We start from the raw sequence: 55,010 nt of genomic DNA on the forward strand, positions 1-55,010 counted from the left end.
CGGGACGAACCGTCCCGCGCCGACGGCCTTCGTGCTGTTCGCAGTGGAAGAATGGGGCCCATGAGCGAGTTCCAGATCCCAGAGCGCCACGCGCGGCTGCTGGCCTACGCGCAAAGCCTGACGCCTCCGGCCGGGTGGAAGATCGAGATCTCCGGCGACGAGATCATCATGATGGCCGGCCCATCGGTGATCCACCAGCGCAACCTGCTGCTCATCCGCGAGCAGTTCGACGCGCGTCGCCCGTCCGACCTGATGCCGAGCGAGAACACCGATCTGGCGTCGCCGAACGTGGGCAAGCTGCGCAACCCCGACCTGACCTACATCCCGATCTCGGTCGTCGAACTGGGCGGCAACGAGGTGCCGGCCGAGGAGGCGGCGATCGCGGTGGAGATCGTCTCGCCGTCGAACCCGGAGAACGACCTGGTCGGCAAGGTGCGCGACTACCCGCAGATGCGGATCCCGCTGTACCTGCTGATCGATCCGCGCAAGGGCGACATCACCCTCTACTCCGAGCCCTCCGACGGCGCCTACCGCCAACGCTGGACCGGCAGTTTCGGCGACCGGGTGCCGATCCCCACTCCCTTCGGCTTCGAGCTCGCCACCGACGGTCTCATCCGTTACCCGGCCTGACCGATCAGGTCGCCCGGCAGCTGCCGCCGGGCGACCCGCACCGCCCGAGGCGGCACCGTCAGAACGAAGACGCCCGGAACAAGAACGCCCGGACCAGCACCGCTCAGAACGGGAAGGCCGTGCGCCCGTGCTGGACGGAGATCCACTTCACGGTGGTGAACGCGTCCACCGTGGACTCCCCGTTGAGCCGCCCGATGCCGGAGTTCTTCTCCCCGCCGAACGGCACCGCCGGCTCGTCGGCGATGGTCCCGCCGTTGACGTGGATCATGCCGGTCTCGATCCGGTGCGCGACCCGGACGCCGCGCTCGACGTCGCCGGTGTGCACCGCGCCGCTGAGCCCGAAGGGGCTGTCGTTGGCGAGCCGGACGGCCTCGTCCTCGCCGTCGAAGGGCACCACGAGCACGACCGGGCCGAAGAGTTCGCGCTGGAGGATCGGCGCGTCCTCGGCCAGGCCGGTGAGGACGACGGGCTCCATCAGGCTGCCGACGGTGGTGCCGCGCAGCAGTGCGGTGGCGCCGGCGGCGATGGCCTGGTCGACCTGGGCGGTGATGGTGTCGGCCTGGACGGGGTTGATCAGCGGGCCGATCTGGGTGGCCGGGTCCTTGGGGTCGCCGACGGTGAGCGAGGAGATCTTCGCGACGAACTTGGCGGTGAACTCGGCCTCGACGGAGCGGTCGACGAGGACGCGGTTGGCGGCCATGCAGACCTGGCCCTGGTGGGCGAAGCGGCTGAACACGGCGGCGTCCACGGCGTAGTCGAGGTCGGCGTCGTCGAGCACGATCAGCGCGCTGTTGCCGCCGAGTTCGAGCACGGTCCGCTTGAAGTTGGCGGCGGCGACGGTGGCGACGTGCCGGCCGATCCGGTCGGAGCCGGTGAAGGCGATGACCTTGGGCACGGGGTGCTCGATGAAGGCGTCGCCGATCTCGGCGATGTCGGTGACCACGACGTTGAACAGCCCGGCCGGCAGGCCGGCCTCCTCGAAGAGCCGGGCGATCAGGGTGCCGCCGACGATCGGGGTCTCCTGGTGCGGCTTGAGCACCACGCCGTTGCCGAGCGCGAGGGCGGGGGCGACGGCCTTGATCGAGAGGTACAGCGGGAAGTTGAACGGGCTGATCACGCCGACGACGCCGACCGGCAGCCGGTAGAGGCGGTTCTCCTGGCCCTGCGTGATCGAGGGCAGCAGCCGGCCCTCCAGGCCCAGGGACACCCGCAGGCAGTCCCGCAGCATGTCCTTGACCAGGGAGAGTTCGAAGGCGGCCTTGAGCGCGGTGCCACCGAGCTCGGCCATGATGGCGCGGGTGATCTCCTCCTCGCGCTCCTCGATCAGGCGCAGCACGCGTTCGAAGACGAGCCGGCGGGCGTAGGGGGTGGTGGCGGCCCACTGCTTCTGGGCCCGTTCGGCGGCCCGGTAGGCCCGGTCGACCTCGGCGATGGTGGCGACGGTGATGGTGGCGAGCTTGTCGCCGGTGTAGGGGTCGACGTCGACGATGTCCCAGGAGCCGCTGCCGCTGCACCATTCGCCGTCGATGTACTGCAGCGCCAACTCGGAGAAGTACGACATCTGATCCCTCTCGTGCCGGTTCGGGGAACGTCGGCGGGCGAGCCGCTACGGCCCGGTCTGATTGGGCATCATCGTACTGACGTCTTACAGCTCTTGGCGTACGGAGTACAGGAGCTGCCGGGTCTGTTCGGGGTCGAGGCTGTCGGCGAGCAGTCCTTCCATGGCGTGGCGGTACTCGGCGACCTCGGCTGGCTTGTCGAGGTAGAGCGCGGTGGTGAACTGTTCGACGTAGACGACGTCGGCGAGTTCGGGTTCGGCGAAGCCGAGCACGGTGAAGGCGCCGCTCTCGGCGCTCAGTCCGGCGCAGCCCAGCGGCAGCACCCGGAGCCGGACGTTGGGCAGTTCGCCGAGTTCGAGCAGCCGGTCGATCTGGTTGCGCATCAGCTCGGGGCCGCCCCAGGGGCGGCGCAGCGCGGCCTCGTCGAGGATCGCGAGCAGGCGGGGGCCGCTCTCGGCGGTGAGCAGGGCCTGGCGTTTGAGCCGGACCTCGACGCGGCGTTCGATCTCGCCGGGGTCGGTGACGTGGCCGCCGGCGGCGATGACGGCGCGGGCGTAGTCGGCGGTCTGGAGCAGCCCGTGGACGAACTGGACCTCGTAGCTGCGGATCTCGGCGACGGCCTCCTCCAGGCCGACGTAGTTCTGGAACCAGGCGGGCAGCACGTCGCCGTACTCGTGCCACCAGGAGGTGGCGTTGGCGTCCCGGACGAGTCCGAGGACGGTGGCGCGCTCCTGCTCGGCCTCGACTCCGTAGAGGGTGAGCAGGTCGGCGACGTCGCGTTCCTTGAAGCCGACCCGGCCGAGTTCCATCCGGCTGATCTTGGACTCGGAGGCGCGGATCGAGTAGCCGGCCTCCTCGCGGCTGACGCCCCTGGCCTCGCGGAGCTTGCGCAGCTGGGTGCCGAGCAGCAGGCGCCGTACCGTGGCGCCTCCGCTTGTCTGAGTCGTGCTCATCGCGTCAACCTCCGCACTCGCGCAGCAGCCCCCCGGCCGTCGGCGGCAGTCTGCCACCTGGCACCGGCGAACAACAGTCCGTCCGGTCAGGCCCTCCCGCGCGGCGTCCGGAACGGGCCTACGGTAGACCCAAGTCCTGGGAAATGTCTGAGAGTTGACACGACCCTTGACGGGCCCGCCAGCTTCAGGGTAAGGCGGGGGAACGCGACGGCGCCCGCCCTCCAACTGGTCGGGGAAGAGGGCAGGCGCCAGGAGACCGCGTTGGCCCGGCGACTCTGGCGGGGGCAGCGGGTTGAGCTCCCGGCGATGCGGCACCGGGGGTTCGGGGGGCCGGTCGGCCCGTCAGACGACCAGCGGGCGGTCGGTGGGACGGATCGGGGCCGGCAGTGGGGTCTTGCCGCCGAGGTACTTGTCCACCGCGGCTGCGGCCGAGCGGCCTTCCGCGATGGCCCAGACGATCAGCGACTGACCGCGGCCGGCGTCTCCGCAGACGTAGACGCCATCGACATTGGTGGCGAACCGGCCGTCGCGGCCAATGTTACCGCGCGCGTCCAGGTCCACGCCGAGCTGCTCGACCAGGCCGTTGCGGACGTCGGTGCCGGTGAAGCCCATGGCCAGGGTGACGAGCTGCGCCGGGACGGCCCGCTCGGTGCCGGGGACGGGCTCGAAGCGGCCGTCCCTGAACTCGACCTCGACGAGGTGCAGCTCCTGGACGTTGCCGTCCTCGTCGCCGGTGAAGCGGGTGGTGTTCACGGAGTAGATCCGCTCGCCGCCCTCCTCGTGCGCGGAGGTGACCTTGTAGGTCATCGGCATGGTCGGCCAGGGCTGGTGGCCGGGGCGCTCCTCGGAGGGCCGCGGCATGATCTCCAGCTGGGTGACGGAGGCCGCGCCCTGGCGGTGGGCGGTGCCGACGCAGTCGGCGCCGGTGTCGCCGCCGCCGATGACGACGACGTGCTTGCCCTTGGCGCTGATCGGCGACTCGACGAAGTCGCCCTCCTGCACCTTGTTGGCCAGCGGCAGGTACTCCATGGCCTGGTGGACGCCCTTGAGCTCGCGCCCGGGCACCGCCAGGTCGCGTGCGGTGGTGGCGCCGGCGGCGACGACGACGGCGTCGAAGCGCTCGCGCAGCTGCTGGCCGGTGATGTCCTCGCCGACGTGCACGCCGGTGCGGAAGCGGGTGCCCTCCGCGCGCATCTGCTCGACGCGGCGGTTGATGTGGCGCTTCTCCATCTTGAACTCGGGGATGCCGTAGCGCAGCAGGCCGCCGACGCGGTCGGCGCGCTCGTACACGACGACGGTGTGCCCGGCCCGGGTGAGCTGCTGGGCGACGGCCAGGCCGGCCGGGCCGGAGCCGACGACGGCGACGGTCTTGCCGGACAGCCGCTCCGGGACCTGCGGCGTGACGCCGCCGCGGTCCCAGGCCTTGTCGATGATGGTGACCTCGACGTTCTTGATGGTCACCGCGTCCTGGTTGATGCCGAGCACGCAGGCCGACTCGCAGGGCGCCGGGCAGAGGCGGCCGGTGAACTCCGGGAAGTTGTTGGTCGCGTGCAGCCGCTCGATCGCGCCGACGAAGTCGTCCCGGTAGGCGAGGTCGTTCCACTCGGGGATGAGGTTCCCGAGCGGGCAGCCGTTGTGGCAGAACGGGATGCCGCAGTCCATGCAGCGGCCGGCCTGCTCGGTGATGATCGGCAGGAGGCTGCGCTCGACGTAGACCTCGTTCCAGTCCCGCAGGCGCACGTCGACGGGGCGCCGCTCGGCCAGCTGCTTGGGCGTGGTCAGGAAGCCCTTGGGGTCAGCCATTAGCCGCCTCCATCATCTTGCGAGTGGTCTCGGCCTCGGAGAGGCCGTCGCGCTCAGCGGCGTCCTTGGCGGCGAGCACTGCCTTGTAGTCGGTCGGCATGATCGTGGAGAAGCGGGAGACCCCGCTGCCCCAGTCGGCCAGGAGTTCGGCGGCGACGGTGGAGCCGGTCTCCTCGTAGTGCTGCTGCACGGTCTCGCGCAGCCAGTCGCGGTCGGCGGCGGAGGGGGCCTCGATGCCCACCAGGCCGTCGTTGACGTTCGCGGGGCGCAGGTCCAGGACGTAGGCGATGCCGCCGGACATGCCGGCCGCCAGGTTGCGCCCGGTCTCGCCGAGGATGACGACCCGGCCGCCGGTCATGTACTCCAGGCCGTGGTCGCCCACGCCCTCGACGACCAGGGTGGCGCCGGAGTTGCGGACGGCGAAGCGCTCGCCGGCCTTGCCGCGCAGGTGGATCCGGCCGGAGGTGGCGCCGTAGCCGATGGTGTTGCCGGCGATGACGTGGTTCTGCGCGTCGTTGCCGATGGCCGCGGCGTCGCGGGCCGGGCGGACGATCACGACGCCGCCGGAGAGGCCCTTGCCGACGTAGTCGTTGGCGTCGCCCTCCAGCCGCAGGGTCACGCCGCGCGGCACGAAGGCGCCGAAGGACTGCCCGGCGGAGCCGGTGAAGGTGACGTCGATGGTGCCCTCGGGCAGGCCCTCGCCGCGGTAGCGCTTGGTCACCTCGTGGCCGAGCATGGTGCCGACGGTGCGGTTGACGTTGCGGATCGGCAGCTGGATGCGGACGGTCTCGCCGCGTTCCAGGGCGTCCTCGGCGAGCGTGATCAGCTGGTTGTCCAGGGCCTTGTCGAGCGCGTGGTCCTGGGAGGTGGTGCGGTGGCGGGCCGCGCCCTCGGGCAGCTGCGGGACGTGGAAGAGCGGGGCCAGGTCGAGCCCGGCGGCCTTCCAGTGGTCGATGGCGGCGGCCGCGTCGATGTGCTCGGCGTGGCCGACGGCCTCCTCGATCGTGCGGAAGCCCAGCTCGGCGAGGATCTCCCGGACCTCCTCGGCGATGAACTCGAAGAAGTTGACCACGAACTCGGGCTTGCCGGAGAAGCGCTCGCGCAGCACCGGGTTCTGGGTGGCGACGCCGACCGGGCAGGTGTCCAGGTGGCAGACGCGCATCATGATGCAGCCGGAGACGACCAGCGGCGCGGTGGCGAAGCCGAACTCCTCGGCGCCGAGCAGCGCGGCGATGACGACGTCGCGGCCGGTCTTGAGCTGGCCGTCGGTCTGCACGACGATGCGGTCGCGCAGGCCGTTGAGCAGCAGGGTCTGCTGGGTCTCGGCGAGGCCGAGCTCCCAGGGGCCGCCCGCGTGCTTCAGCGAGGTCAGCGGGGAGGCGCCGGTACCGCCGTCGTGCCCGGAGACCAGCACCACGTCGGCGTGCGCCTTGGAGACGCCCGCGGCGACCGTGCCGACGCCGACCTCGGAGACCAGCTTCACGTGGATGCGGGCGGCCGGGTTGGCGTTCTTGAGGTCGTGGATGAGCTGCGCCAGGTCCTCGATCGAGTAGATGTCGTGGTGCGGCGGCGGCGAGATCAGGCCGACACCCGGGGTGGAGTGCCGGGTCTTGGCGACCCACGGGTAGACCTTGTGGCCGGGCAGCTGGCCGCCCTCGCCGGGCTTGGCGCCCTGGGCCATCTTGATCTGGATGTCGTCGGCGTTGACCAGGTACTCGGAGGTGACGCCGAAGCGGCCGGAGGCGACCTGCTTGATGGCCGAGCGGCGCTGCGGGTCGTACAGGCGGTCCGGGTCCTCGCCGCCCTCGCCGGTGTTGGACTTGCCGCCGAGGCGGTTCATCGCGATGGCGAGGGTCTCGTGCGCCTCCAGGGAGATGGAGCCGTACGACATGGCGCCGGTGGAGAAGCGCTTGACGATCTCGGAGACGGGCTCGACCTCCTCGACCGGGATCGGGGTCCGGCCGAGGGCGTCCAGCTGGAACAGGCCGCGCAGCGTCATCAGGCGGGTGGACTGCTCGTTCACCCGGTCCGTGTACTGCTTGAAGATGTCGTACCGGCGGTTGCGGGTGGAGTGCTGGAGCCGGAAGACGGTGTCCGGGTCGAACAGGTGCGGCTCGCCCTCGCGGCGCCACTGGTACTCGCCGCCGATCTCCAGCGCGCGGTGCGCGGCCGGGATGCCGGAGGCCGGGTAGGCCTTGGCGTGGCGGGCGGCGGTCTCCTTGGCGATCTCCTCCAGGCCGATGCCGCCGAGCTTGGTGGTGGTGCCGGCGAAGTAGCCGTCGACCAGCTCCTGGGAGAGGCCGATGGCCTCGAAGACCTGGGCGCCGCGGTAGGAGGCGACGGTCGAGATGCCCATCTTGGACATGACCTTGAGCACGCCCTTGCCGAGCGCCTTGATCAGGTTCTTGATGGCCTTCTCGGCCTCGACGCCCTGGATGAAGACCTTCTGGGCGACGAGGTCCTCGACGGACTCCATGGCCAGGTACGGGTTGACGGCGCCGGCGCCGTAGCCGATCAGCAGCGCGACGTGGTGCACCTCGCGGACGTCGCCGGCCTCGACCAGCAGCGACACCTGGGTGCGCTGCTTGGTGCGGATGAGGTGGTGGTGGATCGCGGAGGTGAGCAGCAGCGAGGGGATCGGGGCGTGCTCGGCGTCGGAGTGCCGGTCGGAGAGCACGACGATCCGGGCGCCGTCGGCGATCGCGGCGTCGGCCTCGGCGGCGATCTCGGCCAGCCGGGCGGCCAGGCCCTGGCCGCCGGCGGCGACCTTGTAGAGGCCGGAGAGCGTGACGGCCTTGAGGCCGGGCTGGTCGCCGTCGTGGTTGATGTGGACGAGCTTGGCCAGCTCGTCGTTGTCGATCACCGGGAAGGTGATGCCGACCGAGCGGCAGGCGGCGGCCTCGGCGGCCAGCAGGTTGCCCTCGGGGCCGAGGTTGCTGAGCAGCGAGGTGACGAGCTCCTCGCGGATGGCGTCCAGCGGCGGGTTGGTGACCTGCGCGAAGAGCTGGACGAAGTAGTCGAACAGCAGGCGCGGCTTCTCGCTGAGCGCGGCGATCGGCGAGTCGGTGCCCATCGAGCCGAGCGCCTCGCCGCCGGTCTTGGCCATCGGCGCGAGGATGACCCGCAGCTCCTCCTCGGTGTAGCCGAAGGTCTGCTGGCGGCGGGTGACCGAGGCGTGGGTGTGGAAGATGTGCTCGCGCTCGGGCAGCTTGGCGAGCTGGATCTGCCCGGCGCCGACCCACTCCGCGTAGGGGTGCTCGGCGGCGAGGGAGGACTTGATCTCCTCGTCCCCGACGATGCGGCCCTCGGCGGTGTCGACGAGGAACATCCGGCCGGGCTGCAGCCGGCCCTTCTTGACGACCTTCTCCTGGTCGATGTCGAGCACGCCGACCTCGGAGGAGAGGACGACGAGGCCGTCCTCGGTGATCCAGTAGCGGGCCGGGCGCAGGCCGTTGCGGTCGAGCACGGCGCCGATCTGGTTGCCGTCGGTGAAGGTGACGCAGGCCGGGCCGTCCCAGGGCTCCATCAGGTTGGAGTGGTACTGGTAGAAGGCGCGGCGGGCCGGGTCCATGGTGGCGTGGTTCTCCCACGCCTCCGGGATCATCATCAGCACCGAGTGCGGCAGCGAGCGGCCGCCGAGGTGGAGCAGCTCCAGGACCTCGTCGAAGGAGGCGGAGTCGGAGTGGTCCGGGGTGCAGACCGGGAAGATCCGCTCCAGGCCCCGGCCGTTGCGGTTGGCGGGGATGAGGTCGGTGGCGAGCTGGGACTCGCGGGCGCTCATCCAGTTGCGGTTGCCCTTGACCGTGTTGATCTCGCCGTTGTGGGCGACGAACCGGTACGGGTGGGCGAGCGGCCAGCTCGGGAAGGTGTTGGTGGAGAAGCGCGAGTGCACCAGGCCGACGGCGGAGGCGTAGGAGCGGTCCGACAGGTCGGGGAAGAAGGGCTCCAGCTGGCCGGTGGTCAGCATGCCCTTGTAGACGATGGTGCGCGCGGACAGCGACGGGAAGTAGACCCCGACCTCGCGCTCGGAGCGCTTGCGGACGACGAAGGCGGTCCGGTCGAGCTCGATCCCGGCCAGGCCGTCCTTGGCGAGGAAGAGCTGCCGGAAGCGCGGCATGACGCTGCGGGCGGTGGCGCCGAGCAGGTCCGGGGTGGCGGGGACGTCGCGCCAGCCGAGGACGGTCACGTCCTCCTCGGCCGCGATGGCCTCGATCCGGGCGACGGCGTCCGCGTCGGCGGCGTCCTCGTCGGGCAGGAAGGCGATGCCGACCGCGTAGGAGCCGGCGGCGGGGAGCTCGAAGTCGACCTTGCCGCGCAGGAAGGCGTCCGGGATCTGGGTGAGGATGCCGGCGCCGTCACCGGAGTCCGGCTCGGCGCCGGTGGCGCCGCGGTGCTCCAGGTTGCGCAGGACGGTCAGCGCCTGTTCGACGATGGTGTGGTCGGCGATGCCGGTCAGCGTGGCGACGAAACCGACGCCGCAGGCGTCGTGCTCGTTTCGCGGGTCGTACAGGCCCTGAGCGGTAGGTCGCGCATCCGGAACGAGCGCGTACGGCTGGCGGGCTGCGCCGGCCTGGGGCTCGTTGGCGGAGTGCATGGATGCAGGCAGCATCGGCTCTCCCGTCGTCGTCTTTCGGCTGTGTGGTGCAAGGAGGGACGACGTTGGCCCTGATGCGATTTCGTGCAAGTTACATGATGCCCAAGATCCCGGGAAGTGGAATATCTCGTCCACATGGCGGACTGATCCGCAGGTCAAGGGGGGAATGAGAGGACGCGCCACAATGCGCGTCCCCTCGATTGTGCCCGGCGGTCGGCCGCCTGAAACAGGGGCGAAACCCGATCGCCACACGGGACGATCAAGGACGCCTGTGAATCGATCCCGAGGGCTCACCCACGGATGCGAATCCTCGGCCCCGAAGCCCGGATGGTGAGACTAGGCCAGGCACCGCCCGGCGGCCATGTGCGGAACGTCACGCACTACCTGGCATAGTCATGCACTCCTCCGGGTCGTCACACACCCCGGCCGAACGAGTGCACCTAGCCGACGTGCCCGCCGATCAGCCACCCCAGCAGATACGTCACCCCGGCCGCCGCCCCGCCCAGCACCAGCTGCCGCAGCCCGCTGAACCACCAGCTGCGCGCCGTCACCCGGGCCACCACCGCGCCGCACAGGAACAGCCCCACCACCGACAGCAGCAACGCCGGCACCAGCGAGGTCGCCCCCAGCAGGTACGGCAGCAGCGGCAGCAGCGCGCCCACCGCGAAGCAGACGAAGGACGACCCGGCGGCCACCCACGGTGACGGCAGGTCGTTCGGGTCGATGCCCAGCTCCTCCCGGGCGTGGATCTCCAGGGCCTGGTCCGGGTTGGCGGACAGCTGCCGGGCCACCTCGTGGGCGAGGTCCGGCTCCACCCCGCGGGAGATGTACAGCTGCGCCAGCTCGGCCAGCTCGCCGTGCGGGTTGCGGCTCAGCTCCAGCCGCTCGGCCTCGATCTCGGCCTGCACCAGCTCGGCCTGCGAGGCCACCGAGGTGTACTCCCCCGCCGCCATCGAGCAGGCGCCGGCCACCAGCCCGGCGAGCCCGGTCAGCACCACCGTGCCGCTGGACGCCGCGCCGCCGACCACGCCGGTCATCAGCGCGAAGTTGGAGACCAGGCCGTCCATCGCCCCGAACACGGCGGGCCGCAGCCAGCCTCCGTTCACGTCCCGGTGGTGCCCGGCAGCGGGTATGCGGGGGTGGTGCCCGGCCTCGGGCTCCAGGGTGGTCGCGCTCACGGCAGTTCCCCTCCGTTCGATTCGTCTGCCCCGACCGTAGACCGTCTGACCTGCGCATTTCCAGCAAAGTAAGGCTGTCCGAACAGCGCTTCGGCCGCCCTGCGCGAGCATCGCGCGGGCGGCCGAAGCGGGGGGAACTCCCAGGTCAGGTCAGGTTCTTGGCATTCTTGTCGGCGCTCTCGACGGCCTCGGAGGCTGCCTCCGCGTCCGCCTTTTCGTCCGCGGACTGGGACAGTTCGGCGGTCTCACCGGCCCCGGCGACCTTCTCGGACGGCGCGGGCTTCCCGGCGGCCTTCTCCGCCGAAGCGGCCTTGCCGGCCTTCTCGGCCTTGCCGGACTTCTCGGACCCCGCGGCCTTGCCGGACGCCGCCGCCTTGTCGGACGGGCCCTGCGACTCGCCCTCCTCGTCGGCCAGCGGGTCGATGCTCGCCGGGTCCTCCCGGCCGGGCCGCTTCGTGCCGACGACCACCAGGTAGACCACGGCGCCGATGAACACCACGATCGACGTCCAGTCGTTCAGCCGCAGGCCGAAGTAGACGTGCGCCTCGTCGATCCGCAGCCACTCGGTCCAGAACCGGCCCACCGTGTACGCGGCCACGTACAGCGCGAAGGCCCGGCCGTGCCCCAGCTTGAAGCGGCGGTCGGCCCAGATCACCAGCAGCGCGACGCCGACGCACCAGATCGACTCGTACAGGAAGGTCGGGTGGTAGACGCCCTTGACGACCTCGCCGCCCGGCAGCGTCTTGTCGATCTCCAGGCCCCACGGCAGCGTGGTCGGCCGGCCGTACAGCTCCTGGTTGAAGTAGTTGCCCCAGCGGCCCATCGCCTGCGCGAGCGCGATGCCCGGCGCGATGGCGTCCGCGTACGCGGGCAGCGGCACGCCCCGGCGGCGGCAGCCGATCCAGGCCCCGACCGCGCCGAGCGCGACGGCGCCCCAGATGCCGAGGCCGCCCTCCCAGATCTTGAAGGCGTTCCAGGGGTTCTTGCCGACCCCGAAGTACAGCTGGTGGTCGGTGATCACGTGGTACAGCCGGCCGCCGACCAGGCCGAAGGGCACGGCCCAGACGGCGATGTCGCCGACCGTGTGCTTGGCACCGCCCCGGGCGACCCAGCGCTTGCTGCCGAGCCAGACGGCCACGACGACACCGAGGATGATGCAGAAGGCGTAGGCGCGCAGCGGGATCGGTCCGAGGTACAGGACGCCCCGCGACGGGCTGGGAATGTAGGCGATATCCATGGCGGTTCCGACGCTACAGGGTCTGCGGCCCCTGCTGGGCACCCCCGGGGTCACAGATACCGAACAACGGGCGCCGGGAACGACGCCGCCGCCCCCTCCGGACGGGGAGGAGGCGGCGGCGGTCACCCGGCGGTGTGCGGGGCTCAGCCCGCGGTCGGCGACGGGTTGTTGGCCTCCGAGGCGGTGCTGGTGGGCGCCGGGGTCTGCCCGTTGGAGCCTGCGGTGCCCAGCTGCTTGCCCTGGTTGGCGGCGTCGACCCACTTCACCAGGTTCGCCGGGGTGATCTCCTCGGCGCCGTTCTTGGGGTAGACCGGCTGGCCGTTGAGCAGCACGGTCGGGGTGGACTTGTAGCTGGACTTGTCGAAGTCCTGCTGCACGGACGACACCCATCCGCCGTACTTGTTGTCGTTGACGCAAGCCTGGAAGGCGGGCGTGTCGAGGCCGTTGACCTGCTTGGCGAGGTTGATCAGGACGGCCTTGTCGCCGAAGGCGTCGCTGGTCTCGCCCGGCTGGTTGCGGTACAGCACGTCGTGGAAGTCCCGGAAGTGCCCGGCGTCCTGGGCGCAGGCCAGCGCGTTGGCGCCCGCCTTGGAGCCCTTGCCCGGGACGGCCCGGTCGATGAACGACACGATGTGGTAGTTGGTGTAGATCTTGCCGGCGTCTTCCAGCTGGTCGACGGTCGAGGAGAACTCGCGCTCGAAGATCCCGCAGGCCGGGCAGCGCGGGTCCTCGTAGACGGTGAGGACGGCCGGGGCGTTGGCCGAGCCGGCCGGGATGACCAGGTTCTTGTCGCCGATCGTCCCGGCGGGGGCGGCGACCGGGGTCTCCGGCTTGGAGCGCTGGTTCTGCACCACGACGCCGGTGACCACGGCGGCGGCGATCACCACGAGCACCGCGCCGCCCACCAACAGCTTCTTCCTGCGCTTGGACGTGGCCTCGTCGGCCGACCGCTGCTCCAGCATCCGCTCGCGGGCGGTGCGCTTGCCTTCTCGGTTCTTCTCGCTCATTGCCTTGACATCCACAATCGGGAGGGCCTTCGTGGGGTGGGGTGGGGGTGCGGCGGGGCCGGCCGGTCAGCTCGCCAGCCAGCCGTCCGCCGAGAACCTGGTGCGGGGCCGCCACAGCAGCCACCCGGCCAGCAGGAGGAACCCGGTGTCGCGCAGGATCTCCTGGAGGTACTCGGTCTGCGAGGCGTCGACGTGCCCGCCGCCGCCGAAGCAGCCGCAGTCGATCGAGATGCCGCGCGCCCAGGCGGCGGCGATCCCGGCGATGAAGGTGAGCAGCAGCAGCGCGGAGACGCCGGCGACGATCCGGACGCCGAGGCCGATCACCAGCAGCAGGGCGAGCGCCAGCTCCAGGAAGGGCAGGGCGTAGCCGACCGGCTTGACCAGGCCCTCGGACAGGATCTCGTAGGCGCGGACGGCCTGGGCGGCCTCCGCCGGGTCGGCGATCTTGGCCAGGCCGGCCCAGCCCCAGACCACCGCGAGGCCGAGCCGGACGACGGTGCCCAGCCACGGACTCCAGGCCGGCACCGGCCGCCGGGCGGGCGGCGCGGGCGCCGGGTCACCGGGCTGCGCTGCCGGGCCGGCCATCAGGGAACCCCCCTCGGGAAACTCGTTCACTTCCTGATGAACCGTAAGGGACGAAGGGCGGTTCCTCCATATTCAGGAATTAAGCCGGATGGGTGACGTCTGGTGATGGTGTGTCCGAATCCGGCGAACGTCCGTTCAAGGGCGGACGGCCGGGCGGGTGGCCGCGCGGACGCCCGTGGTCGATCAGGTCCGCGCGGCCCTCAGGAGCGGCAGCCGGGCGGACGCCCCGGGTCGAACAGGTCGGCGCGGCCCTCGTGGTGCGGGTGGGCGGCCCGTTCGGCGGCGTCCCAGCGGGCCGCCTCGGCGCAGGCGTACGCGTCCCGCACGGCCCGCTCGGCACCGCGCCTGGCCAGCGCCTGCCCCACCTCGGTGTGCGCGCCGACGGCGGCGCCGAGCGCCAGCGCGGCGGCGGCCGCCCGCAGCAGAACGGCCCGATGGAGACCCGGCACCGGCTCACTCCTTCGCTCGCTCGGCAACCCCCGTGCACCTCGTTCGTGCACTCGTCCCTCCACTCAACGCCGGTCAACCCCGGCTGATGCGTGTGCCCGTCGCTGTTCACCCGTTCGGGGCCGCGCGAGCGCCGCCGCCCGGCGAGCCGGGCGCACGCAAGCGCGACGGCCCGCCACCCACGAAGGGCGACGGGCCGTCAGGACGTACGGGTCAGCGCCGGCGGACGCCCGCCGCCAGCTCGCCGGCCAGGGCGCGCACCGCGTCCAGCGCGGCCGCCTCGTCGTCGCCGGCCTCCAGGATCCGCTTCACGAACGCGGAGCCCACGATCACGCCGTCGGCGAAGCCCGCCACCTCCGCGGCCTGCGCGGGGGTGGAGACGCCGAGGCCGACGCAGACCGGCAGGTCGGTGGTGGCCCGGGTGCGGGCGACCAGGTCCTCGGCGAGCGAGCCGACCTGGGCGCGGGTCCCGGTCACGCCCATCACGGCGGCCGCGTAGACGAAGCCGCTGCCGGCCGCGGTGACCTCGGCCAGGCGCGGGTCCTTGCTGCTGGGGGCGACCACGAACACGGTGTCGAGCCCGTGCTCGTCCGCCGCCTTGCGCCACTCCTCGGACTCCTCCACCGGCAGGTCCGGCAGGATGCAACCGGCGCCGCCCGCGGCGGCGAGGTCGGCGGCGAAGCGCGCGGTGCCGTAGCGGTCGACCGGGTTCCAGTACGTCATCACCAGCACCGCCGCCTCGGGGTGCGCGGTGGCGACCTCCTGGACGGTGCGCAGCACGTCCTTGATCCGCACGCCGCCGCGCAGCGCGATGTCGTCGGCGGTCTGGATGACGGCGCCGTCCAGCACCGGGTCGGAGTGCGGCAGGCCGACCTCGACGATGTCGCAGCCGCCCTCGATCAGCGCGTTGATCGCCCGGATGCCGCCGTCGACGGTCGGGAAGCCGCCCGGCAGGTAGCCGATCAGCGCGGCGCGGTCCTCGGCCTTGGCGGCCGCCAGGATGCCACTGAGCTTCGATGCCATGGTCACTTACCCCCGTGGGCCGCGTCGTGGGCCGAGCCGCCGGCCGGCTCGTCGTACAGGCCGAAGTACTCGGCCGCGGTGTGCATGTCCTTGTCGCCGCGCCCGGAGAGCGAGACCAGGATGGTGGCCTCGGGCCCGAGCTCGCGGCCCAGCTCCAGGGCGCCGGCCAGCGCGTGGGCGCTCTCGATGGCCGGGATGATGCCCTCGGTGCGGGACAGCAGCCGCAGCGCCTGCATGGCGGCGTCGTCGGTGACGGGGCGGTACTCGGCCCGTCCGGTGTCCTTCAGCCAGGCGTGCTCCGGGCCGACGCCCGGGTAGTCGAGGCCGGCGGAGATGGAGTGCGACTCGATGGTCTGGCCGTCCTCGTCCTGGAGGACGTAGGTGCGCGAGCCGTGCAGCACGCCGGGGTCGCCCTTGGTGAGGGTGGCGGCGTGCTTGGGGGTGTCGGCGCCCTCGCCGGCGGCCTCGCAGCCGATCAGGCGCACGCCGGCGTCGGGGATGAACTCGTGGAAGATGCCCATCGCGTTGGAGCCGCCGCCGACGCAGGCGACGACGGCGTCGGGCAGCCGCCCGGTGCGGTCGAGCACCTGCTGGCGGGCCTCGATGCCGATGACCCGGTGGAAGTCGCGGACCATCATCGGGAAGGGGTGCGGGCCGGCCACGGTGCCGAACAGGTAGTGGGTGGAGTCCACGTTGGCGACCCAGTCGCGGAACGCCTCGTTGATGGCGTCCTTGAGGGTGCGGCTGCCGGAGGTGACGGACACCACCTCGGCGCCGAGCATCCGCATCCGGGCGACGTTCAGCGCCTGGCGCTGGGTGTCGACCTCGCCCATGTAGATGGTGCAGTCGAAGCCGAACAGGGCGCAGGCGGTGGCGGTGGCCACGCCGTGCTGGCCGGCGCCGGTCTCGGCGATGATCCGGGTCTTGCCCATCCGCCGGGTGAGCAGGGCCTGGCCCAGCACGTTGTTGATCTTGTGCGAGCCGGTGTGGTTGAGGTCCTCGCGCTTGAGCAGGACGCGCGCGCCGCCCGCCTCGGCGGAGAAGCGGTGCACGTCGGTCAGCGGGCTCGGGCGGCCGGTGTAGTCCTTGAGCAGGCCGTCGAGTTCGGCGGCGAAGGCCGGGTCGGCCTTGGCCTTCTCGTACTCCTCGGCGACCTGCTCGACCGCGGCGACCAGCGCCTCGGGGATGAAGCGGCCGCCGTAGGCACCGAAGTAGCCTCGGGCGTCCGGCACCTGGGCGCCGGGCAGGTAGTCCTTCGCGGACTTGTCGGACATGGTGGAGTCCTTTGGAAGATGACGACAGGGACGTCTCGTGGCTGGGCTCAGCCGGATGTCCGTCGCCATCGGCGGCCCGGCACCTGCCCGGGCTCGCAGCCGATCACGTAGCGCACCCGCCGCCCCAGCACCCGGCGTGCGGGCGCGCGGCAGCCGCGCGGGCGGCAACCGGGGGCGAGGCGGGTGGCGATCTTCATGTCGGCGGGTCAGTCCTTGTGCCGGACGGCGGGGTGGGCGCCGGCCGCGACCAGGTCGGCGACCGCGGCGCGCGGGTCCTTGCCGGTCACCAGGGACTCGCCGACCAGGACGGCGTCGGCGCCCAGGTTGGCGTAGGAGATCACGTCCAGCGGGCCGCGCACGCCGGACTCGGCGATCTTGACGACGCTGTCCGGGATGGCGTGGACGACGTTGCCGAAGGTGTTGCGGTCCACCTCAAGGGTCTTGAGGTTGCGGGCGTTGACGCCGATGATCCGCGCCCCGGCGTCCACCGCGCGCTTGATCTCCTCCTCGTCGTGCACCTCGACCAGCGGGGTGAGGCCGATCGACTCGGCCCGCTCGATCAGCGACACCAGGGCCGACTGGTCCAGGGCGGCGACGATCAGCAGCGCGAGGTCGGCGCCGTGCGCGCGGGCCTCCCACAGCTGGTAGGCGGTGACGATGAAGTCCTTGCGCAGCAGCGGGGTGTCCACCGCCGCGCGGACGGCGTCCAGGTCGGCCAGCGAGCCGCCGAAGCGGCGCTGCTCGGTGAGCACGCTGATCGCGGCGGCGCCGCCGGCCGCGTAGTCGCTCGCCAGGGCGGCCGGGTCGGCGATCGCGGCCAGGGCGCCCTTGGACGGGCTGGAGCGCTTCACCTCGCAGATCACCCGGACCCCGTCGCCCTTGAGCGCGGCGACGCCGTCCTTGGCCTCCGGGGCCTTGGCGGCGAGTTCCTTCAGCTGGTCCAGGGAGACCCGGGCCTGCCGTTCGGCGAGGTCCTCGCGGACCCCTTCGATGATCGTGTCGAGCACACTCATGCGCACACCTCGCTTCGCTCAGCAGGCGCTGCGCGCAACACGCACCTGTCAATGGTTCGCTCGCTCACGCGAAGTGCCCCCAACATTTCTGTTCGTTCGCCGGCGACGAGCCGTCCGGGCGGTGGCCCGGCGGCACTTCGATGGTATCGGCACCCGGGGGCGCGGGGCGCATCCGCCCGGTGTGCGTCTCGCGTGCCGGACGCCCCCCTGAGCAGCCCCCAACTGCGGTTTCACCGGTTCCCCGGCGGTGCCCGAACGCGCGGTGCGGACCAAGTGGACCGATGTACGGGCCCCGGTGTGGACCGGTGCGCGAGCCTGCGCGGGTCGCTACCCGCCGGCGTGGGCGGTCAAACCAGCAGGGGCGCCAGCCCCGCCCCGACGGGCAGGTTGCGCACCACCGTGAACACCAGCAGCAGCAGGAGGATCAGCACCCAGCGCCGGGCCCCGACCGGCGGCCTGGGCCGCGGCCCGGCGCCGGTCAGCGCGGCCCAGGCCCAGCGCAGCCACAACAGCGCCAGGACGCCGAACAGCAGGACGGCCGCGGCGTTGTCGTGCAGCGCGCCGGTGAAGTCCCCGTGGGCCAGCGCGTGGACGCAGCGCAGCCCCCCGCAGCCGGGGCACCACCAGCCGGTGGCGGCCAGGAAGGGGCAGTCGGGGTAGTGCCCGGGGGTGTTCGGGTCCACCGCGGCGACGTAGACGGCGGGGACGGCCACCGCCGCCAGCGCGGCCAGCGGCGGGCCGAGCCGGCGCAGGACGGGCGGCAGGGCGGAGGTGGTGGAGGCGGAGGTCACGCCCCGATTCTGCCCGTGCCGGGCCCGGACAGAACGAAACGGCGGGCGCGGCGCGCCCGCCGTTCGGTACTGCTACGAGTCGTACTCCTGCGAGTCGTACTGCTGCGAGGAGTCCGTCGTCAGGCGGCGACGGCGGCCCGGGCCGCGCGCTGCTCCTCGTGCGAGGTGTACACGTTGGCGCTCGGCTGCTGGCCCATGCCCGCCATCGACATCGCCTTGCCGACCACGCCGCCGGCCAGGATGACCGCGATGCCGGCCCAGACCAGCATCACCGACGGGAGGATCATCGCGACCCCCGCGATCCCGAAACCGATGAACGTGATGGTCACGCCGGTCCAGGCGGCGGTGGTGTGACCGTGTGCTGCTGCTGCCATCTGAGTGGTGCTCCTAGCCTCTCGGGGCCCGGCCGGGCCTGCGGGGCCGCCGGCGGGTTGACGGGTTCCATTGTGCCGGGCCACACACCGGCGGCCCAAAGCGGGTGGCGGGTCTATCGCGTCACACCGCCGCCGGGGCCCGTTGCGGGCTGCTGAGGTCTACTGGGGCCCGCTGAGGCCCGAAGCCCGGGCCCGCTCGGGCCCGGCGCTCAAGGCCCGCGCTCAGACCGTGGTCGGGTCCTCGCCCCGGTCCAGCGCCTTCCACAGGTCGGCCGGGGTCTCGCTCTTCGCCGGGGCCTTGCGGGTGGGCGCCTCGTAGCGGCTGCCCATGGCCGGCCAGCTCCGGCCGTAGCGGAGGGTGAGCAGCCCGGCGACGGCCAGCAGCAGCCCGCCGGCCAGCGCCACCCAGGGCCAGCCGGTGTGGCCGACCTCGGTGGCCGCCGACCCGGACAGCGCCAGCTTGCGGGCCGCCTCGGCGTCCAGCGCGGCGGTGTCCCCGGCGCCCGCGGCCGAGGCGGCGGCCGCGCCGAGGCCCGCCAGCAGGGTCAGCGCGCCGACCGCGAGCCGGCCCGCGCCGCGCACCGCGAACACCGCGACGGCCGCCGCGAGCCCCACCAGGGCCAGTCCGCCCGGGAGTTCGGAGATCGCGCCGCCGGAGACGGACACCGCCAGGGTGCCGGCCCGGCCCTCGGCCCAGACCCGGCCGACGGCGGTCAGCACCAGCACGGCGCTCAGCACGGTCAGCAGGAGCATCACGCCGAGCGTCCGGCGGCCCGACGCGGGGGCCGGCGGGGCGGGTACGGGGGTCTGGTCAGGTGCGCTCACCCGTCCACTATCCCCCGCCCGGCGTCCGGCCCCGCACCCGGGGTGGGCGGCCCTGCCGGGAACTCGTCCGTCCGCAGCACCAGCGTCCGCCCGGCGAGCGGCAGGAACAGGTCGTTGCCGAACGGCACCCGCTCCGCCTCCCGGTACCCGCCGTCGGCGGACGGCGCGGTGTGCACGGTGCAGGCCGCCGCCGCCGGGTCGACCACCACGTACAGCGGGATCCCGCTGCGCGCGTACGCCAGCGCCGCCTCGGCGAGGTGCGGCCGGGCCACCTCCAGGACGGCCTCGACGTCGCTCCCGGCGTACCGGCCCCGGCCGTCGGGCTCCGCCCCCGGGGCGGTCACCGTCAGGTCGGGGATCAGGTCGGGGGCGTCGGCCGGGGCGTCGGTCACGGCGCCGGACAGCACCCGGCCGTGCCCGCCCAGCTGGTCCTCGATCTGGGCGGCCGCATCGAGCACGACCACCCGCCGCAGTTCGTCGGGCGACACCTCGGACATCCCGGCCGCCTCCCTCGACGACTCACGGCTTACAGCTCACGACTGTGGACTCACGACAGTTCCGGCGTCCGCAGCGTATTGGCGGTGGCGACGGCCCGCAGCACGGCGGCCGCCTTGTTGCGGCACTCGGTGTCCTCCCCGTGCGGGTCGGAGTCCGCGACCACGCCCGCGCCGGCCTGCACGAAGGCGGTGCCGTCGCGCAGCACGGCGGTGCGGATCGCGATCGCGGTGTCGGAGTCCCCGGCGAAGTCCAGGTAGCCGACGCAGCCGCCGTACAGGCCTCGGCGGGTGGGCTCCAGCTCCTCGATGATCCGCATCGCGCGGGGCTTGGGCGCGCCGGACAGGGTGCCCGCCGGGAAGCAGGCGGTCAGCACGTCGAAGGCGGTCCGCCCGGGCGCCACCCGGCCGGTGACGGTGGAGACGATGTGCATCACGTGGCTGTAACGCTCGATGTGCATGAAGTCGACCACCTCCACGCTGCCCGGCTCGCAGACCCGGCCGAGGTCGTTGCGGCCCAGGTCGACCAGCATCAGGTGCTCGGCCCGCTCCTTGGGGTCGGCGAGCAGCTCGGCGGCCAGCGCCGCGTCCTCGTGCGGGGTGGCGCCGCGGTGCCTCGTCCCGGCGATCGGGTGCACCATCGCCTCGCCGGCGGTCACCTTGACCAGCGCCTCCGGGCTGGAGCCGACCACGTCGAAGCCGCCCTCGGCGGTGCCGTCCGGCCCCGGGAAGCGGAACAGGTACATGTACGGGCTGGGGTTGGTGGTGCGCAGCACGCGGTAGACGTCCAGCGCCGAGGCCGGGCAGGGCGCCTCGAAGCGCTGCGAGGGGACGACCTGGAAGGCCTCGCCGGCCCGGATCCGCTCCTTCACCACCTCCACCGCCGCCCGGTACGGCGCGCCGCCGAACGGGGAGCGGGCCTCGCCCGGCCCGGCCGGGGTGAAGGTGGCCAGGCCCGGGTCGACCGGCTTGAGCAGGTCGGCCTCCATGGCGTCCAGCCGGGCCACCGCGTCCGCGTAGGCCTCGTCCACGCCGCTGGCCAGGTCGTTGTGGTTGACGGCGTTGGCGATCAGCAGCACCGTGCCGTCGACGTGGTCGAGCACGGCGAGGTCGGTGGCGAGCATCATGGTCAGCTCGGGCAGCCGCAGGTCGTCCGGGTTGAGGTCGGGCAGCTTCTCCAGCCGGCGGACGACGTCGTAGCCCAGGTAGCCGACCAGGCCGCCGGTGAGCGGCGGCAGGCCGTCGTCGTCGCGGCGCGGGGTGTGCAGCGCCTCCAGCGCGGCGCGCAGCACCTGCAAGGGGTCGCCGCCGGTCGGGATGCCGACCGGCGGGGTGCCCAGCCAGCGGGCCTCGCCGTCCTCCCCGACGGTGAGGACGGCGGCGCTGCGGACACCGACGAAGGAGTAGCGCGACCAGCTGCGGCCCTGCTCGGCGGACTCCAGCAGGAAGGTGCCGGGCCGCTCCTCGGCGAGGCTGCGGTACAGGCCGATCGGGGTGAGACCGTCCGCGAGGAGCCTGCGGGTGACCGGGATGACCCGGGTGTCGACGGCGAGCTTGCGGAAGGCTTCGAGATCCATGGCGAGCGGCACCTTCTGGAGATCCGGTAGGAGGAGCAGGAGGAGAGGTCAGGCGAGCGGGAGCACGTCGGCGTCGAAGCAGGTGCGGTCGCCCGTGTGGCAGGCGGCACCGGTCTGGTCGACCTTCACCAGCAGAGTGTCGCCGTCGCAGTCCAGCGCCACCGACTTGACCGCCTGGGCGTGGCCGGAGGTGTCGCCCTTCACCCAGTACTCGCGGCGGCTGCGGCTCCAGTAGGTGCAGCGGCCGGTGGTGAGCGTGCGGTGCAGCGCCTCGTCGTCCATCCAGCCCAGCATCAGCACCTCGCCGGTGTCGTACTGCTGCGCGATCGCCGGGAGCAGGCCGTCCTCGGTGCGCTTGAGGCGCGCGGCGATCTCGGGGGCCAGGGCGGTGGTGCCGGGGGTGGCGGGTGTGGTGGACATGGGGCCATTGTTGCAGTCCGGCCCGCAGCCCCGGTGCGGCCTGCGCCCTGCGCCGTGCGCCTTGTGCGGTGGGCCCTACACGGTGCACTCACTACCTCCAGGCTGGATCCGTGCGGCCGGGGAGCCTATCCCGCCCTACCCCGAACCTCGCCGTAAAGGGGCGATTTCGGCCAACCGCCTGCCGGGCGGGCCCCGCGTGGGCCATCCTCATGCCCATGACCTCCGAGCAGCAGCCGCCCGCAGCCGCCGACTCCCGCCCGTCCCGGGGCCTGGTCCTCGCCGTCGTGGCCGTCCTGGCCGTGCTGCTCGCGGTGGTGGCCACCGTCCTGCTCTGGCCGGAGGAGCGCAAGCCCGCCGCCGCGCCACCCCCGCCCACCCCCACGGCCACCCCGACCCCCACACCCACCCCCACACCGACACCCACCCCGACCAAGGCCCCGCCGTACGCCTTCTTCCCGGTCGGCGCCTGCTTCGACCACCCGCAGCTCAGCCCGGTGATCACCAAGGCCGAGGAGCGCCCCTGCACCGGCGAGCACGACGGCCAGGTGATCGCCGACCTGAAACTGGCCGACGGCCTGACCGGCGAGATCCCGATCTCGCTCGCCATGCGCGAGGGCTGCAAGGAGGCCGAGGCCGCCGCCAAGGCCCGCCAGAACGACGGGAAGACGTACTACGGCCGCCAGTTCGGCCCCGCCCAGGCCAACTACCAGCAGGGCTGGCGGGACTACACCTGCACCCTGACGGCCTCCAACAAGCAGGGCGGCCCCAAGCTCACCGGCAACCTGCACTGACAGCCTCTATCGTGGCGCCATGTCGAACCACGCCCTCGCCGAACGCCACCGCCTCGCCGCACTCCTGGCCGCCGCCGGGCCGGACGCCCCCACCCTCTGCGCCGGGTGGACCACCCGCGACCTCGCCGCCCACCTGGTGATCCGGGAGCGCCGCGCCGACGCGGCAGCCGGCATCCGGGTCGGCGCCCTCGCCGACTGGACCCACCGGGTGCAGTCCGCGTACGCCGAGCGCCCGTACGAGGAACTGCTGAAGCTCTTCCGCTCCGGCCCGCCGGTGTTCTCCCTGTTCGCCCTGCCCGGCGCCGACGAGGCCGCGAACACCGTCGAGTACTACGTGCACGCCGAGGACGTCCTGCGGGCCGCCGACGACTGGACGCCCTCCCCGGTGCCCGCCGGCCGCGCCGAAGCCCTGTGGCGCCGACTGCCACTGCTGGCCCGCCTGGAAGCCGGCCGCCGCTCCCCCGTCCGCCTGACCCTGCGCCGCCCCGACGGCCAGTCCCTCACCGTCGGCCCCACCGGCTCCCCCACCGTCCAACTCACCGGCGAACCGGGCGACCTGGTCCTCTTCACCTACGGCCGCGGCACCCACACCACCCTCACCGCAGACGGCTCCCCCGACGCCCTCGAAGCCCTCCGCCACGTCCTCCCCCTGCCTGCGCGGTAAAAGCGAGAAAAATGAAGCGCTGCCCCTCGGAATACCGAGGGGCAGCGCTCGACGACCCAAGACCGATAGAAATGGGAGGAGATCGAAAACTCCCCGCTGGCTATCAGCTCCGCCACGAATCGAGGGAGACGCTCGGGCCATCGGTGAGATAGCCGATCAGAGCGCCCCTGGTAGTGGAGACGAATTCCTCCGGTACCGCACCGACGCCGACCCACGCAACGTCCGAGTGCTTGGCGGGTTCCCCGTTCGCGAGCTCACCGGACCACCGGTGAGCCGCGAAAACGACAGTCAGGAAGCCGTTCGGAGCCTCGACGCCGCGAGCACCATGGATGACGTGGACGAGTTGCAAGTCCTCGGGAGCAACGACGAGCCCGGTCTCCTCCCTGAGCTCGCGAACCGCCGTCTCCGTGATCGGCTCGCCTGGTTCGCTCTTGCCGACCGGCAGATCCCACAGGCCCTGCGCGAACTTGGCCTTGGGCCCCCGCCGGAGAAGAACGACACGTTGAGCTTCAAGGTCATGGACGATGACGGCGGCGACCAACAGAGTCATCGACTCCGTAGCGGGATTGAGAGCAGTCGTCTGATCGGCGATCGGCTGAGCCACGTCGGTCGGTTCCTTCCTGCGGTACGGCTGTTGCGAAGAAGCGCGTCGGTCCTTCCAAACGCCCGACCAACGCCGAGGGCACGTGCATTCTCGATCAGCGCCGCGCAGGAGCGGGGCTGATCGAGACCGAGCGCCCGACGAGCCAGGACCCACATCATCCACCCAGCTTCTGAGATGCTGTCGTTCCGTCGAAAGGGGCCTCAGCGATGCGGTGGAAGATCCACGGGGAACGTCCGATCTACGAGAACCCCTGGGTGAACCTGTGGCTCGCCGACGTCGAGCAGCCCGACGGGCACCGGTGGGAACACCACGTGGTCAAACTGCGGCACCTCGCGGTGGCCGCCGTCGTGAACAGCGAGAAGCAGGTCCTCATGATGTGGCGGCACCGCTTCATCACCGACACCTGGGCCTGGGAACTCCCGATGGGGCTGATCGAGCCCGACGAGACCCCTGCGGAGGCGGCAGCCCGGGAGGCGCTGGAGGAGACCGGTTGGAAGGTCGGTGAGGTCAAACCGCTGATCTACGCCCAGCCGGCGAACGGCATCACGGACTCCGAGCACTTCGTCTTCCGAGCCGATGCGGTCGAGTACACGGGACCGCCCACCGAGCGCAACGAGTCCGACCGAATCGAGTGGATTCCCCTGTCCGCGCTGCGCGGCATGGTCGACCGCCGCGAGATCGTCAGCAGCGGCACGCTCGTGGGCGTGCTCTACCTGCTCCTGGACGAGGCCGGTCTCTGAATCACCTGGCCATGCCGGTGATCCGGTCGACCAGATCCACGACCGAGGCACTTCTGCGGTAGAGCCCAAGGAGCCAACGGAACTCCTGGAGGTGGGCAACCACCCGGGGAGACTCAACAACCGCCGTGAGGTCGAGGGCCTTTGTGGCAGTGGCGCAAGCCAACTCGACCTCTCGTCGCTGGAGTTGGGTCCGCGCGAGCCAGAAGGTGTGGAACGCACGCCCTCTGAGGTTCGTCGTTGACTCGGTCCGCAGCGCTTCGGCGATGAGGGGTTCGGCAGCGATGGCTTCCCCCATTTGGCCAAGGGCGATTCCGGTATCGCCCCGCCCCCGGCTGCGGATGTCAGTGGGCGGGTGCAGACTCGCAGAGGGTCGGGGAGGGTGCGTGCGCGCGCCCGACGGAACCGGCCTGGTCACGTCTTCCGTCGAAGGGGCACCACCTCATGCTCACCACCGACTTTCCGACCGGCGCGCCCTGCTGGATCGACCTCGGCAGCCCGGACATCCCCGCCACCGCCGAGTTCTACGGCAAGGTCTTCGGCTGGACGTTCCGGTCCGGCGGCCCGGAGGCGGGCGGCTACGGCTTCTTCCAGCTGGGCGGCAGGACGGTCGGCGCCGTCGGCCCGCTCGACGAGGGTGACCAGCCGATCTGGACGACGTACTTCCATGCCGCCGACGTGCATGCCACGGCGAAGGCCGCCGAGCAGGGCGGCGGCTCGGTGCTGGTGCCGCCGATGGACGTCATGGGCGAGGGGTGGTTCGCCCAGTTCGCCGACCCGCAGGGGGCCAGGTTCGCGGTCTGGCAGCCGGGCAAGACCGCCGGTCTGGAGGCCGTGTCGGAGGACGGCGCGCTGGTCTGGTCCGAGCTCCACACTTCGGACCAGAGCGCCGGGGTCGGCTTCTACCAGGCGCTGTTCGGCTGGCGGGTGGAGAAGTTCGAGCCGGCTCCGGGCATGGACTACCGGGTGATCTCGACCTCCGAGGGCGACCAGCAGGCCACGGCCTTCGGTGGCATCGCCCCGACCATGTCCCCGCAGGAGCCCTCCGCCTGGACGCCGTACTTCGCCGCCGACGACGTTGAGGCGGTGATCGCGAAGGCGACGGCGGCCGGCGGCTCGGTGCTGATGCCCGCCGAGACCGTGCCGAACGTCGGTCGGCTGGCCTGGCTGGCGGACCCGCACGGCACGCCGTTCGCGCTGATCAAGGGCGAGCCGCCGCAGGCCTGAGACAGAAGGCCTGAGAACCCCGCAGGCCTGAGAACGCGGGAGGGCCCGCCGTTCCGAAGCCGGAGCGGCGGGCCCTCAAGCCGTACGGACGGTCACCGCACCGGGTGCCCGGCCTCCCGCAGCGCGTCCTTGACCTGCCCGATCCGCAGGTCCCCGAAGTGGAAGACGCTCGCGGCGAGCACCGCGTCCGCGCCCGCCTCGACGGCCGGCGCGAAGTCGGCGAGCTTGCCGGCGCCGCCGGAGGCGATGACGGGCACGGAGACGGTCTTGCGGACGGCCCGGATCATCTCCAGGTCGTAGCCGTCCTTGGTGCCGTCGGCGTCCATCGAGTTGAGCAGGATCTCGCCGGCGCCGAGTTCGGCCGCGCGCCCGGCCCATTCGACGGCGTCGAGGCCGGTGCCCTTGCGTCCGCCGTGGGTGGTGACCTCGTAGCCGGACGCGGTCTCGGTGCCGGGGGGGCAGCGCCGGGCGTCCACGGACAGCACCAGGACCTGCCGCCCGAAGCGCTGGGCGATCTCGCGGACCAGTTCCGGCCGGGCGATGGCGGCGGTGTTGACGCCGACCTTGTCGGCGCCGGCCCGCAGCAGCTTGTCGACGTCCTCGACGGCGCGGATGCCGCCGCCGACGGTGAGCGGGATGAAGACCTGTTCGGCGGTGCGACGGACCACGTCGTAGGTGGTTTCCCGGTCGCCGGAGGAGGCGGTGATGTCGAGGAAGGTCAACTCGTCGGCGCCCTCGGCGTCGTAGAGCTTGGCCATCTCGACCGGGTCGCCGGCGTCGCGCAGGTTCTGGAAGTTGACGCCCTTGACCACCCGCCCGGCGTCGACGTCCAGGCAGGGGATGACACGTACGGCGAGGGTCACGGCTGTTTGCCTTCCAGGGTCTTTGCCAGCCCGGATCGATAGGCGTCGAGCTCGATCTCGACCATCATCCGGGAGTCGATCAGCCCGTCGACCACCACCATGGTGGCCACCGGGCGGGCGGCGTCGAAGAGTTGGTGGTGGGCGCGGCCCACCTCGTCGGCGTCGCGGACGTGGGTGATGTACATCCGGGTGCGGACCACGTCGTCCGCCGTCAGACCGTACGCGGCGAGGGCGTTGAGCCCGACGCCGAACGCGGCGAGGGTCTGCCGGTAGGGGTCTCCCTCGTGCTCGATCCGGCCGTCCACCCAGGCGGTGGAGCCGGCCACGTGCACGTGGTCTCCCGCGGCGACCGCCCGCGAGTAGCCGAACTGGTCCTCCCAGGGGGAGAATCCGCCGACCCTGCCACGTACGATCCGACGTTCCGTCATCCTGAAACCGCCTCCAGGGCCTCTTCGAGGGTGAACTTCTGCTCGTAGAGTGCCTTGCCCACGATGGCGCCCTCGACACCCGCACCGACCAGGCCGGCGATGGCGCGCAGGTCGTCGAGCGAGGAGACGCCGCCGGAGGCGACGACGGGGCGGTCGGTGGCGGCGCAGACGTCGCGCAGCAGCTGCAGGTTGGGGCCGGTCAGGGTGCCGTCCCGGTTGACGTCGGTGACGACGTAGCGGGCGCAGCCCTCCTGGTTGAGCCGCTCCAGCACCTCGAAGAGCTGGCCGCCGTCGCGGGTCCAGCCGCGGCCGCGCAGGGTGGTGCCGACGACGTCCAGGCCGACGGCGATCTTGTCGCCGTGCTCGGCGATGGCCTTGGCGACCCACTCGGGGGCTTCCAGGGCAGCGGTGCCGAGGTTGACCCGGGTGCAGCCGGTGGCGAGCGCGTTGGCGAGCGACTCGTCGTCGCGGATGCCGCCGGACAGCTCGACCTTGATGTCGAGGCGGCCGGTGACCTCGCGCAGCAGCTCGTAGTTGGTGCCGGTGCCGAAGGCGGCGTCGAGGTCGACCAGGTGCAGCCACTCGGCGCCGGCGTTCTGCCAGGCGAGGGCGGCGGCGAGCGGTTCGCCGAAGGAGGTCTCGGTGCCGGACGCGCCCTTGACCAGGCGGACGGCCTGGCCGTCCCGGACGTCGACGGCGGGAAGCAGTTCGAGGCGGCTCATAGTCACAACTCTTCCGAGCTCAGAGGGTGTTGACCCAGTTGGTCAGGAGGGCGGCGCCGGCGTCGCCGGACTTCTCGGGGTGGAACTGGGTGGCCCAGAGCGGGCCGTTCTCGATGGCGGCGACGAAGGGCTGCCCGTGGGTGGCCCAGGTGACGAGCGGGGCGTGGATCCGTGCGCTGTGGGTCTCCAGCTCCCAGTGCCGCACACCGTAGGAGTGCACGAAGTAGAAGCGGCTCTGCGGGTCGAGGCCGGCGAACATCCGGCTGCCCTCGGGCACGTCGACGGTGTTCCAGCCCATGTGCGGGATGACGGGGGCGTCCAGCGGCTCGACGACGCCGGGCCACTCGTCGCAGCCGGCCGTCTCCACGCCGTGCTCGACCCCCTTCTCGAAGAGGATCTGCATGCCGACGCAGATGCCCATGACGGGGCGGCCCCCGGCGAGCCGGCGGCCGATGATCCAGTCGCCCCGGACGGACTTCAGGCCGCGCATGCAGGCCTCGAAGGCGCCGACGCCGGGGACGAGCAGGCCGTCCGCGTTCATCGCGGTGTCGTAGTCGGAGGTGACGGTGACGTCCGCCCCGGTCCGTTCGAGCGCGCGCTGCGCGGAGCGGAGGTTGCCCGACCCGTAGTCGAGGACGACGACGTTCTTGCCCATGTTCAGGTGTCCAGTCTCTCTACGTGTCCGGAGCTCACGTGTCCAGAGCCCATGTATCCAGCGCCCATGCGGCTAGAGGCGCATGATGCCGGAGGCCAGGCACATGACCGAGCCGAACGCGAGCACCAGGATGACGCCCTTGGGCAGCTTCTGCTTCCAGAACGAGATCACGCCGCCGGCCAGGAAGAGGCCGACGAAGATGAGGGCGAGGGTCGCCTTGCTCACAGTGCACCCTTGGTCGAGGGGAGGATTCCGGCCGCGCGCGGGTCGCGCTCGGCGGCGTAGCGCAGGGCTCGGGCGAGCGCCTTGAACTGGCATTCCACGATGTGGTGGGCGTTGCGCCCGTACGGCACGTGGACGTGCAGGGCGACCTGCGCCTGGGCAACGAAGGACTCCAGGATGTGCCGGGTCATCGTGGTGTCGTACGAGCCGATCATCGGCGCCATGCGCTCGGGCTCGGTGTGCACCAGGTACGGCCGGCCGGAGAGGTCCACGGTGACCTGGGCGAGCGACTCGTCCAGCGGCACCGTGCAGTTGCCGAAGCGGTAGATGCCGACCTTGTCGCCGAGCGCCTGCTTGAAGGCGGCGCCGAGCGCGAGGGCGGTGTCCTCGATGGTGTGGTGGGTGTCGATGTGCAGGTCGCCGTCGGTCTTGACGGTGAGGTCGAAGAGACCGTGGCGGCCGAGCTGGTCGAGCATGTGGTCGTAGAACCCGACGCCCGTGGAGATGTCGGTCTTCCCGGTGCCGTCGAGGTCGATCTCGACCAGGACCGCGGTCTCCTTGGTGGTGCGTTCGACGCGTCCGATGCGGGACATACGGGTTACAGCTCCTTGATCACGGTGCGGACGGCGTCCAGGAAGGCGTCGTTCTCGGCGGGCGTGCCGGCGGTGACGCGCAGCCACCCGGGGACGCCGTTGTCACGGACCAGGACGCCCTGGTCGAGGATGGCCTGCCAGACGGCGTGGGTGTCGGCGAAGCGGCCGAACTGGACGAAGTTGGCGTCCGAGTCGGTGACCTCCAGGCCGAGCCCGCGCAGCGCGTCGACCAGCCGGTCGCGCTCCGCCTTGAGCCGGCCGACGTACCCGAGCAGGGTGTCGGTGTGCTCCAGGCAGGCCAGCGCGGTGGCCTGGGTGACGGACGACAGGTGGTACGGCAGGCGGACCAGCTGCACCGCGTCCACCACGGCCGGGTCGGCGGCCAGGTAGCCCAGGCGCAGCCCGGCCGCGCCGAAGGCCTTGGACATGGTGCGGGAGACCACCAGGTTGGGGCGGCCCTCGATGAGCGGCAGCAGCGAGGCCCGGTGCGAGAACTCGACGTACGCCTCGTCGACGACGACCAGGCTGGGCCCGGCGGCCTGCGCGGCCTCGTACAGCCGCAGCACGGTGTCGGCGGCGACGGCGGTGCCGGTCGGGTTGTTCGGCGAGCAGACGAAGACCACGTTCGGCCGGTGCTCGGCGATCGCGCCGAGGGCGGCGTCCAGGTCGATGGTGAAGTCGTCGTTGCGCGGGCCGGAGATCCACTCGGTGCCGGTGCCCCGGGAGATCAGCGCGTGCATCGAGTAGGAGGGCTCGAAGCCGAGCGCGCTGCGGCCGGGGCCGCCGAAGGTCTGCAGCAGCTGCTGGAGCACCTCGTTGGAGCCGTTGGCGGCCCAGACCTGCTGCCGGGTGACGGCGAAGCCGGTGGTCCGGCCGAGGTACGCGGCGAGGCCTTCGCGCAGTTCGACGGCGTCCCGGTCGGGGTAGCGGTTGAGGTTGCGGGCGGCCTCGGCGACGCGTTCGGCGATCCGGGCGACCAGCTCCTCGGGGAGCGGGTACGGGTTCTCGTTGGTGTTCAGCTGGACGGGCACGTCCAGCTGAGGCGCGCCGTACGGGGACTGGCCGCGCAGCTCGTCGCGGATGGGGAGGTCGTCGATCCGAGTCACCCGAGTCGCACCAGCCACCGGAGTCGCACCAGCCTCAGAAGTCACAGGAGTCACAGAAGAAGTAACAGCAGTCACGATCCCGGCACCGTCCAGTCGAAGCGCGCCTTGATCGCGTCGCCGTGCCCGGGCAGGTCCTCCGCGTTGGCGAGGTTGACCACGTGCGCGGCGACGTCGGCGAGCGCGTCCCGGTCGTACTCGACGACCTGGACGCCGCGCAGGAAGGTCTGCACGGACAGGCCGGAGGAGTGGCAGGCGCAGCCGCCGGTGGGCAGCACGTGGTTGGAGCCGGCCGCGTAGTCGCCCAGCGAGACCGGGGTCCAGCGGCCGATGAAGACGGCGCCCGCGTTGACGACCTTGGCGGCCGCCGCGTGCGGGTCCCGGGTCTGGATCTCCAGGTGCTCGGCCGCGTAGGCGTTGACCACGGCGAGGCCCTGCTCCAGGTCGTCGACCAGGATGATCCCGGACTGCCGGCCGCCCAGCGCCTCGGCGACCCGCTCGCTGTGCTTGGTCCTGGCGACCTGGACGGCGAGTTCCGCCTCGACCGCGTCGGCCAGCGCCGGCGAGTCGGTGACGAGCACCGAGCCGGAGGTCGGGCCGTGCTCGGCCTGGCTGATCAGGTCGGCGGCCACGTCGGAGGGCAGCGCGCTGTCGTCGGCGAGGACGGCGATCTCGGTCGGGCCGGCCTCCGAGTCGATGCCGATCCGGCCGGCGAAGAAGCGCTTGGCGGCGGCCACGTAGATGTTGCCGGGGCCGGTGACCATGTTGACCGGCGCGCACTCCTCGGTGCCCAGCGCGAACATCGCCACGGCCTGGGCGCCGCCGACGGAGTACACCTCGTCCACGCCGAGCAGCGCGCAGGCCGCCAGGATGGTCGGGTGGACGCGGCCGGCGCCCCAGTCACTGTTAAAAGGGGCCTTCTGCGGCGGCGAGGTGACGGCGATGCCCTGGACGCCCGCCTCCTGGGCCGGCACCACGTTCATCACCACGGAGGACGGGTAGACGGCCAGCCCGCCCGGCACGTACAGGCCGACGCGCTCCACGGGCACCCAGCGCTGGGTGACGGTGCCGCCCGGCACCACCCGGGTGGTGTGCTCGGTGCGGCGCTGGTCGGCGTGCACGGCGCGGGCCCGGCGGATCGACTCCTCCAGCGCGGCCCGCACCTTCGGGTCCAGCGTCTCCAGGGCCTCGGTCAGCTGCTCGGCCGGGACACGGGTCGACTCCAGCCGGACGCCGTCGAAGCGCTCGGTGATCTCGATCACGGCCGCGACCCCGCGATGGCGTACGTCCTCGGCGATCGGCCGCACCTTCTCCAGGGCGGCCGCCACGTCGAACTCGGCACGGGGCAGCAGGTCACGCGGGTCGTCCAGCGAGCCGCGGAGGTCGATTCGAGAGATCACGCCACCCAGTGTAAGGAGTGGCCGGAACCCCTGGTCCCGCATTTCAGTCCGTGATACGAAAGGCGAGACGACCGGGGGGACGGGGAAAAGCATGCTGGAGCACGCCCCGGAGGGCTGGACCGATACGGAGCGTGAGCTCTGGGAGGCCTTCCGTCGCGGCAACGTCTTCGACCGGCGCAGTGGCGACGCCGCCACCGACGACCCGTTCGGGGACGCCGCCTGGGGCCCCGGGCGCACCGTCCGGGCCAAGGTGCTCGCCCATCTGTTGCTGGCCGGCCCGGCCGCCGCCACCGGGCGGGTCGCCTCGCTGCGGCTCAACGGCGTGCTGGTCACCGGCGCGCTCAACCTGGCCGGCGGCGCCATCGGCCACTACGTCGAACTCCGCGAGTGCCGTTTCGAACGCAAGATCCTCATCTCGGAGGCCTCGGCCTCCACGCTGCGCTTCGTCACCTGCCTGATCCCCCGCCTGGAGGCCTCCCGGCTCACCACCACCGGCGACCTCCATCTGGCCCGCTGCCGGATACCCGAGGGCGTACGGCTCACCGACGCCAAGGTCGGCACCGACCTGCTGCTCAACCAGACCGTCCTGGGCGGCGACCGCTACGGCCGCGCGCTGTCCGCCGACGGCCTGGCCGTCCACCAGGATTTCGAGGCCGAACGCGTCGACGTGCAGGGCGAGTTGAGCCTGCGCACGGCCCGGATAGGCGGCCGGCTGTCGCTGCGCGGCGCCCAGCTGCACGCCGTCCCGCAGAACCGCACCTGCCTCAACGCCGTCCGGCTCACCGTCGGCCACACCCTCTACCTGACCAGCTCCGCCGACGGCGGCTGGTTCGGCTCCCGCAGCTACTACGGCTCCGGCTACGGCCAGAACCCGCCGCCCGGCGCCCCCAGCACCCCGTTCCGCGCCTTCGGCCGGGTCCGGCTCTCCGACGCCCGCTTCGAGAGCGCCTGCCTGATCTCCGGCGAGTTCCACCTGGAGGGTGACGACGAGCTCTCGCTGCGCCGCATCCACACCCCCGAGCTGCGGTTCACCTGCCGGGTCCGCCCCACCGGCACCGTCTCGCTCTCCCGCGCCCGGGTCGGCAACCTCGTCGACACCCCGGACGCCTGGCCGCGCGGGCGCCACCTGGGCCTGACCGGCTTCGTCTACGAGGTGCTGCGCCCGGTCGGGCCCTTCAGCGTCCAGCAGCGGATCGCCTGGCTGGAGGGCTCCGCGGTGGACTTCCAGCCCGAGTCCTACGAGCAGCTCGCCGCCGCCCTGCGCCGCGACGGCGCCGACGACGACGCCCGCGAGGTGCTGTACGCCAAGCAGCGCCGCCGCCACCGGACCCTCCCGCTGCCCGCCCGGATCTGGGGCCGGGTCCAGGACGCCACCGTCGGCTACGGCTACCGCCCCGGCCGGGCCGGCCTGTGGCTGCTGCTCGCCTGGGCGCTGGGCAGCGTCTGGTTCGCCACCCACCCGCTGCAGCCGCTGAAGGCCGACGAGCACCCGCACTGGAACCCGGTGCTGTACACGCTCAGCCAGCTGGTCCCGGTCGTCGAGCTCGGCCAGCAGGGCTGGAACCCCGGGGGCCTCAGCCAGTACGTCACCGCCGGGCTGGTGATCGTCGGCTGGCTGCTCGCCACCACCGTCGTGGCCGGCGCCACCCGCATGCTGCAACGGGGCTGACCGCCCCGGCGGGCCGCCCTCGGGCGCAACCCCGACGCGCCGCGACCGCGCGGGGAACTACGCTGTCCGCCGTGACAGAACGGCTGCCGCTCTTCCCGCTGAACAACGTGCTCTACCCGGGCCTCGTGCTGCCCCTGAACGTCTTCGAGGAGCGTTACCGCCGTCTCGTCGCCGACCTGCTCCAACTACCGGCCGACACGCCGCGCCGCTTCGGCGTGCTCGCCATCAAGGACGGCCGCGAGGTCTCCCCGGTCCGCCCCGAGGAGGGCCCGACCGGGCCGCTCGGCGGCCTCGGCACGGCCACCGGGGACCCGCTGGAGGCGATGTTCCACATCGGCTGCGTCGCCGACGTCGCCTCCGTCCAGGAGCAGCCGGACGGCCGCTACGAGCTGCTGGTCACCGGCACCACCCGGTTCCGGCTCCGCTCGGCGGACGTCTCCGGCCCGTACCTGACCGGCGAGGCCGAACTCGTCGAGGAACAGCCCGGCGAAGGCTCCGGCGCCCTCGCCGCCGAGGTCGAGCGGGCCTTCCGGGTCTACCAGAAGCGCCTCGCCGGGGCCCGCGAGGCCAGCACCGTCGGGCGCCAGGAGCTCCCGGACGACCCGCAGGTGCTCTCCTACCTGGTCGCCGCCGCCTCGGTGTTCGAGACCCCGGTCAAGCAGCAGTTGCTGGCCTGCCCCGACACCGCCCAGCGGCTGCGCACCGAACTCGACCTGCTGCGCCGCGAGAGCTCCGTGCTCAGCTGGCTGCCGTCGCTGCCCGCCGTCGACCTCACCCGCCAGTCGTTCAGCCCCAACTGATCCGGAAAACCCGCACGTAATCCGGGAAACCCGCACGGCGAAGAAGGAGCCCCACATGGCGAAGAAGCCGAAGAAGGGCGGGCAGGGCACCCCCGCCACCGTCGCCCTGGAGACCGCCGCCGTCCCGTTCACCGTGCACGCCTACGAGCACGACCCGGCCGCCGCCTCCTACGGCGGCGAGGCCGCCGAGGTCCTGGGCGTCGCCGCCGAGCGGGTCTTCAAGACCCTGGTCGCCGACGTGGACGGCGTGCTCACCGTCGGCGTGGTCCCGGTCGCCGGGCAGCTCGACCTCAAGGCCCTCGCCGCCGCCGTCGGCGGCAAGCGCGCCGCCATGGCCGATCCGGCGGCCGCCGAGCGCAGCAGCGGCTACGTCCTCGGCGGCATCTCCCCACTCGGCCAGCGCCGCCCGCTGCGGACCGTGGTCGACGCCAGCGCGCTCACCCACCCCACCGTCTACGTCTCCGGCGGGCGCCGCGGCCTGGAGGTCGAACTCGCCCCGGCCGACCTGGTCACCCTCACCGGCGCCCGCACCGCACCGATCGCCCGCTGACCCCGGGCGCGGGCGCGGGCCCCTCCCCGGTCCCGCACCCCCGCGCCTACGCGGTCAGCCCTGCCCGCGCTCCCCCGGCCGTGCAGCGTCCTCCGGCCGAACACCGTCGTCCGCCCGCACGGCGTCCTGCGGAGGCCACACAGCGCCGTCCGCGGGGGCCTGCGGCGCAGCCGCCCCGTACGGCCCGGCCCAGTACGGCGGCGGGTCCTCCTCGCGCTTGCCGAACGCCGCCGACAGCGCCAGCAGCACCACCATCGCCGCCATCGGCCACACCAGCAGCGCCCCCAGCGCGCCGAGGTCGATGCTCGCGTCGAAGTGCCCGCCGTTGCCGACCCGCCGGGCTTCGGCGATCAGGTCGTTGCTGGGGCCGAGCCACCGGCCGAGCCGCCAGGCGCCGACCGAGCCGAGCAGTCCGCCGACCATCAGTCCGAGCGCGACCGCGATGCCGCCGCCGCGCTGCCGGGTGGCCAGGAAGGCCCCGAGCGCGGTCAGGAGGCCGGCGCCGAGCGCGATCAGGGCGAAGACCGCGTCGGCCCCCGCCCGCTGTTCGCCTTCGGGGTCGGCGTAGAGGATGCGGTCGCCGTCCACGACCAGCGGCACCTTGGGCGCGAGCCAGACCCACAGCCCTGCCATCACCAGTCCGACCGCGATGCAGGCCAGTACCGTGCCCGCGCCGAGCCGCAGCTCGGGCAGCAGCCGCTCCTTGAGCGTGGGGCCCGGCGACTGCGCGACCGCGAGGCCGGCCGGCGGCGGGGTCCCGGCGTCGGGGGCGGGCGGCGGCGCGTACGGATCGGGGGTGATGTCCGGCACCGCGTCCGCGGCGGCGCGGGTGGGGTCCGGAGGTGTGTTCGGTACGGTCACAGGCCCCATCGTTTCACGATCGCGGCCGGGACGAGCCGCCGCCCGTGCCTCCCGGAGCCGGACCCCGCACCGCGCGGAGCCGGACCCCGGGCGGCCCCCGGGACACCCCCTACCGGGAGACGGCCCGCCGGTAGGCCCAGGTGGCGATCGCCAGCGACACCACGCCGACGCCCGCGCAGACGGCGAGGTCGCCCGCGATCAGCGCCCAGTCCGGGTCGGGTTCGAACGTCCGGGCGAAGGCCTCGACGCCGTACGTGGAGGGCAGCAGGTCGCGCAGCCACAGGACGGGCTGCGGGAGGTGGTCGACGGGCAGCACCCCGAGCAGCAGCGCCGCCGACATGCCGAGCTGCCCGAGCATGGTGGCGATCTCCTGCCGGGGCGCGAGCAGCCCGCAGGCGGCCCCGAGCCCGGACAGGGCGGCTCCGGCGAGCGGGACGACGGCCAGCAGCACCCACAGCTGCCCGAGCGGCAGCCCGAACATCACGGCGCCGAAGGCCGCGGTGAGGACCGTCCCGGGCAGCGTGAACGAGGCGTAGGCGGCGGCCGCGCCGAGCACCACGGAGGCGGCGGGTACGGGCAGCGTCGCGTAGTGGTCGAGTCCGCCGGTGGCCCGCAGCTTCCCGAAGTACTGGGCGAGCAGGTTGAGGGCGACGAACGCCACCACCAGCACGCTGGACCCGGCGACCACGGACCGCGCGGCCGAGGTCTGCCCGGCGTCCACCACGCCCCGCATCATCACGAGGATGCCGACGGACTGGAAGGTGGCGACGAACAGCAGCGGGATCCGCGCCACCCGGGCCCGGGCGAGTTGCGCCCGGTAGACGGCGGCGAGGGCGGGCAGCAGCCGGGCCGCTGGGGCGAGCGGGGCGGGGGTGCCGCCGGTCGCGGGGGCGGTGGCCTGCGGCGGCACCGAGAGCAGCGTCACTTGGCCAGTCCTCCGTGGCGGCCCCCGAGCTTGAGGTAGGCGTCCTCAAGGCTCGGGGTGGCGAGGGTGAAGTCGTCGAGGGCGGCGAAGGCCGGGCCGGTGGTGACGGCGGCGACCAGTTCGCGGGCCTGTTCGGGGGTGGTGCGGACGGTCCAGCGGCGGCCGGTGCGTTCGGCCCGTTCGGCGAGTGCGGCGACGGCGGGGACGGCGAGCGGCGCCTCGTCCCGCCAGACCAGGTCGAGCCGGACGTCGCCGTCGACGAGGGCCTTGAGCCCGCCGGGGGTGTCGCAGGCGATGACCCGCCCGTCGTCGATGACGGCGACCCGGTCGAGCACGGTCTCGGCCTCGATGACGTTGTGGGTGACCAGCAGGACGGTGGCGCCGCGTTCGGTGCGGCGCCGGTCGACGGCGGTCCAGACGGCCCGCCGGGCGACGGGGTCCATGCCGGTGGTGGGTTCGTCGAGGACGAGCAGCGGCCGTTCCCCGACGAGGGCGGCGGCGACGCAGGCGAGTCGGCGCTGGCCGCCGGAGAGCTTGGCGAGCGGCCGCTGGGCGAGGGGTTCGAGCCCGAGTTCGGTGAGGACGTCGGCGGCTTCGGTACGGGCCCGGGCCCGGGTGAGGCCGCGCAGCCGTCCGGTGGTCTCGGCGGCGAGCGCGACGGTCAGTTCGTCGAGGGCGCTGGATTCCTGGCCGAGGTAGCCGAGCAGCCGGGCGGCCCGTTCGGGGTGGCGGACGATGTCGTGGCCGAGGAGTTCGACGGATCCGGAGTCCGGGCGCAGCAGACCGGTGAGCTGGCGGACGAGGGTGGACTTGCCGGCCCCGTTGGGTCCGAGCAGCCCGAAGATCTCGCCCTGGCGGACGGTGAGGCTGATTCCGTCGTTGGCCCGGATCTCGCCCGCGGCGGCTCCGCGCCCGGTGCGGTAGGTCCTGACGAGGTCGCGCACGGCGACGCACGGCGGGGTGTTCTGGGGTACTCGCCCTGCCGACTCGGTCACGACCGAAGACTTTACGCGTTCGCCCGGGCGAACCGGACAAGGGGGCCTGATCACCGAAAACCGGCACGCGGCTCGCCGGGTCCAACCCGGGCCGTGCGCCCGTCAGTCGTCCACGACGACCATCGATCCGCCGGGCACCCGCACCGCCAGTTCCTTCCAGAATCCGGCCCGGATGGCGTAGCGGTCGTGTTCGTCGATCTGGTCGTCCTTGTGCGCGAGCAGTCCGAAGCGGGCGGCGTAGCGGAGGAGTTCGCCGTCGACCCGGTGCGGGATGCGGGGGTAGTCGGGCCAGAGCACGGTGAGCCGTTCGACGTCGCCCAGCCGTTCGCTCCAGCGGCGGGCGAAGACCTGGCCGACTTCGTGGGCGTCGCCGCCGATGGAGGTGATGTCCTCCTCGCGGTCGGCCCAGCGCTGTTCGGCGGTGGTGAGGTGGGCGAGGGTGGGGAGGCTGTCGCCGGCGGTGACGGCGGGTTCGGGGGCGGGGCGGTCGACCCAGCCGCGGTCGGAGGACCAGCGCAGGACGGGGCCGGCCTGTCCGGGGGCGCCCGTCGTGCCGACGGCCTGCCCGTTGGTGCCGTGCCCGTTCGCCTGCCCGTTCAGGAACCCGTTGCCGCCGTGCCCGTTGGCGCCGTGCCCGTTGACGAGCCCGTTGCCGCCGTGGCCGTTCGCGAGTCCGGTGCCGCCGTGCCCGTTGACGGCCGGGGCGACGGTGGGGGTGCGCCCGGCGAGGTCCTTGGGGGTGGGGACGACCTTGAGCGCGGCGGCCGGCTGGGACCGCCCGGCGCCTGGGACGGCCCCGACGACAGCGGCCCCGACGGCGGAGGCCCCGAGGGCAGCGGGCACGGCGGCCGGGGCGACGGCGGCCGGCTGGACGACCGGGGGCGCCACGACCGGCGCCGCGGCGGGTGCCACCACGGGCGGGGCGCCGGGCGGGGCGGCGAGGATCTTGGCGATCTCCTGGCGGGCGCCGGGCGCCGGGAAGACGTTGGCGTTGTCCCGGAGGCTGAAGGAGCCCTCGATCCACTCGCGGTCGAGCACTCTTCGCTCGTCGGCCTCGCCGACCAGGTCCTCGGACTGGTTGAAGTCGCCGTCCGCGGCCTGGAGCGCCCACAGGTGGACGGCCACGCCGTGTTCCTTGGCGGTCATCATGCCGGGCAGCAGGTCGCCGTCGCCGGTGATCAGGACGACGTCGGCGCAGGCCCGGTTGCGGGCGAGTTCGGAGAGTTCGGCGTGCATGGCGGCGTCGACGCCCTTCTGCACCCAGCGCCCTTCGGCGCGGGTGAGGGCGCCGAGCCGCACGGTGACGCGGGGCAGGACGCGCAGTCGGCGGTGTTCGGGCATCGGGCGCCGGTCGGGGGCGGCATCGAACCAGTAGATGCGCAGCAGCGGAAGCCCGGTCTCGGCTTCGGCGCGTTCGCGCAGCGCGGTGATCAGCGCGGTGTGGTCGACGGTGACTCTGGAACGGGATGGGTCACCGGCGAGCAGGCTGGCGGCGGCGCCCAGCAGGTATCCGGCATCCACCAGGACGACACAGCGGTCCATCGCGCACCTCTTTCCACTCGCCCTCGTGTGGGGGTCGGGCCGGGTGGGCGCGGATCCGCCCGTCGTCCGGACGTGGTGGGGTGAGGGGCCCCCGTGGCCGCCCGATCGTTGGGTCACCTTTTCCCCCTGGTTCGCGCGCCGAACCTCGACGGATGTCGCGGTACCGCAACGGCAAGCCCAACGGAACGCAAAGGCGGGCCCCGTTCAACGACGGGGCCCGCCCTTGGTCACGCCGGGGAGTGCGAGCGGGCGCCCGCCCCAAGGTGCGGGGCGCCCCCCGCGAGGGGCGAGGCGCCCGCCGCGAGGTGCGGGGTGCGAGCGCCCGCGGCCCGGCGGGGCCGGGTGTCAGCCCTTGAGCTCGGCGGCGACCAGCTCGGCCAGCTGGACGGCGTTGAGCGCGGCGCCCTTGCGCAGGTTGTCGTTGGACACGAACAGCGACAGGCCGTGCTCGACGGTCTCGTCGGCCCGGATGCGGCCGACGTAGCTCGGGTCCCGGCCGGCGGCCTGGAGCGGGGTGGGGATGTCGGACAGTTCGACGCCGGGGGCGGCGGCGAGCAGTTCGGCGGCGCGCTCGGGGCTGATCGGGCGCTCGAAGCGGGCGTTGATCTGGAGCGAGTGGCCGGAGAAGACCGGGACGCGCACGCAGGTGCCGGCGACCTTGAGGTCCGGGATGCCGAGGATCTTGCGGCTCTCGTGGCGGAGCTTCTGCTCCTCGTCGGTCTCGTTGGAGCCGTCCTCGACGATGGAGCCGGCCAGCGGCACCACGTTGAAGGCGATCGGGCGCTGGTAGACCTTGGGCTCGGGGAACTCGACGGCGGAGCCGTCGTGGGCGAGCGCGGCGGCGCCGTCGACGACCTTGGCGGCCTGGTCCTGGAGTTCGGCCACGCCGGCCACGCCGCTGCCGGAGACGGCCTGGTAGGTGGAGACGACGAGCGCGGCGAGGCCGGCCTCCTCGTGCAGCGGGCGCAGCACGGGCATGGCGGCCATGGTGGTGCAGTTCGGGTTGGCGATGATGCCCTTGGGCCGGTCGGCGATGGCGCCGGGGTTGACCTCGGAGACGACCAGCGGGACGTCGGGGTCGCGGCGCCAGGCGGAGGAGTTGTCGATGACGACGGCGCCGGCCGCGGCGGCCTTGGGGGCGAGGGCCTTGGAGGTGGAGCCGCCGGCCGAGAAGATCACGATGTCCAGGCCCGTGTAGTCGGCCGTGGCCGCGTCCTCGACGGTGACCTCGGTGCCCTGCCAGGGCAGGGTGCGTCCGGCCGAGCGGGCCGAGGCGAACAGCCGCAGCTGCTCGACCGGGCCCAGTCCGCCTTCACGACCAGCGCGCTCCGCCAGGATCTCGCGGACCACTGCGCCGACCTGGCCGGTGGCCCCGACAATGCCGATCTTCATTCCGACTACTCCTCTGGATGGTGCTGTCTACAGCCGCACTCTGCCCATCATGCCTTGTCACGAGGGTGCGGCGGCCTGGTGTTCCACGGTGTGAGAGCGACTAGTGGTCCAGACCACTCACGAGCTTCAGCGCCGCCTCGACCTCCGCCCCGCCGGCCGGCAGCAGCGGCAGCCGGACGTCCGGGGTGGGGATCCGGCCCTGGGCGTGCAGCACGCCCTTGATCACCGTCGGGTTCGGCGCGGCGAAGGCGGCCAGCGCCAGCCCGGTGAGCCGGTGCCCGAGCGCCCGGGCCCGGGCGGCGTCCCCGGCCTGCCAGGCCTGCGTCAGCTCGACGAACCGGGCGGTGGCCAGATGGGCGGAGGCGAGGATGCCGCCGGCCGCGCCGAGCGCCAGCAGCGGCGACAGGAAGGCGTCCTCCCCGGTCAGCACCGCGAAGTCGGCGGGGGCGGCGGCGAGCAGTTCCACCGCCGTCTGGTCCACTCCCCCGGTCGCGTACTTGACGCCCACCACGCCGTCCAGTGCGGCGAGTTCGAGCAGCGCGGCGGCGGACAGCTGCTGCCCGGTGCGGTACGGGATGTGGTAGACGACCAGCGGCAGCGGGCTGCTCCCGGCGAGCGCCCGGAAGTGCGCGACCGTCCCGGCCTCGCCCGGCCGCAGGAACGCCGGGACGGTGACCAGCACGGCCGCGGCCTGCGGCACCCGCTTGCCGAGCGCGGCCAGCGACTCGGCGGTGGAGCGGGTGTCGCCGCCGTGCGCGCCGACGGTCAGGAGGGCCCCGCGGGCGGCGCAGGCGGCCGCGGCGGTCTCGACCACGGCCCAGCGCTCGTCCTCGCTCAGCGCGGCGGGCTCGCCGGTGGTCCCGAGGGCGACCAGCCCGGCCGCACCGGCCTCCAGCAGCTCGGCGGCCAGCACGGCGAGGGCGTCCAGCGCGACCGTGCCGTCCGCGGCGAAGGGCGTGATCAGGGGGACGTGGATGCCGGTGAGTTCCATGGCCACGATCCTGCGGCCCGCCGATCGCCCAGGTCCAGTTCACATTCGTGATGCTTCTCGTAAGCTGAGCCGATGCTCGACGTCCGACGCCTGCGCCTGCTGCGCGAACTCGCCCACCTCGGCACCATCGCCGCCGTCGCCGAGGCGCTCTCCTTCAGCCCTTCGGCGGTGTCCCAGCAGCTGTCCGTCCTGGAGAAGGAGGCGGGCGTCCCGCTGCTGGAGCGCACCGGGCGGCGGGTCGCGCTCACTCCGGCCGGGCGCAACCTCGTCCGGCACGCCGAGGCGGTGCTCGCCCTGCTGGAGCAGGCGGGCGCCGAACTCGCCCACGCCCGGCGGGGCTTGGCCGGCCCGCTGCGGATCGGCACCTATCCGTCGGCGGCCCGCGCGATCATCCCGGCGGTGCTGGGCGAGCTGGCCGCCTGGCATCCGGGCCTGGAGCCGATGGTGACGGAGGTGGATCCGGCGGGCGTCGCGGCGGCGCTGCGCGCGGGCGAGCTGGACGTCGCGCTGGTCCACGAGTACGACCTCGTCCCGGCCGATCCGGAGCCGGGCCTGGCGGTGACCCGTCCGGTGTTCACCGAGCCGATGTACCTGGCGGCCCGCGCCCCGGGTACGGTCGCCGAGCAGCGCGGCGCGCCGTGGATCATGGCCCCGCCGGGCACGCTCTGCCACAGCATGGCCGTCCGGGCCTGCGAGGCCGCCGGGTTCGCGCCCCGGATCCGGCACCAGATCGACGACTTCGCGACCGTCCTGGCCCTGGTCGCGGCCGGCCAGGGCGTGGCCCTGGTCCCGCAGCTGGGCGCCGCGCAGCCCCCGCCCGGCGTGGTCCTCACCCGGCTGCCGATGTACCGCCGCACCCGGGCCGCCTTCCGCGCGGGCGCCGGCTCCCACCCGGCCATCTCGGCCTTCGTCTCCGCCCTGCACACGGCCGTCCCCCCGGGCCTGGGCGGGCACGACTGATCCCCCGCGCCTCGCTAAGAGGCACGGGGGATCAGGCGCACGTCAGCCCGCCAAGCAGCTCGGCCCGAGCAGCTGCTTGAGGTCCCCGAACAGCGCCGGGTCCGACTTCACCCGGTGCCGGTCCAGCCGCAGCACGGTCGTCTTGTTGCGGCTCTCCAGCCGCACCCGGACCTCCGTGGTGCCCCGGTGGCTGCCCAGCACCTCGCCGAGCCGGGCGATCAGCGGCGGGGTGATCTTCACGCTCGGGATGTTGATGATGATCGGCGCCTCGGCGTGCGCGTTCGACAGGTCCGGGACGGTCAGCTCCATCCCCATCAGTCGCGGCACGTCCTCCCGCTTGTCCAGCTTGCCGCGCACGAACACCACGGCGTCCTCGACGAGTTGGGCCGAGACCAGCTGGTAGCTGGCGGGGAAGAACATGCAGTCGATCGAGCCCGCGAGGTCCTCGACGGTCGCGATCGCCCAGGCGTTGCCCTGCTTGGTCATCTTGCGTTGGAGGCCCGAGATGATGCCGCCGATGGTGACGATGGTGCCGTCGGGCCGTTCGGCGAGGTCGGCCACCGCGCAGTCCGCCTTGTCGGCGAGCACGTGCTCGATGCCGTGCAGCGGGTGCGAAGAGACGTACAGGCCGAGCATCTCGCGCTCCTGGGTGAGTAGGAAGGACTTCTCCCACTCCTCCTCGGAGAAGACGACGTCGAGGCCGAAGCTGGGCTCGTCGGAGACGGCGTCCCCGCCGAACAGGTCGAACTGGCCCTCGGCCTCCTTGCGCTTGACCCCGACGACGTTGTCGATCATCGGCTCGAACTGCGCGCTGAGGCCCTTGCGGGTGTGCCCGAGCGAGTCGAAGGAGCCCGCCTTGATCAGCGATTCGACGGTCCGCTTGTTGCAGACCACCGACTCCACCTTGTCGAGGAAGTCCGGGAAGGAGCTGAACTTCCCCTTCGCCTTGCGGGTGCGGATCATCGAGTCGACGACGGGGCCGCCGACGTTGCGGATCGCGGTGAGGCCGAACCGGACGAGCGTGTCACCGTGCGGGGTGAAGTCCGAGTCCGACTCGTTGACGTCCGGCGGCAGCACCTGGATGCCCATCTTGCGGCACTCGTTGAGGTAGATCGCCGACTTGTCCTTGTCGTCCTTGACGGACGTCAGCAGGCCGGACATGTACTCGGCCGGGAAGTTCGCCTTGAGGTAGGCCGTCCAGTACGAGACCAGCCCGTACCCGGCGGTGTGCGCCTTGTTGAACGCGTAGCCGGAGAAGGGGACCAGGACGTCCCACACCGCCTGGATCGCCGCGTCCGAGTAGCCGTGGTCCCGGCAGCCCTTCTGGAAGGGCACGAACTCGGCCTCCAGGATCTCCTTCTTCTTCTTGCCCATGGCCCGGCGCAGCAGGTCGGCCTGGCCGAGCGAGTAGCCGGCGAGGATCTGGGCGGCCTTCTGCACCTGCTCCTGGTAGACGATCAGGCCGTACGTCGGCTTGAGGATCTCCTCCAGGGGCTTCTCCAGCTCCGGGTGGATCGGGGTGATCTCCTGCTGGCCGTTCTTGCGCAGCGCGTAGTTGGTGTGCGAGTTGACGCCCATCGGGCCCGGTCGGTACAGCGCGAGGACGGCGGAGATGTCTTCGAAGTTGTCGGGCTTCATCAGCCGCAGCAGCGAGCGCATGGGGCCGCCGTCGAGCTGGAAGACGCCGAGCGTGTCGCCGCGTGCCAGCAGTTCGTAGGTCGGCTTGTCGTCCAGGGGCAGATCAAGCAGGTTGATCTTGATGCCCTTGTTCTTCTCGATCGCCTTGACGGCGTCGTCCATGATCGTCAGGTTGCGCAGGCCGAGGAAGTCCATCTTGAGAAGGCCGAGGCCCTCGCAGGTGGGGTAGTCGAACTGCGTGATGGTGACGCCGTCGGTGTGCCGGGTCCAGACCGGGATGTGGTCGGTCAGCGGCTCGGCGGACATGATGACGCCGGCCGCGTGCACGCCGGGCTGGCGGATCAGGCCCTCGATGCCGCGCGCGGTGTCGATGACCTTCTTCACGTCCGGGTCGCTCTCGTACAGCCCCCGGATCTCACCGGCCTCGCTGTAGCGCGGGTGGCTGTTGTCCGTGATGCCGGACAGCGGGATGCCCTTGCCCATCACGTCCGGCGGCATCGCCTTGGTGATCCGGTCGCCCATCGCGTACGGGTAGCCGAGGACGCGCGAGGAGTCCTTGATGGCGGCCTTCGCCTTGATGGTGCCGTACGTGACGATCATGGCGACCTTGTCGGATCCCCACTTCTCGGTCACGTACCGGATCACGTCACCGCGCCGGCGCTCGTCGAAGTCGATGTCGACATCGGGCATGGAGATGCGCTCGGGGTTGAGGAAGCGCTCGAAGATCAGGCCGTGCGGAATGGGGTCGAGGTCGGTGATGCCCATCGCGTACGCGACCAGCGAGCCGGCCGCCGAACCACGGCCGGGGCCCACCGCGATGCCCTGCTCCTTGGCCCACATGATGAAGTCGGCGACCACGAGGAAGTACGCCGGGAACCCCATCTGGATGATGGTGTCCATCTCGTACTCGGCGAGCTTCTTGTGCTCCTCGTCGTACCCGCCCGGGAAGCGCCAGTCCATGCCCTTCCACACCTGGGACTTGAAGAAGTCCGCCTCGGACTCGAAGCCCTCCGGGATCGGGAAGCGCGGCATGAGGTTGCGGAACTTGAACATGCCCTCGGTGTCGACCCGGGAGGCGACGAGCAGCTGGCTGTTGCGGCAGCCCTCCTGCCAGGCGTCCGAGGAGTCCAGGGCGTACATCTCGGCGGCCGACTTGATGTAGTAGCCGGTGCCGTCGAAGCGGAAGCGGTCCGGGTCCGAGAGGTTCTTGCCGGTCTGCACGCAGAGCAGCAGGTCGTGCGCCCCGGCGTCGGCCTCGGTGGTGTAGTGCGAGTCGTTGGTGACGACCGGGGGGATGTTCAGCTTCTTGCTGATCTCCAGCAGCCCGTCGCGGACCCGCTTCTCGATGTCGAGGCCGTGGTCCATCAGCTCCAGGAAGTAGTTCTCCTTGCCGAAGATGTCCTGGTAGTCGGCGGCCGACTTCACCGCCTCGTCGAACTGGCCCAGGCGCAGCCGGGTCTGCACCTCGCCGGACGGGCAGCCGGTGGTGGCCATCAGGCCGCCGGACAGGTCGGAGATCAGCTCCTTGTCCATCCGGGGCCACTTCACCAGCCAGCCCTCTGCGTAGGAGCGCGAGGTCAGCTTGAAGAGGTTGTGCAGGCCCTCCTTGTTACGGGCCCAGATGGTCTTGTGGGTGTACGCGCCGGAGGCGGAGACGTCGTCCCGCTTCTGGTGCGGCTGGCCCCACAGGATGCGCTTGGTGTTGGAGCGGGACTCCGGCGCGACGTACGCCTCGATGCCGATCACCGGGGTGATCCCGGCCGCGGTCGCCTGCTTGTGGAACTCGGCGGCGCCGTACATGTTCCCGTGGTCGGTCATCGCGACATGGGTCTGGCCCAGCCGCTCGACCTCCTTGAACATCTGCTTCAGCCGGGCGGCACCGTCCAGCATCGAGTACTCGGTGTGGACGTGCAGATGCGCGAACGGCTGATCGCTCAAGGCGGGGCCTCCGGAGGCGAGTGCGGGTCTGGTGGGCCGGCGAACGCGCAGGTACGCGCAGGTCACGGAAGGTGCCTGGAAACGGATGTGGCCCGGACCACCTCGTGGGGTCCGGACCATCACTCACACGTTCACCCGTCTACTCTAGCTCCCCTTCGGAGTCGGCTCCCTCCGGCTCGGAGCCTCCCGAGCTCAGCCCGGCGAGTCGCGCCCCGGCGGCCTCGCGGACCTCCGCCTGCTCAATCGGATCGTCCCGCAGGTGGGCGAGGCGTTCCCGGACGTGGGGGCGGTCGGGGGCGTGCGCGACGGCCGGCAGGCGGGCGCCGGCCTCGCAGTCCCAGAGGCACTCGGTGTACACCTCGGCCAGCCCGACGGGGGCGACGGCGGCCAGTGCCTCCAGGTAGGCGGGGCGCTCGGAGGAGTGCGGCGTCCACAGCCAGAAGCGGCGCAGCAGCGACGCGGCCCCGGCGGCGTCGGGGCCGAACCGGGCCAGGCCCCGGGCGGTGTGCATCGGGCCACACCACTCCTGGGACGCCCACTGCCGCTCCAGCTCTCCCGTCAGCATGTTCAGACCGGGATCGCTCTCGCCGCCGTGCTCCGACAGCAGGGCGCGCGGGCTCGCACTGTCCTGCTCGGGGACGGGGTCCATCGAGCCGCGGGGGCCACGCCGCTGGCGTACGTCCTGCCCAGCCACCCGGTGCTCGCCCTCTCGGACGTGGGTACGGAGTGCTTCCCGGGCCTCGGCGGAGTCGGCGAGTGCGAGCAGCTCCAGGACTCCGGTGGCCCGCAGGCAGGTGTCCTCGTCCCCGGTCAGCAGGTCGACGATCGGTCCGACCGGCAGTTCCAGGTCCCGGACGAGCCGCGCCAGGTAGAGGTGCCGGTCGTCCACCTGTCGGTTCCAGCGCCAGTCCCAGCGGATGCACCCGTAGACCAGGTCGGCGGCTGCCGCCGGGTCCTCCGCCGCCATCTGCGCGCCCAGGCCCCGGCCGCGCTGCAACAGCCCGGGCAGGGTGCCTGCCGGGGCGTACTCGTATCTCCGCTGTGCCACGTGCCCAATCGTCCCTTAGCCCCCGACGGCTGGGCGGCGGGGGCTGGGGAGGTGGGGGTGAGGGGGCTGGGGGTTAGGTGTCCTCGTCGGGCGGGGTCGCGCGGAGGGCGGTGATGACGCCCAGGGCGACGGTGGCGATCGCGAGCGCGAGGAGGACGGCGAAGGCGGTGGCGATCAGGAAACGCACGAGTCGTCGCCTCGCTCGGCGGCGAGGAGGAGGGAGAGGAGGTTGAGGAGAGTGGAGGCGGGGGCGGCGTTGAAGCGGACGAGGATGCGGCCGTCGATGGTCTTGTCGGTGGTGGCCGAGGGCCAGATCAGGCCGAACCTCCGGCCACGTTCCTGGACTTCGGCGAGGAGCGTGTGGATGTGGTCGTCGGTGTAGTGCCGGATCCGGGGGTCGGTCGGCAGCATGGGGCGACGGCGCGGGAGCGGGAAGGACATCAGGCGGCGTCCAGCTCGAACCAGACCATTTTGCCGCGTTCCTGGGGATCCACGCCCCAGCGGTGGGTGAGGCCTTCGATGAGCTGGAGGCCCCGGCCGGACTGGGCGAGGGGCGCCGGCTGTTGCTTTTCCGGGAGGACCGGGCTCTCGTCACTGACGGACACCCGGAGGGTGGGGCCGACGGCGAGGATGAGAACGAGCGGCGCAGGGGTCCCGCCGTGCCGCCAGGCGTTGACGAGCAGTTCCACGAGCGCGAGTTCGGCGTCGTCGGTGACCGAGGTCGGGTACCCGCAACGACCCATCGCGTCGCGGAGCGACTGGCGGGAGATGGCGAGGGAGGGCGTGTTGAGGTGACGCATGGGAGTTCTCCCGAGGCGTGATGGTGAGGGAAGAACCGGCGGGCATGCCGCCGAAAGCCCAGCAATAGGGCTTTATTGACGATCCGTCGGATCGCCATGACACCGAACATACAGCAGCGACATCACATGTGATCCCAAATCCGGATAGGTTCATCCTCAAGTGGACCCCGCGCCCAGCAGCGCGGCAGACTTGGGACACATCGGCGAGGAAGGAACCAATGCCGCCACGACTCAACCCGACGCTCCGCCAACGCCGCATCGGCACCGAGCTTCGGAAGATGCGCGAGGCCGCCGGACTGTCGACCGCCATCTTGAGCAGAGACCTCGGCATCGACAGAACACAGGTCAGCCAGATTGAGTCGGCCAAGGTCGGCGTGAGCCCAGAACGACTCCGTTCCTTCGCCGCCGCCTGCAAGTGCATGAATCTGCCCTTGATCGAAGCCCTGGAGTCCATGCTCCAGGACCGCTCCAAGGGTTGGTGGGAGGAGTACCGCGGAACCCTCTCGGACGGCTTCCTCGAAAACGCAGAGCTGGAGAAGACTTCGCGCGAGGTCATGATGTGGCTCCTCACCCACATGCCAGGCCCTTGCCAGACCATCAATTACGCATCAGCAGTCTTCGGCCGTTTGATCCCTCCGCTCCCACGCCACGAGCTGGAGACCCGCATCGCGTTCAGAATGCAGCGCAAGGCCGATCTGCGCCGCAATCCGAAGCCAGTGACCGCCTTCATCTACGAGTCAGTGCTGTGGACGCGGTTCGGCGGAACCCAGATCCTCAAGGAACAACTCGCCTCTCTACTCGAAGACTCCGAGCTGCCCTGGATGACCATTCGGATCGTTCCATTCAACATCGAGACCTTCCCCGGGGCCGTTGAGAACCTCGCATACGCCTTCGGAGCGGTCCCTGAGCTCGACACCGTTGAGCGAGAGTCTTCCCAAGGTCCCATCTACCTCGATGCCGTCAGTGAGCTAACCAGCTATCGGCACATCTTCGACCGAACTGAATCGCTCGCGCTGAGTGAGAGCGGCTCTCGCGATCTGATTCGTAAGATCGCACGAAACCTATGAAAGGCCCGCGATGACCGACACCGAGTGGCAGAAGTCCTCCTTCAGCGGAAACGCCGAGAACTGCGTCGAGGTACGCACGGCCAACGGGACGGTCGAACTCCGCGAGTCCGACGAGGCCCACCTCGTCATCCCCACCACCCACGCCCACTTCGCGGCCTTCCTCCAGGCCGCCAAGGCCGGCGAGTTCGACCACCACGCCTAGACACACCACAGCGCAGGAAGTCGGCCAGCCCGACTTCCTGCGCCAAACAACCAACGGGGCCCCAGATGACCAACACCAACTGGCAAAAGTCCAGCTACAGCGGGGCATCCAACGAGTGCGTGGAGATCCGCACCGCCGACGGCCTCGTCGAACTCCGCGAGTCCGACCAGGGCCACCTCACCCTCCCCACCACCCCCACCAACTTCGCCGCCTTCCTCCAGGCCGCCAAAGCCGGCGAGTTCGACCACCACGCCTAGTACTGCAACCGCATCTGCGTGACGGATGTGGTGTTGGGCTCGTTGGTATGTCTGTGTGCTGATGAGCTGATGGTCGAACAGGTCGAGTCGCCCCTCGGGTAGGACGATTTGCAACTCGGGACTCGGCGCCCCGCAGTGCGGCGGGACGCCGAGCGGGTCCTATCGAATCTCCCTACCCGGAGCTGGAGTCGGTGGCCTATTCACGGCCGCTTCGAGACGGCCTCGGGGTGCCGACGGTGGCACCTCCATCGCCGGCTCCGAGCGACGGGTCGCCGCAACTGACCGTGATGGACTGCACCGATCTCCAAATCGCCAGGCAACTGCGCATCAACGCAAGGGTGGAGCAGCGCCTGACACGCGTGTACCGGAACTCGACGTCAAACGCCGAAGAGACCTTCCCGTGGGCCTGCGCAACGACGGAACCACGACCGGGCGGACAGGCCCCGGAGGCCTCTGACACGGAGCACTCCCAGCCGTCCTCGTCCCCACCGCGGAACCGACTGCCCCTGCCTAAGGATTCATGTGCCGCACACCTCGGACGACCGACCGACCACCCTTGCAGTCGGCACCTACACCATCGACGCCGGACGCAGCACGATCGCCTTCACCACGCGCCACTTCTTCGGCCTGGGCGCCGTGCGCGGAACGTTCGGCCTTACCTCGGGGCAGGTGCACGTCGCCGCCGAGCCCACGCAGTCGTCGGCCACGGCTGTCATCGATGCCGACAGCTTCTCGACCGACAGCGGTACCCGCGACAGGGTCGTGCGCTCACCCAAGTACCTGGGCACAGCCGCACACCCCCACATGGCCTTCGCCTCGAACGCCGTCCAGTCCACGGACACCGGGTACGTCCTGCGTGGAGAGCTGACCGTCAAAGCCACCACGCGGCCCATCGAACTTACCGTCGAGCAGCCGGAATTCACAGCCGATGGAATCCGGTTCCGCGCCACCACCAGAATCGACAGGTACGCATTCGGTATTACCGTCGACAAAGGCATGACCGCCCGTCACCTCACCCTTTCCCTCGACATTCTCGCCGTGCCCGCCGTAGGCGGCATCCCCGGCGACTAGTACTGCAACCGCATCTGGGGGTTGTGGCCTCGGCGTTTGTAGTGGGAGCGGCGGGCTCGGGCCTGGCTGCGTCGGCGGAAGCGTGACCAGCGCAGATGGTGCTCGCTGGCGTGGTGGCGGGGTGTGACGATGAGGTGGCCTGCCGAAACGGTGCGCGAAGCGGGCATGGAAGCCCACTATCACCTCGGACCACGACTCGACCTGCTCAACCGTCAGCTCGTCAGCACACAGTCATACCAACGACGCCGAACGCCAGCGGTAACGACAGATGCGGTCGCAGTACTAGACACACCACGGCGCAGGAAGTCTGCCAGCCCGACTTCCTGCGCCAAACAACCGACGGGACCCCAAATGACCGACACCAACTGGCAGAAGTCGTCCTTCAGCGGATCCGGTGGCGACTGCGTGGAGATCCGCACCGCCGGCGGCCTGGTCGAACTCCGCGAGTCCGACCAGGGCCATCTCACCCTCCCCACCGCCCCCGCCCACTTTGCCGCCTTCCTCCAGGCCGCCAAGGCCGGCGAGTTCGACCACCACGCCTAGTGCAGCGCCACGTTGATCCTTCGGGGGTTCATGCGGCTTTGAGTGGGCTGCCGTCGTAGGTCCAGCGGTAGGGCTTGGCGTCGTGTTCGTCGTAGGCCAAGACGAAGGTGGCGCTCGACGATGCCGGCGAAGGGAACCCCGCGCCGCACGACATAATCCCGGCGGATGACTCCGGTACCTCACGGGGGCTACGAACGACACCAGAATGTCTACATCCATGGGCTGATTCGATACGGAGCTGCGGAACCTAGCGTCGATCCCATGAAACGCAATCGCCGTATCAGCGCTGTCGCGGTGTTGGCGCTCGCCGCCCTCGTCACCGGAACCGGCGCCGGGTTCGCCGCCACGACCACACCGGTGGCCACGCACGCGTTAGACACCGCACCGGCCACGGCCACCGCGCCCACGCGGTCCTTCCAAGGCGCGCTCCCCGCGCCGACCGGCCCCTACGCCGCCGGCGAGGACGTCATCCACCTCACCGACGAGAGCCGTCCCGACCCGTGGGTGCCGTCATCCGGCCCCCGCCAACTGACCGTCACGATGGTCTACCCGGCCGTCCCCGGGACCGGGACTCCGGCCCCTTACATGAGCCTCGCCGAGGCAGCCGGAGTCATCCAGCGGCGGAAGTTGCCGGCGAGCTACGGCGTCACCGCACAGAACCTTTCCGGCGTCACCACTCACGCCTTCGACGGCGCGCGGCCGCAGCGCGGCAAGCATCCGCTGGTGGTCCTCTCACCCGCGTACGAGGACCCGCGCATGACGCTCACCTCGCTCGCGACCGACCTGGCCAGTCACGGCTACGTCGTCGCGCTCGTCGGCCACACCTACGAGGACAGCGGCGAGACGCTGGCGAACGGCCAGACGCCGCCGTGCGCGATCTGCGATGACCCGAAGACGCTCGACTTCGACTCCGTCGCCGCCAGCCGCGCGCTGGACGTGTCCTTCGTGATCGACCGGTTGACGCACGGCAATACCGCGTGGCCCCTGGCGCACCTCATCGACAAGCACGAGATCGGCATGGCCGGGCACTCCCTCGGCGGAGCGGCGGCCGCCGCCACGATGATCGCCGACCCGCGAGTACGGGCCGGAGTGAACATGGACGGCAGCTTCCACCCGGCCCCGATGCCCGGCCAGATCAACCGGCCGCTCCTCATGCTGGGTACGGCCGACTACCACTCGGTCGGCGGCCACGACACCTCGTGGGGGCAGACCTGGGCCGCCCTCGGCGGCTACAAGAAGTGGCTGACGGTCGCCGGAGCCGACCACTTCAGCTTCGCCGACCTGGACCTGCTTCTGGAGCAGGCCGGGTTCCCGACGCCGCCCCTCTCCCCGGAACGCGGGGTGGCGATCACCCGCGAGTACGTGGCAGCGTTCTTCGACCAGACGCTGAAGGGGATCGACAGTCCGCTGCTGGACGGCCCCTCGCCGAACAATCCGGAAGTGCTCTTCCAGTCCTAGTGCAGCGCCGCGTTGATCCTTCGGGGGTTCATGCGGCTTTGAGTGGGCTGCCGTCGTAGGTCCGGCAGTAGGGCTTGGCGTCGTGTTCGTCGCAGGCCAGGACGAAGGTATCGATGGCCGCGGCCAGTTCGTCGCGGGAGGCGAACTGGCCGCGGCGTCGTAGACGTCGGGTCAGGGTGGAGAAGAACAGGTCGACTTGGTCGAGCCGGCCGGCGTGTTCGGGGGTGTGGTGGATGCTGAAGCGGGGACGGGACCTGTGCTCTCCAGCCAGGGCGGCTGGCGCTGCCGCGAGACTCCGCCGAACCGACCCATGGGACTGGCCCGTTACTCGCGCGGTGACGCCTGCTGGCTGTCGTAGTGCTCCTGGGCGGCGAGCAGCTCGCCTCCGTGCCGGCCGAACCACTGGATCAGTTCGGTCAGCGGCCCGGCCAGGCTGACACCGAGTTCCGTCAGGCTGTAGGTGACCTGGGGCGGGTTGGTGGGCGCGACCTGGCGGCCGACGAGCCCGGCCCGGGCCAGTGCCTTGAGGTTCTGCGACAGCATCTTCTGACTGATGCCACCGACTCGTTGATGCAGCTGTGCGAAGCGGTGCGGGCCGGCGATGAGGGCCGAGATGATCAGTGTCGCCCAGCGACTTGTCGTCTGGTCCATGATCGGCCTGAGCACGCACTTGTTGTCGAAGGTGTCGTGGGCCAGGAGCCGGGCGGCTGTCGCGACCTGCTGAGTTTCCATCACAGCAGGAGCTTACAAAAAAGTAGGTACTTCCCAGCAGTAACTGGCTTTCCTACGGTGACCTCGTAAGCACCAACGTTCGAGGAGCCACTGTGAGCAGCAGCAACGCGCGTACGGCGATCGTCACGGGCGCATCGAAGGGCCTGGGCGCGGGGATCGCCAAGGCACTGGCCGGGACCGGCGCAGCCGTCGTGGTGAACTACCGGGAGGATGCGAAGGGCGCCGAGCGGGTCGTCGCGGGCATCACCGCCGAGGGCGGCCGGGCGATCGCGGTCCGGGCCGACGTGGCCCGCAACGACGAAGTGCGCCATCTGTTCGATCGGGCGCGCGAGGAGTACGGACCGGTCGACGTGCTCGTGAACAACGCGGCCGTCGCCGCCTTCGCGCCGCTGTCGGGCATCACCGAAGAGGAGTTCCAGCGCGAGATGACCACGAACGTCCTGGGCACGATCCTCACTACGCAGGCCCTGGCCGCGCAGGACGACATCGGCGCCGCATCGATCATCAACGTCTCGACGGCCGGCACACTCACCCACCCGCCGTACGCCTCGCTCTATGTCGCGTCCAAGAGCGCTGTCAACGCGTTCACCATCGTTGCGGCCAAGGAGCTGGGCCCGCGCGGCATCCGGGTCAACGCGATCATGCCCGGACCGTCGGACACCGAGGGCACCAGGGCCATGGGACTCCCCGGCTCGGCCCAGGAAGCACAGGCGATCGCCGGCACCCCGCTGGGCCGAACGGGCACCCCGGACGACTACGGCCCGCTGGTGGCTTTCCTGGCTTCCGACGACGCGCGCTGGATCACCGGGGATGTCATCCTCGCTTCCGGCGGCATGCGCTGACGTCCCGTCCGTTCGGCTCCGGGCTCCGGGCTCCGGGCTCCGTCGGCTACGAAACAACGGTGCTGGTCGCAGCCGTCAATGAGTGGCTGTGACCAGCACTTTCGAAACACGCCCTGGACACACCACAGCGCAGGAAGTCGGCCAGCCCGACTTCCTGCGCCAAACCAACGGGACCCAGCCGGCCGACACCAACTGGAAGAAGTCCAGCTACCGCACCTCTGCATGAATGAGTCCAAGGGATCCGGGTCGGCCACAACGAGGCTGACTGTGCCTGCTCAGTCCAGGCGCCGCCGGTAGTAGGCGATCGTGACGACCGCGAGCAGCGGCCCCCACAGCAGCAGCGGGGCGTAACAGGCGTCCATCACGACGAGTGCCGCCCCGGTCGGGGCTCCCTGCGCCCCTCCGAAGCCGCCCGCCCGGGGGATCGTCAGCAGCATCACAACGGCCGCGCCGAGCAACGCCGGAATCACCGCCGCCAGCGGCGCGACACGCTTCCCCCCGATCAGCGGGATCCAGCCCGGCACCACCTCGCCCCAGGGCTTGACCAGCCCGAGGGTGAGCAACGTGAGCCCTTCGGTACCCAAGCTCATCGCGATGCACATGACGCTGAACCAGCCGGGGATGTCCAATCCCGTGGTGTTGAACCCCACCGGCATGCCGACCCCCATCGCGATCCGCCAGATCCCGGACGGCACAGCGGTGAGTGCCGCAATGTGCGCGACTCGGACCACCCAACGGGCAGGAGGCCGACTCTCGGAGGCGGCAGCGGCTGTCGGTGTCCCAAACGTGACCATGGCCCCATGCTGTCCCGCGGTCCGCCCCGCCGAATCATGCGCAAGGTCCAACTCGACTCCCCCGCGCGGAGGATGCAGAACCCCGACTTCGACCGGACAGCCGCCGACGCCCCTTGGACTCATTCATCTGGACACACCACAG

General features: G+C 71.7%; 58 protein-coding genes. 17 read left to right on the forward strand and 41 right to left on the reverse strand.

The window, feature by feature from the left end:
• The first annotated feature begins 60 nt into the window (after positions 1-60).
• Positions 61-630: a Uma2 family endonuclease gene (locus ACFWPI_RS17665; protein ID WP_380380536.1), complete on the forward strand. Its 570-nt coding sequence runs from the start codon at positions 61-63 to the stop codon at positions 628-630.
• Positions 631-733: 103 nt separating this feature from the next.
• On the opposite strand, the gene ACFWPI_RS17670 is transcribed toward ACFWPI_RS17665, so the two are convergent.
• The 19 genes from ACFWPI_RS17670 to hisI all read right to left on the reverse strand — a co-directional run bounded on the left by ACFWPI_RS17670 (position 734) and on the right by hisI (position 21,784).
• The gene (locus ACFWPI_RS17670; protein ID WP_380380534.1) at positions 734-2,191 is read right to left on the reverse strand and encodes an aldehyde dehydrogenase family protein; all 1,458 of its coding nucleotides are present in this window, start codon (positions 2,189-2,191) and stop codon (positions 734-736) included.
• A gap of 84 nt (positions 2,192-2,275) precedes the next feature.
• Positions 2,276-3,142, reverse strand: a complete 867-nt coding sequence (locus ACFWPI_RS17675) for a helix-turn-helix transcriptional regulator (RefSeq protein ID WP_363368552.1) — start codon at positions 3,140-3,142, stop codon at positions 2,276-2,278.
• Positions 3,143-3,484: 342 nt separating this feature from the next.
• Positions 3,485-4,945, reverse strand: coding sequence for a glutamate synthase subunit beta (locus tag ACFWPI_RS17680; RefSeq protein WP_380380531.1), 1,461 nt, complete (start codon positions 4,943-4,945; stop codon positions 3,485-3,487).
• The gene (gene gltB, locus ACFWPI_RS17685) at positions 4,938-9,539 is read right to left on the reverse strand and encodes a glutamate synthase large subunit (RefSeq protein ID WP_380380529.1); all 4,602 of its coding nucleotides are present in this window, start codon (positions 9,537-9,539) and stop codon (positions 4,938-4,940) included. Before gltB ends, ACFWPI_RS17680 begins: the two co-directional genes overlap by 8 nt.
• 440 nt (positions 9,540-9,979) lie before the next feature.
• Positions 9,980-10,702: a VIT1/CCC1 transporter family protein gene (locus ACFWPI_RS17690; RefSeq protein WP_380380538.1), complete on the reverse strand. Its 723-nt coding sequence runs from the start codon at positions 10,700-10,702 to the stop codon at positions 9,980-9,982.
• A 160-nt stretch (positions 10,703-10,862) separates the two neighbouring features.
• Entirely contained in the window at positions 10,863-11,954 is a 1,092-nt protein-coding gene (lgt, locus tag ACFWPI_RS17695; RefSeq protein ID WP_380376410.1) for a prolipoprotein diacylglyceryl transferase, read from the reverse strand.
• Between the two features lie 143 nt (positions 11,955-12,097).
• Positions 12,098-12,961: a DsbA family protein gene (locus ACFWPI_RS17700; RefSeq protein WP_380376409.1), complete on the reverse strand. Its 864-nt coding sequence runs from the start codon at positions 12,959-12,961 to the stop codon at positions 12,098-12,100.
• A 66-nt stretch (positions 12,962-13,027) separates the two neighbouring features.
• Complete coding sequence (locus ACFWPI_RS17705; RefSeq protein WP_380376406.1) at positions 13,028-13,546, reverse strand: MauE/DoxX family redox-associated membrane protein; 519 nt, start codon at positions 13,544-13,546, stop codon at positions 13,028-13,030.
• A 200-nt stretch (positions 13,547-13,746) separates the two neighbouring features.
• The gene (locus ACFWPI_RS17710; RefSeq protein ID WP_063347164.1) at positions 13,747-13,995 is read right to left on the reverse strand and encodes a hypothetical protein; all 249 of its coding nucleotides are present in this window, start codon (positions 13,993-13,995) and stop codon (positions 13,747-13,749) included.
• 211 nt (positions 13,996-14,206) lie between these two features.
• Positions 14,207-15,016, reverse strand: a complete 810-nt coding sequence (gene trpA / locus ACFWPI_RS17715) for a tryptophan synthase subunit alpha (RefSeq protein ID WP_063347165.1) — start codon at positions 15,014-15,016, stop codon at positions 14,207-14,209.
• A gap of 2 nt (positions 15,017-15,018) precedes the next feature.
• Complete coding sequence (gene trpB, locus ACFWPI_RS17720; RefSeq protein ID WP_063347166.1) at positions 15,019-16,290, reverse strand: tryptophan synthase subunit beta; 1,272 nt, start codon at positions 16,288-16,290, stop codon at positions 15,019-15,021.
• 47 nt (positions 16,291-16,337) lie between these two features.
• Positions 16,338-16,487, reverse strand: a complete 150-nt coding sequence (gene trpM, locus ACFWPI_RS17725; RefSeq protein WP_167745855.1) for a tryptophan biosynthesis modulator TrpM — start codon at positions 16,485-16,487, stop codon at positions 16,338-16,340.
• A 9-nt stretch (positions 16,488-16,496) separates the two neighbouring features.
• On the reverse strand, positions 16,497-17,303 hold the full coding sequence (gene trpC, locus ACFWPI_RS17730) for an indole-3-glycerol phosphate synthase TrpC (RefSeq protein WP_063347167.1): 807 nt from the start codon (positions 17,301-17,303) through the stop codon (positions 16,497-16,499).
• 347 nt (positions 17,304-17,650) lie between these two features.
• On the reverse strand, positions 17,651-18,094 hold the full coding sequence (locus tag ACFWPI_RS17735) for a DUF2752 domain-containing protein (RefSeq protein ID WP_063347168.1): 444 nt from the start codon (positions 18,092-18,094) through the stop codon (positions 17,651-17,653).
• 119 nt (positions 18,095-18,213) lie between these two features.
• The gene (locus ACFWPI_RS17740; protein ID WP_380334098.1) at positions 18,214-18,468 is read right to left on the reverse strand and encodes an HGxxPAAW family protein; all 255 of its coding nucleotides are present in this window, start codon (positions 18,466-18,468) and stop codon (positions 18,214-18,216) included.
• 222 nt (positions 18,469-18,690) lie between these two features.
• Positions 18,691-19,293, reverse strand: a complete 603-nt coding sequence (locus ACFWPI_RS17745) for a TIGR02234 family membrane protein (protein ID WP_380376397.1) — start codon at positions 19,291-19,293, stop codon at positions 18,691-18,693.
• Positions 19,290-19,790: a Uma2 family endonuclease gene (locus ACFWPI_RS17750; protein ID WP_380376395.1), complete on the reverse strand. Its 501-nt coding sequence runs from the start codon at positions 19,788-19,790 to the stop codon at positions 19,290-19,292. The genes ACFWPI_RS17745 and ACFWPI_RS17750 overlap by 4 nt, the downstream gene beginning before the upstream one ends.
• A 50-nt stretch (positions 19,791-19,840) precedes the next feature.
• A complete protein-coding gene (locus ACFWPI_RS17755; RefSeq protein WP_380334091.1) occupies positions 19,841-21,364 on the reverse strand; it encodes an anthranilate synthase component I in 1,524 nt (507 codons plus the stop codon).
• A gap of 48 nt (positions 21,365-21,412) precedes the next feature.
• Positions 21,413-21,784, reverse strand: a complete 372-nt coding sequence (gene hisI, locus ACFWPI_RS17760; protein WP_063347172.1) for a phosphoribosyl-AMP cyclohydrolase — start codon at positions 21,782-21,784, stop codon at positions 21,413-21,415.
• 215 nt (positions 21,785-21,999) lie between these two features.
• Between hisI and ACFWPI_RS17765 the strand changes: the two genes are divergently transcribed.
• Together ACFWPI_RS17765 and ACFWPI_RS17770 are read left to right on the forward strand one after the other, a co-directional pair.
• Positions 22,000-22,575 carry a hypothetical protein gene (locus ACFWPI_RS17765; RefSeq protein ID WP_380376391.1) on the forward strand — a complete coding sequence of 192 codons (576 nt, stop codon included), beginning with the start codon at positions 22,000-22,002 and terminating at the stop codon, positions 22,573-22,575.
• A 19-nt stretch (positions 22,576-22,594) separates the two neighbouring features.
• Positions 22,595-23,239, forward strand: a complete 645-nt coding sequence (locus tag ACFWPI_RS17770; RefSeq protein WP_380376389.1) for a TIGR03085 family metal-binding protein — start codon at positions 22,595-22,597, stop codon at positions 23,237-23,239.
• A 103-nt stretch (positions 23,240-23,342) separates the two neighbouring features.
• Here ACFWPI_RS17770 and ACFWPI_RS17775 read toward each other — a convergent pair whose 3' ends face one another.
• Positions 23,343-23,843, reverse strand: a complete 501-nt coding sequence (locus ACFWPI_RS17775; protein ID WP_380376387.1) for an NUDIX domain-containing protein — start codon at positions 23,841-23,843, stop codon at positions 23,343-23,345.
• 206 nt (positions 23,844-24,049) lie between these two features.
• Between ACFWPI_RS17775 and ACFWPI_RS17780 the strand changes: the two genes are divergently transcribed.
• Positions 24,050-24,583, forward strand: coding sequence for an NUDIX domain-containing protein (locus ACFWPI_RS17780; RefSeq protein WP_380376384.1), 534 nt, complete (start codon positions 24,050-24,052; stop codon positions 24,581-24,583).
• A 1-nt stretch (position 24,584) separates the two neighbouring features.
• Here the strand turns inward: ACFWPI_RS17780 and ACFWPI_RS17785 are convergent, their stop codons facing one another.
• Entirely contained in the window at positions 24,585-24,878 is a 294-nt protein-coding gene (locus ACFWPI_RS17785; RefSeq protein WP_380376381.1) for a hypothetical protein, read from the reverse strand.
• A 146-nt stretch (positions 24,879-25,024) separates the two neighbouring features.
• Between ACFWPI_RS17785 and ACFWPI_RS17790 the strand changes: the two genes are divergently transcribed.
• Positions 25,025-25,807, forward strand: a complete 783-nt coding sequence (locus tag ACFWPI_RS17790; RefSeq protein WP_380376379.1) for a VOC family protein — start codon at positions 25,025-25,027, stop codon at positions 25,805-25,807.
• A 92-nt stretch (positions 25,808-25,899) separates the two neighbouring features.
• Here the strand turns inward: ACFWPI_RS17790 and hisF are convergent, their stop codons facing one another.
• From hisF to hisD, 8 genes are all read right to left on the reverse strand, one after another.
• On the reverse strand, positions 25,900-26,670 hold the full coding sequence (gene hisF, locus ACFWPI_RS17795; protein WP_063347178.1) for an imidazole glycerol phosphate synthase subunit HisF: 771 nt from the start codon (positions 26,668-26,670) through the stop codon (positions 25,900-25,902).
• Positions 26,667-27,098: a RidA family protein gene (locus tag ACFWPI_RS17800; RefSeq protein ID WP_063347179.1), complete on the reverse strand. Its 432-nt coding sequence runs from the start codon at positions 27,096-27,098 to the stop codon at positions 26,667-26,669. The genes hisF and ACFWPI_RS17800 overlap by 4 nt, the downstream gene beginning before the upstream one ends.
• Positions 27,095-27,820, reverse strand: coding sequence for a bifunctional 1-(5-phosphoribosyl)-5-((5-phosphoribosylamino)methylideneamino)imidazole-4-carboxamide isomerase/phosphoribosylanthranilate isomerase PriA (gene priA / locus ACFWPI_RS17805; protein ID WP_350885736.1), 726 nt, complete (start codon positions 27,818-27,820; stop codon positions 27,095-27,097). The genes ACFWPI_RS17800 and priA overlap by 4 nt, the downstream gene beginning before the upstream one ends.
• A gap of 19 nt (positions 27,821-27,839) precedes the next feature.
• A complete protein-coding gene (gene hisH / locus ACFWPI_RS17810; RefSeq protein ID WP_063347181.1) occupies positions 27,840-28,475 on the reverse strand; it encodes an imidazole glycerol phosphate synthase subunit HisH in 636 nt (211 codons plus the stop codon).
• A 72-nt stretch (positions 28,476-28,547) separates the two neighbouring features.
• Positions 28,548-28,700, reverse strand: coding sequence for a hypothetical protein (locus ACFWPI_RS17815; RefSeq protein WP_167745856.1), 153 nt, complete (start codon positions 28,698-28,700; stop codon positions 28,548-28,550).
• Positions 28,697-29,290 carry an imidazoleglycerol-phosphate dehydratase HisB gene (gene hisB, locus ACFWPI_RS17820; RefSeq protein WP_380376373.1) on the reverse strand — a complete coding sequence of 198 codons (594 nt, stop codon included), beginning with the start codon at positions 29,288-29,290 and terminating at the stop codon, positions 28,697-28,699. Before hisB ends, ACFWPI_RS17815 begins: the two co-directional genes overlap by 4 nt.
• 5 nt (positions 29,291-29,295) lie before the next feature.
• On the reverse strand, positions 29,296-30,396 hold the full coding sequence (locus ACFWPI_RS17825) for a histidinol-phosphate transaminase (protein ID WP_380376371.1): 1,101 nt from the start codon (positions 30,394-30,396) through the stop codon (positions 29,296-29,298).
• 71 nt (positions 30,397-30,467) lie between these two features.
• Positions 30,468-31,793, reverse strand: a complete 1,326-nt coding sequence (hisD, locus tag ACFWPI_RS17830) for a histidinol dehydrogenase (RefSeq protein WP_380376369.1) — start codon at positions 31,791-31,793, stop codon at positions 30,468-30,470.
• Positions 31,794-31,884: 91 nt separating this feature from the next.
• Here hisD and ACFWPI_RS17835 point away from each other — a divergent pair, with 91 nt between their 5' ends.
• The 3 genes from ACFWPI_RS17835 to ybaK all read left to right on the forward strand — a co-directional run bounded on the left by ACFWPI_RS17835 (position 31,885) and on the right by ybaK (position 34,812).
• Complete coding sequence (locus ACFWPI_RS17835) at positions 31,885-33,462, forward strand: oxidoreductase (RefSeq protein WP_380376366.1); 1,578 nt, start codon at positions 31,885-31,887, stop codon at positions 33,460-33,462.
• Positions 33,463-33,533: 71 nt separating this feature from the next.
• Positions 33,534-34,262: an LON peptidase substrate-binding domain-containing protein gene (locus ACFWPI_RS17840; protein ID WP_380376363.1), complete on the forward strand. Its 729-nt coding sequence runs from the start codon at positions 33,534-33,536 to the stop codon at positions 34,260-34,262.
• A 55-nt stretch (positions 34,263-34,317) separates the two neighbouring features.
• Positions 34,318-34,812, forward strand: coding sequence for a Cys-tRNA(Pro) deacylase (ybaK, locus tag ACFWPI_RS17845; RefSeq protein WP_063347187.1), 495 nt, complete (start codon positions 34,318-34,320; stop codon positions 34,810-34,812).
• Between the two features lie 54 nt (positions 34,813-34,866).
• Here ybaK and ACFWPI_RS17850 read toward each other — a convergent pair whose 3' ends face one another.
• From ACFWPI_RS17850 to ACFWPI_RS17875, 6 genes are all read right to left on the reverse strand, one after another.
• A complete protein-coding gene (locus ACFWPI_RS17850; protein WP_380376359.1) occupies positions 34,867-35,673 on the reverse strand; it encodes a hypothetical protein in 807 nt (268 codons plus the stop codon).
• A gap of 109 nt (positions 35,674-35,782) precedes the next feature.
• Complete coding sequence (locus ACFWPI_RS17855) at positions 35,783-36,598, reverse strand: ABC transporter permease (RefSeq protein ID WP_063347189.1); 816 nt, start codon at positions 36,596-36,598, stop codon at positions 35,783-35,785.
• Positions 36,595-37,593 (reverse strand): ABC transporter ATP-binding protein, encoded by a 999-nt coding sequence (locus ACFWPI_RS17860; protein ID WP_380376357.1) that lies wholly within the window; start codon positions 37,591-37,593, stop codon positions 36,595-36,597. Before ACFWPI_RS17860 ends, ACFWPI_RS17855 begins: the two co-directional genes overlap by 4 nt.
• Before the next feature lie 102 nt (positions 37,594-37,695).
• A complete protein-coding gene (locus tag ACFWPI_RS17865) occupies positions 37,696-39,135 on the reverse strand; it encodes an NYN domain-containing protein (protein ID WP_380376355.1) in 1,440 nt (479 codons plus the stop codon).
• 345 nt (positions 39,136-39,480) lie between these two features.
• Positions 39,481-40,527, reverse strand: coding sequence for an aspartate-semialdehyde dehydrogenase (locus tag ACFWPI_RS17870; protein ID WP_063347192.1), 1,047 nt, complete (start codon positions 40,525-40,527; stop codon positions 39,481-39,483).
• 100 nt (positions 40,528-40,627) lie between these two features.
• Entirely contained in the window at positions 40,628-41,518 is an 891-nt protein-coding gene (locus tag ACFWPI_RS17875; RefSeq protein WP_380376351.1) for a dihydrodipicolinate synthase family protein, read from the reverse strand.
• A gap of 72 nt (positions 41,519-41,590) precedes the next feature.
• Here ACFWPI_RS17875 and ACFWPI_RS17880 point away from each other — a divergent pair, with 72 nt between their 5' ends.
• Positions 41,591-42,478, forward strand: a complete 888-nt coding sequence (locus tag ACFWPI_RS17880; RefSeq protein WP_380376349.1) for a LysR family transcriptional regulator — start codon at positions 41,591-41,593, stop codon at positions 42,476-42,478.
• Between the two features lie 42 nt (positions 42,479-42,520).
• Here the strand turns inward: ACFWPI_RS17880 and dnaE are convergent, their stop codons facing one another.
• From dnaE to ACFWPI_RS17900, 4 genes are all read right to left on the reverse strand, one after another.
• Positions 42,521-46,054 carry a DNA polymerase III subunit alpha gene (gene dnaE / locus ACFWPI_RS17885; RefSeq protein WP_380334013.1) on the reverse strand — a complete coding sequence of 1,178 codons (3,534 nt, stop codon included), beginning with the start codon at positions 46,052-46,054 and terminating at the stop codon, positions 42,521-42,523.
• Positions 46,055-46,193: 139 nt separating this feature from the next.
• Entirely contained in the window at positions 46,194-47,102 is a 909-nt protein-coding gene (locus ACFWPI_RS17890; RefSeq protein WP_380376344.1) for a hypothetical protein, read from the reverse strand.
• A gap of 174 nt (positions 47,103-47,276) precedes the next feature.
• A complete protein-coding gene (locus ACFWPI_RS17895) occupies positions 47,277-47,543 on the reverse strand; it encodes a hypothetical protein (protein WP_159398403.1) in 267 nt (88 codons plus the stop codon).
• Complete coding sequence (locus ACFWPI_RS17900) at positions 47,543-47,902, reverse strand: ATP-binding protein (RefSeq protein ID WP_380376340.1); 360 nt, start codon at positions 47,900-47,902, stop codon at positions 47,543-47,545. The genes ACFWPI_RS17895 and ACFWPI_RS17900 overlap by 1 nt, the downstream gene beginning before the upstream one ends.
• 218 nt (positions 47,903-48,120) lie before the next feature.
• Here ACFWPI_RS17900 and ACFWPI_RS17905 point away from each other — a divergent pair, with 218 nt between their 5' ends.
• From ACFWPI_RS17905 to ACFWPI_RS17930, 6 genes are all read left to right on the forward strand, one after another.
• Complete coding sequence (locus ACFWPI_RS17905; RefSeq protein WP_380376337.1) at positions 48,121-48,969, forward strand: helix-turn-helix domain-containing protein; 849 nt, start codon at positions 48,121-48,123, stop codon at positions 48,967-48,969.
• Positions 48,970-48,979: 10 nt separating this feature from the next.
• Complete coding sequence (locus tag ACFWPI_RS17910; protein WP_380376336.1) at positions 48,980-49,171, forward strand: DUF397 domain-containing protein; 192 nt, start codon at positions 48,980-48,982, stop codon at positions 49,169-49,171.
• A 65-nt stretch (positions 49,172-49,236) separates the two neighbouring features.
• A complete protein-coding gene (locus ACFWPI_RS17915) occupies positions 49,237-49,428 on the forward strand; it encodes a DUF397 domain-containing protein (RefSeq protein ID WP_380376333.1) in 192 nt (63 codons plus the stop codon).
• 522 nt (positions 49,429-49,950) lie between these two features.
• Positions 49,951-50,499 carry a YceI family protein gene (locus ACFWPI_RS17920; RefSeq protein WP_380376330.1) on the forward strand — a complete coding sequence of 183 codons (549 nt, stop codon included), beginning with the start codon at positions 49,951-49,953 and terminating at the stop codon, positions 50,497-50,499.
• Positions 50,500-50,850: 351 nt separating this feature from the next.
• Positions 50,851-51,042, forward strand: a complete 192-nt coding sequence (locus ACFWPI_RS17925; protein WP_380376328.1) for a DUF397 domain-containing protein — start codon at positions 50,851-50,853, stop codon at positions 51,040-51,042.
• Between the two features lie 261 nt (positions 51,043-51,303).
• On the forward strand, positions 51,304-52,500 hold the full coding sequence (locus tag ACFWPI_RS17930; protein ID WP_380376325.1) for an alpha/beta hydrolase family protein: 1,197 nt from the start codon (positions 51,304-51,306) through the stop codon (positions 52,498-52,500).
• A gap of 324 nt (positions 52,501-52,824) precedes the next feature.
• Here the strand turns inward: ACFWPI_RS17930 and ACFWPI_RS17935 are convergent, their stop codons facing one another.
• Positions 52,825-53,232, reverse strand: coding sequence for a winged helix-turn-helix transcriptional regulator (locus tag ACFWPI_RS17935; protein WP_380376323.1), 408 nt, complete (start codon positions 53,230-53,232; stop codon positions 52,825-52,827).
• A 92-nt stretch (positions 53,233-53,324) separates the two neighbouring features.
• Here ACFWPI_RS17935 and ACFWPI_RS17940 point away from each other — a divergent pair, with 92 nt between their 5' ends.
• Positions 53,325-54,074, forward strand: a complete 750-nt coding sequence (locus tag ACFWPI_RS17940) for an SDR family NAD(P)-dependent oxidoreductase (protein WP_380376321.1) — start codon at positions 53,325-53,327, stop codon at positions 54,072-54,074.
• A gap of 88 nt (positions 54,075-54,162) precedes the next feature.
• Entirely contained in the window at positions 54,163-54,300 is a 138-nt protein-coding gene (locus ACFWPI_RS17945; RefSeq protein ID WP_380376318.1) for a hypothetical protein, read from the forward strand.
• Positions 54,301-54,349: 49 nt separating this feature from the next.
• On the opposite strand, the gene ACFWPI_RS17950 is transcribed toward ACFWPI_RS17945, so the two are convergent.
• Entirely contained in the window at positions 54,350-54,769 is a 420-nt protein-coding gene (locus ACFWPI_RS17950) for a hypothetical protein (protein ID WP_380376316.1), read from the reverse strand.
• Positions 54,770-55,010: the final 241 nt, after the last annotated feature.

Source organism: Kitasatospora sp. NPDC058492, from assembly GCF_042720685.1.
Lineage (GTDB): Bacteria > Actinomycetota > Actinomycetes > Streptomycetales > Streptomycetaceae > Kitasatospora.

What these genes read in the sequence shown, in the direction of transcription:
- ACFWPI_RS17665 (WP_380380536.1), top strand. Translation starts at nt 61, where the DNA reads ATGAGCGAGTTCCAGATCCCAGAGCGCCACGCGCGGCTGCTGGCCTAC.
- ACFWPI_RS17670 (WP_380380534.1), bottom strand. Translation starts at nt 2,191, where the DNA reads ATGTCGTACTTCTCCGAGTTGGCGCTGCAGTACATCGACGGCGAATGG.
- ACFWPI_RS17675 (WP_363368552.1), bottom strand. Translation starts at nt 3,142, where the DNA reads ATGAGCACGACTCAGACAAGCGGAGGCGCCACGGTACGGCGCCTGCTG.
- ACFWPI_RS17680 (WP_380380531.1), bottom strand. Translation starts at nt 4,945, where the DNA reads ATGGCTGACCCCAAGGGCTTCCTGACCACGCCCAAGCAGCTGGCCGAG.
- gltB (WP_380380529.1), bottom strand. Translation starts at nt 9,539, where the DNA reads ATGCACTCCGCCAACGAGCCCCAGGCCGGCGCAGCCCGCCAGCCGTAC.
- lgt (WP_380376410.1), bottom strand. Translation starts at nt 11,954, where the DNA reads ATGGATATCGCCTACATTCCCAGCCCGTCGCGGGGCGTCCTGTACCTC.
- ACFWPI_RS17700 (WP_380376409.1), bottom strand. Translation starts at nt 12,961, where the DNA reads ATGAGCGAGAAGAACCGAGAAGGCAAGCGCACCGCCCGCGAGCGGATG.
- ACFWPI_RS17705 (WP_380376406.1), bottom strand. Translation starts at nt 13,546, where the DNA reads ATGGCCGGCCCGGCAGCGCAGCCCGGTGACCCGGCGCCCGCGCCGCCC.
- trpA (WP_063347165.1), bottom strand. Translation starts at nt 15,016, where the DNA reads ATGGCATCGAAGCTCAGTGGCATCCTGGCGGCCGCCAAGGCCGAGGAC.
- trpB (WP_063347166.1), bottom strand. Translation starts at nt 16,290, where the DNA reads ATGTCCGACAAGTCCGCGAAGGACTACCTGCCCGGCGCCCAGGTGCCG.
- trpM (WP_167745855.1), bottom strand. Translation starts at nt 16,487, where the DNA reads ATGAAGATCGCCACCCGCCTCGCCCCCGGTTGCCGCCCGCGCGGCTGC.
- trpC (WP_063347167.1), bottom strand. Translation starts at nt 17,303, where the DNA reads ATGAGTGTGCTCGACACGATCATCGAAGGGGTCCGCGAGGACCTCGCC.
- ACFWPI_RS17740 (WP_380334098.1), bottom strand. Translation starts at nt 18,468, where the DNA reads ATGGCAGCAGCAGCACACGGTCACACCACCGCCGCCTGGACCGGCGTG.
- ACFWPI_RS17750 (WP_380376395.1), bottom strand. Translation starts at nt 19,790, where the DNA reads ATGTCCGAGGTGTCGCCCGACGAACTGCGGCGGGTGGTCGTGCTCGAT.
- ACFWPI_RS17755 (WP_380334091.1), bottom strand. Translation starts at nt 21,364, where the DNA reads ATGGATCTCGAAGCCTTCCGCAAGCTCGCCGTCGACACCCGGGTCATC.
- hisI (WP_063347172.1), bottom strand. Translation starts at nt 21,784, where the DNA reads ATGTCCACCACACCCGCCACCCCCGGCACCACCGCCCTGGCCCCCGAG.
- ACFWPI_RS17765 (WP_380376391.1), top strand. Translation starts at nt 22,000, where the DNA reads ATGACCTCCGAGCAGCAGCCGCCCGCAGCCGCCGACTCCCGCCCGTCC.
- ACFWPI_RS17770 (WP_380376389.1), top strand. Translation starts at nt 22,595, where the DNA reads ATGTCGAACCACGCCCTCGCCGAACGCCACCGCCTCGCCGCACTCCTG.
- ACFWPI_RS17780 (WP_380376384.1), top strand. Translation starts at nt 24,050, where the DNA reads ATGCGGTGGAAGATCCACGGGGAACGTCCGATCTACGAGAACCCCTGG.
- ACFWPI_RS17785 (WP_380376381.1), bottom strand. Translation starts at nt 24,878, where the DNA reads ATGGGGGAAGCCATCGCTGCCGAACCCCTCATCGCCGAAGCGCTGCGG.
- ACFWPI_RS17790 (WP_380376379.1), top strand. Translation starts at nt 25,025, where the DNA reads ATGCTCACCACCGACTTTCCGACCGGCGCGCCCTGCTGGATCGACCTC.
- ACFWPI_RS17800 (WP_063347179.1), bottom strand. Translation starts at nt 27,098, where the DNA reads ATGACGGAACGTCGGATCGTACGTGGCAGGGTCGGCGGATTCTCCCCC.
- priA (WP_350885736.1), bottom strand. Translation starts at nt 27,820, where the DNA reads ATGAGCCGCCTCGAACTGCTTCCCGCCGTCGACGTCCGGGACGGCCAG.
- hisH (WP_063347181.1), bottom strand. Translation starts at nt 28,475, where the DNA reads ATGGGCAAGAACGTCGTCGTCCTCGACTACGGGTCGGGCAACCTCCGC.
- hisB (WP_380376373.1), bottom strand. Translation starts at nt 29,290, where the DNA reads ATGTCCCGCATCGGACGCGTCGAACGCACCACCAAGGAGACCGCGGTC.
- ACFWPI_RS17835 (WP_380376366.1), top strand. Translation starts at nt 31,885, where the DNA reads ATGCTGGAGCACGCCCCGGAGGGCTGGACCGATACGGAGCGTGAGCTC.
- ybaK (WP_063347187.1), top strand. Translation starts at nt 34,318, where the DNA reads ATGGCGAAGAAGCCGAAGAAGGGCGGGCAGGGCACCCCCGCCACCGTC.
- ACFWPI_RS17865 (WP_380376355.1), bottom strand. Translation starts at nt 39,135, where the DNA reads ATGGACCGCTGTGTCGTCCTGGTGGATGCCGGATACCTGCTGGGCGCC.
- ACFWPI_RS17870 (WP_063347192.1), bottom strand. Translation starts at nt 40,527, where the DNA reads ATGAAGATCGGCATTGTCGGGGCCACCGGCCAGGTCGGCGCAGTGGTC.
- ACFWPI_RS17875 (WP_380376351.1), bottom strand. Translation starts at nt 41,518, where the DNA reads ATGGAACTCACCGGCATCCACGTCCCCCTGATCACGCCCTTCGCCGCG.
- ACFWPI_RS17880 (WP_380376349.1), top strand. Translation starts at nt 41,591, where the DNA reads ATGCTCGACGTCCGACGCCTGCGCCTGCTGCGCGAACTCGCCCACCTC.
- ACFWPI_RS17895 (WP_159398403.1), bottom strand. Translation starts at nt 47,543, where the DNA reads ATGTCCTTCCCGCTCCCGCGCCGTCGCCCCATGCTGCCGACCGACCCC.
- ACFWPI_RS17900 (WP_380376340.1), bottom strand. Translation starts at nt 47,902, where the DNA reads ATGCGTCACCTCAACACGCCCTCCCTCGCCATCTCCCGCCAGTCGCTC.
- ACFWPI_RS17905 (WP_380376337.1), top strand. Translation starts at nt 48,121, where the DNA reads ATGCCGCCACGACTCAACCCGACGCTCCGCCAACGCCGCATCGGCACC.
- ACFWPI_RS17910 (WP_380376336.1), top strand. Translation starts at nt 48,980, where the DNA reads ATGACCGACACCGAGTGGCAGAAGTCCTCCTTCAGCGGAAACGCCGAG.
- ACFWPI_RS17915 (WP_380376333.1), top strand. Translation starts at nt 49,237, where the DNA reads ATGACCAACACCAACTGGCAAAAGTCCAGCTACAGCGGGGCATCCAAC.
- ACFWPI_RS17925 (WP_380376328.1), top strand. Translation starts at nt 50,851, where the DNA reads ATGACCGACACCAACTGGCAGAAGTCGTCCTTCAGCGGATCCGGTGGC.
- ACFWPI_RS17930 (WP_380376325.1), top strand. Translation starts at nt 51,304, where the DNA reads ATGAAACGCAATCGCCGTATCAGCGCTGTCGCGGTGTTGGCGCTCGCC.
- ACFWPI_RS17935 (WP_380376323.1), bottom strand. Translation starts at nt 53,232, where the DNA reads ATGGAAACTCAGCAGGTCGCGACAGCCGCCCGGCTCCTGGCCCACGAC.